The organism is Nocardioides alpinus (assembly GCF_900112035.1).
Classification (GTDB): domain Bacteria; phylum Actinomycetota; class Actinomycetes; order Propionibacteriales; family Nocardioidaceae; genus Nocardioides; species Nocardioides alpinus.
In genome coordinates this window covers 1-57,671 of record NZ_FOKC01000014.1, presented here as the reverse complement: position 1 = coordinate 57,671, position 57,671 = coordinate 1, and the positions used below count along the sequence as shown (strand labels likewise).

At 70.0% G+C, this 57,671-nt stretch carries 46 protein-coding genes, 4 tRNA genes and 1 pseudogene (1 of these 51 running past the window's edge); 32 read left to right on the top strand and 19 right to left on the bottom strand.

Annotated elements, in window-relative coordinates:
• Positions 1-984: the 5' portion of a zinc metalloprotease gene (locus BM127_RS19840; protein ID WP_139227816.1), read on the bottom strand. It extends 84 nt beyond the left edge of the window; only the first 984 of its 1,068 coding nucleotides appear in the window; the start codon lies at positions 982-984; the stop codon falls past the left edge of the window.
• 85 nt (positions 985-1,069) lie between these two features.
• Between BM127_RS19840 and BM127_RS19835 the strand changes: the two genes are divergently transcribed.
• The 4 genes from BM127_RS19835 (at position 1,070) to BM127_RS19820 (ending at position 5,005) form a co-directional block, all read left to right on the top strand.
• Entirely contained in the window at positions 1,070-2,035 is a 966-nt protein-coding gene (locus BM127_RS19835) for a YihY/virulence factor BrkB family protein (RefSeq protein ID WP_091201520.1), read from the top strand.
• 94 nt (positions 2,036-2,129) lie between these two features.
• Positions 2,130-3,125, top strand: a complete 996-nt coding sequence (locus BM127_RS19830) for a potassium channel family protein (RefSeq protein WP_091201650.1) — start codon at positions 2,130-2,132, stop codon at positions 3,123-3,125.
• A gap of 11 nt (positions 3,126-3,136) precedes the next feature.
• Positions 3,137-3,760 carry a hypothetical protein gene (locus BM127_RS19825; RefSeq protein WP_091201518.1) on the top strand — a complete coding sequence of 208 codons (624 nt, stop codon included), beginning with the start codon at positions 3,137-3,139 and terminating at the stop codon, positions 3,758-3,760.
• A gap of 465 nt (positions 3,761-4,225) precedes the next feature.
• Complete coding sequence (locus BM127_RS19820; RefSeq protein WP_091201516.1) at positions 4,226-5,005, top strand: MBL fold metallo-hydrolase; 780 nt, start codon at positions 4,226-4,228, stop codon at positions 5,003-5,005.
• 10 nt (positions 5,006-5,015) lie between these two features.
• On the opposite strand, the gene BM127_RS19815 is transcribed toward BM127_RS19820, so the two are convergent.
• The 3 genes and pseudogenes from BM127_RS19815 to BM127_RS19800 all read right to left on the bottom strand — a co-directional run bounded on the left by BM127_RS19815 (position 5,016) and on the right by BM127_RS19800 (position 9,002).
• Positions 5,016-6,356, bottom strand: coding sequence for a chloride channel protein (locus tag BM127_RS19815; RefSeq protein WP_157829575.1), 1,341 nt, complete (start codon positions 6,354-6,356; stop codon positions 5,016-5,018).
• Positions 6,357-6,468: 112 nt separating this feature from the next.
• A pseudogene (locus BM127_RS22935) lies at positions 6,469-7,695 on the bottom strand (cation:proton antiporter).
• 53 nt (positions 7,696-7,748) lie between these two features.
• Complete coding sequence (locus tag BM127_RS19800; RefSeq protein WP_091201507.1) at positions 7,749-9,002, bottom strand: cation:proton antiporter; 1,254 nt, start codon at positions 9,000-9,002, stop codon at positions 7,749-7,751.
• Positions 9,003-9,247: 245 nt separating this feature from the next.
• Here BM127_RS19800 and BM127_RS19795 point away from each other — a divergent pair, with 245 nt between their 5' ends.
• Entirely contained in the window at positions 9,248-10,879 is a 1,632-nt protein-coding gene (locus BM127_RS19795; RefSeq protein WP_091201505.1) for a CHAP domain-containing protein, read from the top strand.
• Between the two features lie 177 nt (positions 10,880-11,056).
• Here the strand turns inward: BM127_RS19795 and BM127_RS19790 are convergent, their stop codons facing one another.
• From BM127_RS19790 to BM127_RS19775, 4 genes are all read right to left on the bottom strand, one after another.
• A complete protein-coding gene (locus BM127_RS19790; RefSeq protein WP_091201503.1) occupies positions 11,057-11,887 on the bottom strand; it encodes a glycosyltransferase family 2 protein in 831 nt (276 codons plus the stop codon).
• A 246-nt stretch (positions 11,888-12,133) separates the two neighbouring features.
• A tRNA-Val gene (locus BM127_RS19785) sits at positions 12,134-12,208 on the bottom strand.
• A 36-nt stretch (positions 12,209-12,244) separates the two neighbouring features.
• Positions 12,245-12,315 (bottom strand) — tRNA-Cys (locus BM127_RS19780).
• Between the two features lie 37 nt (positions 12,316-12,352).
• Positions 12,353-12,425 (bottom strand) — tRNA-Gly (locus BM127_RS19775).
• 137 nt (positions 12,426-12,562) lie between these two features.
• Between BM127_RS19775 and BM127_RS19770 the strand changes: the two genes are divergently transcribed.
• The 12 genes from BM127_RS19770 to pyk all read left to right on the top strand — a co-directional run bounded on the left by BM127_RS19770 (position 12,563) and on the right by pyk (position 26,836).
• Positions 12,563-13,381, top strand: a complete 819-nt coding sequence (locus BM127_RS19770; protein WP_091201501.1) for an aminotransferase class IV — start codon at positions 12,563-12,565, stop codon at positions 13,379-13,381.
• The gene (gene hisI, locus BM127_RS19765; protein WP_091201499.1) at positions 13,378-13,740 is read left to right on the top strand and encodes a phosphoribosyl-AMP cyclohydrolase; all 363 of its coding nucleotides are present in this window, start codon (positions 13,378-13,380) and stop codon (positions 13,738-13,740) included. The genes BM127_RS19770 and hisI overlap by 4 nt, the downstream gene beginning before the upstream one ends.
• Positions 13,733-14,338, top strand: a complete 606-nt coding sequence (locus tag BM127_RS19760) for a Trp biosynthesis-associated membrane protein (RefSeq protein WP_091201497.1) — start codon at positions 13,733-13,735, stop codon at positions 14,336-14,338. Before hisI ends, BM127_RS19760 begins: the two co-directional genes overlap by 8 nt.
• Before the next feature lie 42 nt (positions 14,339-14,380).
• The gene (locus tag BM127_RS19755) at positions 14,381-14,581 is read left to right on the top strand and encodes an HGxxPAAW family protein (RefSeq protein WP_091201495.1); all 201 of its coding nucleotides are present in this window, start codon (positions 14,381-14,383) and stop codon (positions 14,579-14,581) included.
• 81 nt (positions 14,582-14,662) lie between these two features.
• Entirely contained in the window at positions 14,663-15,460 is a 798-nt protein-coding gene (gene trpC / locus BM127_RS19750) for an indole-3-glycerol phosphate synthase TrpC (protein WP_091201493.1), read from the top strand.
• Positions 15,457-16,737 carry a tryptophan synthase subunit beta gene (trpB, locus tag BM127_RS19745; protein WP_091201491.1) on the top strand — a complete coding sequence of 427 codons (1,281 nt, stop codon included), beginning with the start codon at positions 15,457-15,459 and terminating at the stop codon, positions 16,735-16,737. Before trpC ends, trpB begins: the two co-directional genes overlap by 4 nt.
• The gene (trpA, locus tag BM127_RS19740) at positions 16,737-17,543 is read left to right on the top strand and encodes a tryptophan synthase subunit alpha (protein ID WP_091201489.1); all 807 of its coding nucleotides are present in this window, start codon (positions 16,737-16,739) and stop codon (positions 17,541-17,543) included. Before trpB ends, trpA begins: the two co-directional genes overlap by 1 nt.
• Complete coding sequence (locus tag BM127_RS19735) at positions 17,530-18,141, top strand: SCO family protein (protein WP_091201487.1); 612 nt, start codon at positions 17,530-17,532, stop codon at positions 18,139-18,141. Before trpA ends, BM127_RS19735 begins: the two co-directional genes overlap by 14 nt.
• Before the next feature lie 59 nt (positions 18,142-18,200).
• A complete protein-coding gene (gene lgt, locus BM127_RS19730; RefSeq protein ID WP_231263254.1) occupies positions 18,201-19,091 on the top strand; it encodes a prolipoprotein diacylglyceryl transferase in 891 nt (296 codons plus the stop codon).
• 136 nt (positions 19,092-19,227) lie between these two features.
• The gene (gltB, locus tag BM127_RS19725; RefSeq protein WP_091201486.1) at positions 19,228-23,790 is read left to right on the top strand and encodes a glutamate synthase large subunit; all 4,563 of its coding nucleotides are present in this window, start codon (positions 19,228-19,230) and stop codon (positions 23,788-23,790) included.
• Positions 23,791-23,825: 35 nt separating this feature from the next.
• Positions 23,826-25,283 carry a glutamate synthase subunit beta gene (locus tag BM127_RS19720; RefSeq protein ID WP_091201485.1) on the top strand — a complete coding sequence of 486 codons (1,458 nt, stop codon included), beginning with the start codon at positions 23,826-23,828 and terminating at the stop codon, positions 25,281-25,283.
• Between the two features lie 104 nt (positions 25,284-25,387).
• Positions 25,388-26,836: a pyruvate kinase gene (gene pyk, locus BM127_RS19715; RefSeq protein WP_091201646.1), complete on the top strand. Its 1,449-nt coding sequence runs from the start codon at positions 25,388-25,390 to the stop codon at positions 26,834-26,836.
• A gap of 18 nt (positions 26,837-26,854) precedes the next feature.
• On the opposite strand, the gene BM127_RS19710 is transcribed toward pyk, so the two are convergent.
• Together BM127_RS19710 and BM127_RS19705 are read right to left on the bottom strand one after the other, a co-directional pair.
• Complete coding sequence (locus BM127_RS19710) at positions 26,855-27,427, bottom strand: transcriptional regulator (protein WP_091201482.1); 573 nt, start codon at positions 27,425-27,427, stop codon at positions 26,855-26,857.
• A 249-nt stretch (positions 27,428-27,676) separates the two neighbouring features.
• Positions 27,677-27,762 (bottom strand) — tRNA-Leu (locus BM127_RS19705).
• A 39-nt stretch (positions 27,763-27,801) separates the two neighbouring features.
• Between BM127_RS19705 and BM127_RS19700 the strand changes: the two genes are divergently transcribed.
• The 8 genes from BM127_RS19700 (at position 27,802) to polA (ending at position 37,099) form a co-directional block, all read left to right on the top strand.
• On the top strand, positions 27,802-28,455 hold the full coding sequence (locus BM127_RS19700) for an ANTAR domain-containing response regulator (protein WP_139227814.1): 654 nt from the start codon (positions 27,802-27,804) through the stop codon (positions 28,453-28,455).
• A 174-nt stretch (positions 28,456-28,629) separates the two neighbouring features.
• On the top strand, positions 28,630-29,781 hold the full coding sequence (locus BM127_RS19695; RefSeq protein WP_091201478.1) for a branched-chain amino acid ABC transporter substrate-binding protein: 1,152 nt from the start codon (positions 28,630-28,632) through the stop codon (positions 29,779-29,781).
• Positions 29,782-29,879: 98 nt separating this feature from the next.
• Positions 29,880-30,851: a branched-chain amino acid ABC transporter permease gene (locus BM127_RS19690; protein WP_091201476.1), complete on the top strand. Its 972-nt coding sequence runs from the start codon at positions 29,880-29,882 to the stop codon at positions 30,849-30,851.
• 61 nt (positions 30,852-30,912) lie between these two features.
• Complete coding sequence (locus BM127_RS19685; protein ID WP_091201474.1) at positions 30,913-32,052, top strand: branched-chain amino acid ABC transporter permease; 1,140 nt, start codon at positions 30,913-30,915, stop codon at positions 32,050-32,052.
• Positions 32,045-33,010 (top strand): ABC transporter ATP-binding protein, encoded by a 966-nt coding sequence (locus BM127_RS19680; RefSeq protein ID WP_091201472.1) that lies wholly within the window; start codon positions 32,045-32,047, stop codon positions 33,008-33,010. The genes BM127_RS19685 and BM127_RS19680 overlap by 8 nt, the downstream gene beginning before the upstream one ends.
• Position 33,011: 1 nt before the next feature.
• The gene (locus tag BM127_RS19675) at positions 33,012-33,710 is read left to right on the top strand and encodes an ABC transporter ATP-binding protein (protein ID WP_231263255.1); all 699 of its coding nucleotides are present in this window, start codon (positions 33,012-33,014) and stop codon (positions 33,708-33,710) included.
• 87 nt (positions 33,711-33,797) lie between these two features.
• On the top strand, positions 33,798-34,367 hold the full coding sequence (locus tag BM127_RS19670; protein ID WP_157829576.1) for a GNAT family N-acetyltransferase: 570 nt from the start codon (positions 33,798-33,800) through the stop codon (positions 34,365-34,367).
• Between the two features lie 29 nt (positions 34,368-34,396).
• Positions 34,397-37,099, top strand: coding sequence for a DNA polymerase I (gene polA / locus BM127_RS19665; RefSeq protein ID WP_091201467.1), 2,703 nt, complete (start codon positions 34,397-34,399; stop codon positions 37,097-37,099).
• Here the strand turns inward: polA and BM127_RS19660 are convergent.
• Both BM127_RS19660 and BM127_RS19655 read right to left on the bottom strand, forming a co-directional pair.
• Positions 37,058-38,341 carry an oligosaccharide flippase family protein gene (locus BM127_RS19660; protein ID WP_372476604.1) on the bottom strand — a complete coding sequence of 428 codons (1,284 nt, stop codon included), beginning with the start codon at positions 38,339-38,341 and terminating at the stop codon, positions 37,058-37,060. The two genes, polA and BM127_RS19660, sit on opposite strands and share 42 nt — an antisense overlap.
• 37 nt (positions 38,342-38,378) lie before the next feature.
• Positions 38,379-39,086, bottom strand: a complete 708-nt coding sequence (locus BM127_RS19655) for a class I SAM-dependent methyltransferase (RefSeq protein WP_198554333.1) — start codon at positions 39,084-39,086, stop codon at positions 38,379-38,381.
• Positions 39,087-39,109: 23 nt separating this feature from the next.
• Between BM127_RS19655 and BM127_RS19650 the strand changes: the two genes are divergently transcribed.
• A complete protein-coding gene (locus BM127_RS19650; RefSeq protein ID WP_091201461.1) occupies positions 39,110-40,840 on the top strand; it encodes an MmpA family trehalose lipid delivery protein in 1,731 nt (576 codons plus the stop codon).
• A gap of 37 nt (positions 40,841-40,877) precedes the next feature.
• Positions 40,878-41,066, top strand: coding sequence for a hypothetical protein (locus BM127_RS19645; RefSeq protein WP_091201459.1), 189 nt, complete (start codon positions 40,878-40,880; stop codon positions 41,064-41,066).
• On the opposite strand, the gene BM127_RS21995 is transcribed toward BM127_RS19645, so the two are convergent.
• From BM127_RS21995 to BM127_RS19630, 3 genes are read right to left on the bottom strand one after another with little or no spacing between them, the layout of a single operon-like run.
• Positions 41,054-42,163, bottom strand: coding sequence for a glycosyltransferase family 4 protein (locus BM127_RS21995; protein ID WP_139227813.1), 1,110 nt, complete (start codon positions 42,161-42,163; stop codon positions 41,054-41,056). The genes BM127_RS19645 and BM127_RS21995 overlap by 13 nt on opposite strands.
• A gap of 2 nt (positions 42,164-42,165) precedes the next feature.
• Complete coding sequence (locus tag BM127_RS19635; protein ID WP_091201457.1) at positions 42,166-44,238, bottom strand: hypothetical protein; 2,073 nt, start codon at positions 44,236-44,238, stop codon at positions 42,166-42,168.
• Positions 44,235-45,704: a bifunctional glycosyltransferase/class I SAM-dependent methyltransferase gene (locus BM127_RS19630; protein WP_198554334.1), complete on the bottom strand. Its 1,470-nt coding sequence runs from the start codon at positions 45,702-45,704 to the stop codon at positions 44,235-44,237. The genes BM127_RS19635 and BM127_RS19630 overlap by 4 nt, the downstream gene beginning before the upstream one ends.
• 169 nt (positions 45,705-45,873) lie before the next feature.
• Between BM127_RS19630 and BM127_RS19625 the strand changes: the two genes are divergently transcribed.
• Positions 45,874-46,728, top strand: coding sequence for a 2OG-Fe(II) oxygenase (locus tag BM127_RS19625; protein ID WP_139227812.1), 855 nt, complete (start codon positions 45,874-45,876; stop codon positions 46,726-46,728).
• A 39-nt stretch (positions 46,729-46,767) separates the two neighbouring features.
• Here BM127_RS19625 and BM127_RS19620 read toward each other — a convergent pair whose 3' ends face one another.
• On the bottom strand, positions 46,768-48,453 hold the full coding sequence (locus BM127_RS19620; RefSeq protein WP_091201453.1) for a hypothetical protein: 1,686 nt from the start codon (positions 48,451-48,453) through the stop codon (positions 46,768-46,770).
• Positions 48,450-49,682 carry an acyltransferase family protein gene (locus tag BM127_RS19615; RefSeq protein WP_091201452.1) on the bottom strand — a complete coding sequence of 411 codons (1,233 nt, stop codon included), beginning with the start codon at positions 49,680-49,682 and terminating at the stop codon, positions 48,450-48,452. Before BM127_RS19615 ends, BM127_RS19620 begins: the two co-directional genes overlap by 4 nt.
• 131 nt (positions 49,683-49,813) lie before the next feature.
• Here BM127_RS19615 and BM127_RS19610 point away from each other — a divergent pair, with 131 nt between their 5' ends.
• Genes BM127_RS19610 through BM127_RS19595 form a run of 4 tightly spaced genes read left to right on the top strand, consistent with a single transcriptional unit; the run spans position 49,814 to position 55,166 of the window.
• The gene (locus BM127_RS19610; RefSeq protein ID WP_091201450.1) at positions 49,814-50,704 is read left to right on the top strand and encodes a PorA family protein; all 891 of its coding nucleotides are present in this window, start codon (positions 49,814-49,816) and stop codon (positions 50,702-50,704) included.
• A gap of 39 nt (positions 50,705-50,743) precedes the next feature.
• Positions 50,744-51,721 carry an AAA family ATPase gene (locus BM127_RS19605; RefSeq protein WP_091201448.1) on the top strand — a complete coding sequence of 326 codons (978 nt, stop codon included), beginning with the start codon at positions 50,744-50,746 and terminating at the stop codon, positions 51,719-51,721.
• Positions 51,718-52,929 (top strand): DUF58 domain-containing protein, encoded by a 1,212-nt coding sequence (locus BM127_RS19600; RefSeq protein WP_091201446.1) that lies wholly within the window; start codon positions 51,718-51,720, stop codon positions 52,927-52,929. Before BM127_RS19605 ends, BM127_RS19600 begins: the two co-directional genes overlap by 4 nt.
• Positions 52,926-55,166, top strand: coding sequence for a transglutaminase TgpA family protein (locus BM127_RS19595; protein WP_091201444.1), 2,241 nt, complete (start codon positions 52,926-52,928; stop codon positions 55,164-55,166). Before BM127_RS19600 ends, BM127_RS19595 begins: the two co-directional genes overlap by 4 nt.
• Here the strand turns inward: BM127_RS19595 and BM127_RS19590 are convergent.
• On the bottom strand, positions 55,101-55,922 hold the full coding sequence (locus tag BM127_RS19590; RefSeq protein WP_091201440.1) for a class I SAM-dependent methyltransferase: 822 nt from the start codon (positions 55,920-55,922) through the stop codon (positions 55,101-55,103). The two genes, BM127_RS19595 and BM127_RS19590, sit on opposite strands and share 66 nt — an antisense overlap.
• 79 nt (positions 55,923-56,001) lie before the next feature.
• Positions 56,002-57,671, bottom strand: a 1,670-nt coding sequence (locus tag BM127_RS22435; RefSeq protein ID WP_175507461.1) for an Ig-like domain-containing protein, incomplete at its 5' end; no start/stop codon positions are given.

Genomic DNA, 57,671 nt, shown 5'->3' with positions numbered 1-57,671 from the left:
CTGGAGACCGACCTTGCTCAGGCCGTTGAGGTCACCGGCCTGGTAGCTGAGCGGGAGGTCGTAGAGCTCGGCGCCGGCGGTCATGTACTGGTCCGTGGGGCCGACGTGGCCCAGGCCCATGGCGTGGCCGACCTCGTGGAGGGTGAGCTGCTGGAACTGCGCGGCCGTCATGGTCGCGGTGTCGTCGAGGTCGTAGATCACGCCACCGTGGATGGTCTGCAGGATCCGCTTGCCGCGGGCGTTGCGCGCCCACCGGGTGCGGTCCGAGCCGCCGCGGGCGGCCACCGTGGGGCCGAGGTCGAGCTTGGTGTCGGCATCAGTGGTGAACGCGAAGACCAGCTGGGGGTCCTTGCCCTTGAACCTGCGGTCGAAGGGCATCGCGCTCGTCTCGCCCTTGAACCTGAACCGCACCCCGGTGGCCTGTGACACCAGCGCCATCGTGTTCTGGATGCCGGCCGACACCGTGGCCGCGTCGGGCGTGGCCCGCGAGGTGTTGATCCCGTAGGTCACCGTCCGGCACGGGTTGAACCTCTCGCCGTAGCGGCTGAGCGGCGCCCACGACGAGGGGGAGCCGAGCGGGACGTAGGCCGGGACCACGCTCATCCTGTGGGCGCGGGAGGTGTCGCCGCGGAACTTGCGGGTCTTCACGACCCGCGTGCGGAGCTTGGTGGAGTAGAACCAGTCCGTCGGGACGGTGATGGCGTAGGCGCCGGAGCGGCTGGACCTCACCTTGTCCACCTTGCGCCAGCCCGATGCGATCTTCTGCTCGAGGACGACGGTGCGCTTCTGCTTGCCCTTGTCCTTCACCGTGCCGGACATCGCCACTGCACCGCCGGGCGTGGCCACGTCGACGCTGGGGGTTCCGGACAACCGCGTCTTGCGCGGGGCGGCCTCGGCGGGAGCGGCCAGGAGCGAGACGGTCAGCACGCTGGTGCTGAGCATCGCGACGGCAGCCAGGACGGGGGGGCGCGGGAGTCGGTGCATGCGGGTGACGCTACCCACGCCGCCGATCCGGAAACCCGCGGCACGGGATCGTCTCGACAGGGAGCCCAATGGATAGCGTGGCGCCATGGTCGAGGCGAGCGAGGAGAAGCCTGCGCCGCGCCGCGTCGAGGTCCTCGCCCGACGCTGGGGCGAGCAGCTGTGGCGGATCATCGTCACCACCGTCGGCTCGTGCCTGCGCCACCGCGTCACCGGACTGGCAGCGGAGGCGGCGTTCTTCGCCGTGCTGTCCGTGCCGCCGCTGATCTTCGCGCTCGCCGGGTCCATCGGCTTCGTCAGCGAGCGGTTCACCGCGACCCAGCTCGAGGACATCCGCAACGCGGTGCTGGAGGTGTCCCGGCAGGCGTTGACCGAGCGCGCCGTGAACACGATCATCCGGCCGACCATCGACAGCGTGCTCGACGGCGGCCGCTACGACGTGATCTCGATCGGCTTCGTCCTCGCGCTGTGGTCGGGCTCGCGTGCGCTGAACGTCTTCGTCGACACCATCACGATCATGCACGGTCTCGGCGGTCAGCGGGGGATCGTCGAGACGCGAGCGCTGTCCTTCGTGCTCTACGTCCTCGCCATGGTCACCGGGGCGGTCAGCATCCCGCTCGTGGTGGCCGGCCCCACGCTGGTCGACCGGGTGCTCCCGCCTCGCCTCGACTTCGTCAACAGCCTCTACTGGCCGGTCGTGCTGGCGCTGTGCATCTGCTTCCTCGCCACGCTGTTCCACGTGTCGGTGCCGGTGCGGACCAAGTGGCGCTTCAACCTGCCCGGCGCCACCTTCTCGCTGTTCTGCTGGGTCACCGGCTCGTACGTCCTGCGCTGGGTGCTGACGGTCACCGCGGCCGAGTCGCGATCGATCTACGGGCCGCTGGCCGCGCCCATCGCCGTGCTCCTGTGGCTCTACCTCCTGGCGCTGGCCGTGCTCATCGGGGCGGCGGTCAACGCGGCCTGCGACACGGTCTTCCCGCAGAAGAGCACGACGCGCGCACGGCTCGAGCTCATGCAGCGGCTGCGCGAGCGCATCAGCGTGCGAGACTCCTGACGTGTCGACGTCCAGCCACCAGCCCAGCGTGGGCCGGGTGTCCCTGCCGGAGCGCAACCGGTCGCCGTGGTGGGAGCTGGGCCGACGGCTGCTGATGGCGGTCGCCATCCTCGTCGGCACCGTGCTGCTGGTCTACTTCGACCGTGACGGCTACGTCGACGGCAACGACCCCACGAACACGCTGAGCCTGCTCGACTCGTTCTACTACACGACCGTCACGCTCAGCACGACCGGCTACGGCGACATCGCGCCAGTGTCCGACCAGGCCCGGCTGGTCAACGCCATCATCATCACCCCGGCCCGCATCGCGTTCCTGGTCCTGTTGATCGGCACCACCCTCGAGGTCCTCGCCTCGCAGGGACGCGAGATGATCCGGGTCTCCCGGTGGAGGAAGAAGATGGATCAGCACGTCGTCGTCGTCGGCTACGGCACCAAGGGCCGGAGCGCGATCGAGACCCTGGTCAGCAACGGCTACCAGCGCGAGGCCATCGTGGTCGTCGACCCCAACCCGGTGGCGGTCGCCGACGGCAACCGCGACCAGCTCGTCGTGATCGCCGGCGACGCCACCCGCCGCGGCGTCCTGCGCCAGGCCGGTGCGGAGAAGGCGACGCACGTCATCATCACCACCGACCGCGACGACTCCAACGTGCTCGTCACGCTGACCGTGCGGCAGCTCAACCCCGACGCGTGGATCGTCGCCGCGGTGCGCGAGCACGAGAACGTCCCGCTGATGCGCCAGTCCGGCGCCAACTCGGTCATCACGTCCTCCGACGCCGTCGGTCGCCTGCTCGGCCTGTCGTCGATGTCGCCGATGCTCGGCTCGGTGATGGAGGACCTGATGACCTACGGCGAGGGCCTCGAGGTCGCCGAGCGCGACCTGCTGGTCAACGAGGTCGGCAAGCAGCCCCAGTCGCTGCCCGACCAGGTCATCGCGGTGATCCGCGACGAGAAGGTCTACCGCTACTTCGACCCGGTGGTCTCGCTGCTCGGCCGCGGCGACCGGCTCGTGGTCGTACGTCCGGCCAAGGAGCTGCCGTGGGCGCCCCGCCCGGGCACCCACGGCGAAGAGCTGGCCGACGAGGACGACTGACGCGTGACGTCATGATCGCCTCGCACGCGCACCGCTTCGTCTTCGTCAAGACCCGCAAGACCGCCGGAACCAGCCTCGAGATCGCGCTCTCGCGCCACTGCGGCCCCGAGGACGTCGTCACCCGGATCAGCCCGGAGGACGAGGTGCTGCGCGCCGCCGCCGGGGGAGTGGGCCCGCAGAACGACGACACCGACCCCAGCTCGTACGCCCACATGGGCGCCCGCCGGGTGATCGAGGTGATCGGTCGCGACACGTGGGACGCCTACTTCACCTTCGCCGTCGAGCGGAACCCCTACGACGTCGTCGCGTCGTCCTACCGCTACAGCGCGCGCAAGCCGACCTTCACCAAGACCTTCGCCGAGTTCGTCCGGACCCCGCGCCGGATGGAGCGGCTCGCCCTCAACGAGCGGCTCTACCGCCTCGACGGCCGGGTGGTGGTGGACCAGGTCTACCGCTACGAGGAGCTGCCGGCCGCGGTCGCGGACATCTCGTCGCGCCTGGGGCTGTCGCTGGACCTGCCCCACGCCAAGCAGGGGAGTGGGGTGCACTACCGCGAGCTCTACGGACCGGGGGACGCCGAGATCGTCGCCGAACGGTTCGCCCGGACGATCAGTCATTTCGGCTACAGGTTCTGAGCCTTTGCAGGAGTCACCGCTTCAGCGGTGACTCCCGCACTGCTGGGCCGTTGCAACGGCCGACCAGCGACAGACTTCCCCCACCGCTGGTGGTCGAGGGGCTGCTGTGATCCACGGACCCCGCTCGCGCGAGTGCCCCGATGGGTCGGGGGCTTGCGGTCGCTGGTCGGGTCGAGCGCGCTCATGAGGAACAGGAGGCCTCCGATACCGGCGAGGACGCCCAACACGGTCAGCAGGTCGACGAAGGTGTTCACGGGCTGGAGTACCCGCGCCGGCCGACTTCATGCGTACTCCCACCGGCGGCACCGGTGGGAGTACGTCGAGGGCACGCGGCACTCACTCGTTGCGGGGGAGGCCGTGGTCCGCTCCGGGCTCCTAGGTTCACCCCATGACAGGCGACCCCGGCACGACGGCAGTGGTTGCCGCGCTGCGGACGGCCGACGGGGACCGTCTGGCGAGGTCGACATGACGATCTCACTGACCTGGCTCGGCCACGCCACCGTCGTGCTCGACATCGATGGGGTACGGCTGATCGCGGACCCGCTCCTCCGGCGGCACAACGGCGTCCTCCGGCGACGTGGGGGCCAACCGGACGACAGCGCCTGGTCGGGCGCACACGCCGTGCTGCTCTCCCACCTCCACCATGACCACGCGGAGGTCGCCTCGCTCCAGATGCTCGGCGACGTGCCGGTCCTGACCGCGATCGAGAACGCGGCGTGGGTCGACCGGAAGGGCTTGGGCGGACGGGGGCTCGGCGAGGGGGAGTGGGTGGGCGTCGGTGACCCGGACGGGGTCACCGTCCGGCTCGTGGACGCCGTCCACCACTCGCGTCCGATGCCCCACCGACCCAACGCTGCCAACGGCCACCTCGTCCGGGGGCGGTCGGGCGTCGTGTGGGTCGCCGGGGACACAGATCTCTACCCCGCCATGTCGGACCTCGCCACCCTGGCGGGCGCCCCGATCGACGTCGCGGTGGTCCCCGTCGGCGGATGGGGTCCGCGGCTCTCGCCCGGGCACATGGGACCCGAGGAGGCCGCGGAGGCGTGCCGACGGTCGGGGGCGAGGTGGGCCCTGCCGGTCCACTGGAAGACCCTTCATGCCCCGGCGGGACGCACGTTTCCCAAGGGGTGGATGGACTCGGCCGGACCACGATTCACCGACGCGCTCGCGCAGCTGGCCCCCGCGTGCGAGGCCATCGTGGTGGACGTCGGCGGCTCACGGACGGTGTCCGCCGACGGTCCATGACGGGAGGGCCTCAGGTCGTGGGCCCCGGAGCCGCCCCCACGAGCACCCGGAGGCGGGACGAGCTGCTCAGGCGCTCCTCCGTGACCAGCGCGACCACCACCGCGAGGATCACCACCGGCACGAGGTCGACCGCTGCGTCGCCGAGCAGCAGGGCGACGAGCACGACGCTGGTCACGGGGAGTCCGGTGACGGCCATGCCCGCCCCCATGCCGATCGCGAGGGCAGCGACGAGACCCAGACCCGGCAAGAGGTCGGCAGCGAGCACTCCCACCCCGGCCCCGAGCAGGATGGCGGGGAAGACGGGTCCACCACGGAACGTGCCCAGGCACACGGCGTACGCGACGGCCTTGCACAGCACGAGGGCCACCAGCGCCGCGGTCGACCACGCCGCCGGGTCCTCGGCCAGGTCGAACAGCGTCGCCTGCCCGGAGAGCGCCACCTCCTCGGGGGATCGACCTGTCATGAGGGCGTACGCAGCCGCCGCCGTGCCGGCCACGACGCCGGCGACCACGGTCGTGGTCATCACGTGCGCCTCGGCGAGGCGCGCGGTCAGCCGTCCGACCGCGCAGACCACCCACGTGCCGACGGCCACGACGACGGCGAGGGGCAGCGCCCACGCGACCTCTGCCGCTGTCAGGCGGGCCGGGGCGAGGCCGGGAAGTGCCAGTGCTCCGATCTCGAAACCGGTCCAGCGGCCGAGGCCAGTGAACAGGAGTGCCCCGACCCCGCTCGAGACGAGGCACGGCAGGACGACGAGCATCAACGCTCGGCGCGAGAGACCGAGCACCTCGAGGAAGATGACGGCGGCGACGAGGGGACTTCCGAAGATGGCCGAGATCGCCGCGGCAGAACCCGCCGCCGCAAGGAGAGTCGCCGTCGTGGGGTCCGCCCCCGAGCTCGTACGCCTGATGGCCAGGAGCGCGAGCCCGCTCCCGATGGCGACCAGCGGCGCCTCGGGTCCGACGACCGCTCCGCCGACCAGGCTGGCCGCGGCTGCGAGCACGACGCCCGGCAGCGCGGCCGGAGGGGTGGCACCGGCGCCGAGGCCCGCGACCGGAACGTGGCCGCCGTGTCCCGGCAGGTGGAGGACCGCAAGCGCGACGACCAGGCCGGCGAACCCGATCGTCAGGACCGGCCACCACGGGGGAGGTGTCGCATGGCCCAGGGCCGCCGGGAGGTCGTGCCACACGACGTGCTCGAGCTCGTGCACGACGGCCAGGAAGGCGAACGCGACCAAGGACAGCGGAAGGCCCAGGAGCCCGGCGGTGAGCAGCAGCCTGAGGTAGCCGGGGCTGTGCAGGACGTCCGTCGGTCGCGGGCCCGGGCCGTCCGGATCCGCGGGGCCTGTCACGCGAGCACCTTCGACTCGGGCATCTCGGTCCTTCTCGTCGCCGCAGGAGCGGACGGCCGACGGCGCGTCCGCCCCCAGCGTCCAGAGGGCTCGCCCGTCCGGGCTCACCTGTTCAGGGTGAGAAACCAGGCACCGGCGGTGGTGCGCCCGGCGGATCGTGCGCGCGAGCCGACCTGCCGAGCCACGCGCTCAGCGGCGGTGCGGTGAGCCCGTGCCCGACGACGCTGAGGACGACAGTCGTGGCGACCGTCGCCACGACGGTCGCCGCTCCCGGCCCGCCCTCGAGCGCGTCGTTGGCGATCAGCGCGAAGACGACTGACGGAAGCCCCCTGGGCCCGAACCAGCCGATGAAGAGGCGGGAGCGGGCATCGAGTCCTGACCCGGTCAGGCTGAGGGCCACCGGTCCCATCCGGAGCACCGTGAGCGACGCGACGGCGATCGCCACGGACTGCCACTGCACGAGCGCCGCCACGTGGGTGGCGGTCGCCGCGCCGAAGAGCATCCAGGCCGCGCACCCCAGCAGGGCGGAACCGAGGCGCGTGAGCTCGAGGTCGGCGGACGCTCGTACGGGCGATGCGTGCGTGGCGGCCTAGGTGATGCCTGCGACGTACGCCGCCATGAACCCGTTGCCGCCCAGGAGGTCCGCGCCGTAGAAACACAGGAGGGGGACGGCCAGCACGGCCATCGGCAGGATGCTCTCGTCGGTCCAGCCACGGCGGCGGGCATGATCCAGGGACCGGCCCACGCCGAGCCCGACGAGGGCTCCCAGCGTCACCCCGGTCGCGATGGCGACCACCGCCTCCAGCGCTCCGTGGTCTCCACGGGACGACGTGTGCGTCCCGGCTGCTGCCGCGATGGCGAACAGCACCACAGGGGTGGCCAGTCCGTCGTTGAGCCCGCTCTCGAGGTTGAGCAGGCGGCGGACCCGGACCGGCACCGCGGGGTTGAGGACGGTGGCCGTCGCCAGCGCGGAGTCGGTGGGAGCCAGGGCGGCAGCCATCACCAGGGCGAGCCACACATCGAGTCCGGGGAGGAGGACACGGATGAGCACGAACGTGGCTGCCAGTGACATCGGCAGCGCGACGAACAGGAGTCGCCCGGTCAGCGCCCACTCGGTGCGGAGGTCACGGGGCCGCAGCTCCGCGGCACCGTGGAAGAGCAGCAGCGCGAGGGTGAGCTCGGCCACCACCTTGATGGTGGAGCCCTCGAGCTCGTAGAAGCGCGTGCTGCCGAGGACGAAGCCGGCGAGCATGAAGACCATCGGTGCGGAGACGTACGCCCGACCTGCCCGTGCAGACAGTGCACCGAACACGATCACGACCAGCGCGAACAAGCTCATCGCCGCCGACACCGGTGGTCCTTTCGTCCGTGGGGCACCGCTGACCGTGCCTGCTAGTGCAGCATCTCCTCCGTGGACGCCGTCTCACCCACCGACTCGAGGGCCGACTTGAGGAAGAACGGCCCGACGGCCTCGTTGAGCACGACGGTGCCGATCACCACGGTGGCCAGGGTGGCGCCGAACTTCGGGTAGGTCTCGGCCACCGTCGCGGCGAGGGCCAGCGCGATGCCCGCCTGCGGCACGAACGCCCTCCAGGCGACCTTCTTCACCTCGTCGCTCTGACCCGCGATGCTCACCGCGGCCCGCGAGCCCACCCACAACCCGCCACCCCGGACCACCCAGAGGAGGGCCGCGGGTACGGCTGCCGCGAGGAGCGCGTCGAGGTGCAGGCCCAGGCCGGTCAGCGTGAAGAAGACGACGTACACGGGCGGCGCGATCCGCTCGAGGATCTCGCTGAAGGGCTTCTCCGCACTCGTGTTGGCCACGAGGACCCCGGCGATCATCGCCACGAGGAGCGACTCCACCTCGGCGTGGACGTCGAGCTTCTCGACGGCCCACCGGACGGCGAGGACGGCGATCCAGACGCTCGCGGCCGAGGCCGCCACGATCAGGACGGCCGCGACTGCGAAGGACTCGGTGCGACGGACGACGACGATCAGGAAGCCGCCGACGACCAGCCCGGCGGTGACCGACAGCAGCAGACCGACCGAGATCCCCCCGACCAGGCTGGCCACGCTCCCGCCTCCGCCGAGCAGGGCGTTGGCCGCGGTCAGCGCGACGGAGAAGCCGACCACCACCACGACGTCCATCACCACGGTCGCTCCCAGCACCAACCGGGTGAAGGGACCCGAGGCGCGGGACTCCGAGATCACCGCGATCGCCTCGGGTGGGGAGAGGGCCAGCATGATCGTGCCGGTGAGGAGGGCCGCGGAGACGGTCACCGACGTCGGCTGGTCGCGCAGGACGTAGATGACGATCGCCGACGTGAAGAGCGGCACCGCGAGGCTCATCCCGACGACCTGCAGGGCGATCGGACGCAGGAGGGGCCGGATGGCCGGCCACACCAGGTGGCTGCCCGCCACGAAGCCGATCACGCCGAGAGCCACGGCGGACACGGCGGGGAACGCCACGTCGGCTCCCTCGCGGGCGCTCGAGATCACCAGGCCGGCCAGCGCGCCCACGGCGAGATAGATCGGCAGCCGCGGGACGTGGCGCTTGGCCAGCAGCTCGCCCGCGACGTAGGCCACCGCGCAGATCGCCAGGAGAACGATGATGCGGGCCACGTCCACGACTGCCTCCTCGGTCATGCCTCGGGCGCGTGCCCGTCGCGGTCATGCAACCGCCGCTCGCCCGGTGACGCCTCACCCGCGGTGGGTGAGTCACCGGACGCTGCTCGTACGTCCGCGCCTACGAGGCGCCCTCGAGAATTACACGGTTGATCTTCACTCAACGGCGTGGCGTGCTTGACTTTTGGCTCATACGATCGCTTCTCGTGCACCAAAAGCCACATGAACCCCATGCGTCACAGCCGCTCGTTTCCCCGACGTCGGCCGTGGTCGACGTCCTGCGACGGGCTGCCCGTACGGCGCTGCTGGCCACCGGGGTGCTCGCCCTCCTGCTGTCGGTCCTGCCGAGCACCACGAGCCGGATCAGCCTCGCGTCCTCGACCTACCTGTGCTCCGGCTACCAGGGATGCGAGGCCGCCGGGCTCGGCAACGGGGGCTACCGGCAGGCCTCCTCGACGATGTACTGGCGCATGTACACCGGGCACAACTGCACCAACTACGTGGCCTACCGGCTCATCCAGTCGGGGATGCCGGACGTCCGGCCGTGGGAGGGCAGCGGGAACGCGTCCAACTGGGGCGTGGCGATGGCTGGCATCACAGACCAGGTGCCCACCGTCGGCTCGATCGCCTGGTACAAGCCCCACGTGACACCGGCCGGGTCGTCCGGCCACGTCGCCTACGTGGAACAGGTCATCTCCGACACCGAGATCATCGTCTCCGAGGACTACTGGGGCGGCGACTTCTACTGGCGCCGCATCACCAAGTCCGGCGGAGGCTGGCCGAGCGGATTCATCCACTTCAACGACCGGGTCGTCCAGCCCACGTCGCCCCCCACCATCACCGGGTCACCGATGGTCGGGGCGCCGCTGGAGGTGGCAGCCGGAGCATGGACACCGGCGCCCACCAGCGTCACCTACCGCTGGCTCGCGGACGGCGCGGCCATCCCGGGCGCGACCGGGCCTGGCTACGTGCCCACGCCCGACGTCAAGGGCAAGGCCCTGACCGCCGAGGTGACAGCCCAGCTGAGCGGATACACCCCCGGCGCGGCGGTCCTCGCCACCGCGCCCGTGGCACCCGGCACGTTCCAGCCCACCCAGCTGCCCACGATCCAGGGCGCTCCGGAGGTCGGCACGACGCTTGCGCTCACCCCGTCGTCGTGGACGCCGCAACCCGCGAAGGCCGTCACGCAGTGGTACGCGGACGGCAATCCACTTCCCGGTGCCACCGGCACGACGCTGACCCTCACCCGCGACCACCTCGGCGCGTCGATCAGCGCGCGCGTCATGGCGAGCGGGAAGGGCTACCTGAAGTCGAGGTCGACCGCGCCGGCGACCTCGCCCGTCCTGGCCAAGCCGCTCACGCTCGTCAGCCCGTCCCGGGTCAAGGGCACGCCGGTGGTGGGGACCAAGCTCGCCGTACGTCCCGGGGTCGTCCGGCCCAGCGGTGCCTCGGCGACCTACCAGTGGCTCCGCGACGGTCAACGCATCGCCAAGGCGACGAACCGCACCTACACGATCCGCCGCGGCGACCTCGGTCACGGCCTGTCCGTGGAGGTCACGATGGAGCGGCGGAACTTCCGCTCCACGACGGAGACCGTCGCCGTGGCGGCACCCGTGACGGTCCTCCCCGAGATCCGGGTCTCCTCCGAGACCAAGCGCTCGCGCGTCGCCGTCGACATCCGGGTCAAGGCCCCGGGCGCAGGCAGGCCGGCCGGCGTGGTCACCGTCAGCGTCGGGGGACGAACGATGGAGGGCCAGCTCGTCGACGGCACGGCACGCCTCGTCTTCCGTGACCTGCGGCCGGGCACGAAGCCCCTGGTCGTGCGCTACGCGGGGAGCGACCTCGTGCAGCCGGGGGTCTCGCGCTCGACGGTGACGGTCTCGCGCAGCGGGTCGTGAAGTGGGGGTCGCACCTCGAGTGGGCAGTGCCGACAGCGAGACGGGTCCTACGCCAGGCGGGCGACGTAGTGTCGGCTTACGAACTGGCCGCCGCTACGCCGTGGCCGTCGGACGACGAGTAAGGGTGCCTGCCGTTGAGGCGCGGCGCGGCATTTGCTGCAGCCAGAGCTGCTCAGGTCAGGCGCGACCTTGGAAGCGTCGTCGTAGCGCTCCTGCCCGGGCGACGGTGTCCTCGACTCGTCCGTAGCGGCGCTTGAAGTGCGCCAGCATGTCCCACTCGCGTTGGTGCCGGACGATCATCTCTGCGAGCGCGTCGGCGTGCTGGACGTACAGCGCGTGGTTGGTGGCGAAGGTGTACGCGAACGCGTCGACCCGGTCGCGGTGTGTCATTCTGTCGGCCATCGAGCCGACGGTGTCCCGGTAGCGGAAGAGAATGTCGTCGAGGCGGACGACGTCTCGCCCCAGGCCGAGGATGCGGATCCAGAAGTCGTAGTCCTCGTAGCCGACGCGCAAGTCCGTGGAGTAGCCGTTGGCCTCCTGCCAGTCGGAGCGACGGAACATGCCGCACGGGTGGATGATGTTGCGTTCGAACATCGTGGAGAGGTCGAAGTCGGGCAGGTCCCACTGGCCGGTGGAGGCGCCGAATCGCTCGGCGCGGGCGTACACGATCCCTACGTTGGGTTGCCCGTCAAGAACAGCAGCCGCTTGAGCTGCGTATGTAGGGCGGATCTCGTCGTCGTGGTCGAGGGGCAGGATGTAATCCCCGGCGGCGTCCTGGATGCCGCGATTGCGTGCGGCACTGAGTCCTTGGTTGTCCTGATGGATCACTCGCACCTCACCGGCGCCCTCGAGCTCGCCGAGCGCCCGCAGGGTCTCGGTTTGAGTCGAGCCGTCGTTGACCACGATCACCTCGGTCTCGGGGTGGGTCTGCGCAAGGGCGGACGAGACGGCCGCGTGCACCATGTCGGTGCCGTTGTAGCAGGGAATGACGATCGAGACCTTGGTCATGGCGTGAGGCTACTTCGCGAGATGGGATTTCATCAGGACGGCGAACAAGTCCGAACGGCCACTCAGGGCGGGGGCCGTCCGACCGGTAGCCGCGCTGGACACGCCCTGGGTGCGGGTGGACTCGGAGCGAGAGCTGGTTCTGGCGGGGCACGGCTCGTTTCGTACCGTCTCGCGCACGAGGCCGGCTCACAACAGCGAAGACCCCGCCTCCCGGAGAGGGAGGCGGGGTCTTCGCTGCGTGCTTGCTGGTGGGCGATACTGGGTTTGAACCAGTGACCTCTTCCGTGTCAAGGAAGCGCGCTACCGCTGCGCCAATCGCCCGGGTGTTGAGTTGTTCGGTGCTACATCTCTGGGGAGAGGTGGGTACGGGATTTGAACCCGTGTAGACGGATTTGCAGTCCGTTGCCTCGCCTCTCGGCCAACCCACCGTGGAGGTTCCGAAAAATGTACGGGGGAGACCTTCCGAGCGGACAACGAGACTCGAACTCGCGACCTCAACCTTGGCAAGGTTGCGCTCTACCAACTGAGCTATGTCCGCCTGCATCCTGCCACCGGCGAACCGGCTTCAAGTGCGAGCAGAACAGTAGCCGATGGCCTCCGGGGCGCCAAAATCGCCCCCTGTTCCGCGTGTTCCGCGGCCGCTGGCAGGCCGTCGGCGGCCCCTAGAGTGGGGCCATGCGTGCATGGCTCAACGGTGAAGTGCTGGCCGATCCGACCCAGGGAGTCGTGGCCGTCACCGACCACGGGTTCACCGTGGGCGACGGGGTGTTCGAGGCCGTGAAGACCCTCGCGGGAGAGCCGTTCGCGCTCACCCGCCACCTGGCGCGGCTGGAGCGGTCGGCCGCCGGACTCGGGTTGCCGGCGCCCGACCTCGACGACGTACGACGCGGGGTGGCCGCGGTGCTCGAGGACGACCCGATGGGCCGACTGCGGATCACCTACACCGCCGGCCCCGCCCCGATGGGCTCGGGTCGTGGCGGCGGCCCGCCCACCCTGGTCGTCGCCTACAGCGCGATCGAGCACGCCGCGGCGTCGACGTCCGTCGTCACCGTGCCGTGGACCCGCAACGAGCACGGCGCCACCGCCGGACTCAAGACCACGTCGTACGCCGAGAACGTCATCGCGCTCGCCCACGCCGTCGAGCACGGCGGCACCGAGGCGGTCTTCGCCAACACCGCGGGACACCTGTGCGAGGGCACCGGTTCCAACGTCTTCTACGTGGTGGACGACGAGCTGCGTACGCCGAGCCTCGCGTCGGGTTGCCTGGCCGGGGTGACCCGCGCGCTGGTCATCGAGTGGTGCGGGGCCCGCGAGGTCGACGAACCGCTGGCGGACGTCGTCGGCCACGCCAGCGAGGCGTTCCTCGTCTCCACGACGCGTGACGTCCAGGCGATCGCGCGGTGGGACGGCAACGACCTGCCGGACCCGGGACCGGTGACCAAGCGCTGTGGGGAGACCTGGCGTGCCCGCGAGGCTGAGAGCATGGACCCATGAAGGATCCTGCCCGCGCCCTCGACCCGGCGATCTCCGCACGCCTGCGGCACACCGCGGAGGGACTCGTCCCCGTGGTGGTGCAGCAGCAGGGATCCGGTGAGGTGCTGATGCTCGCGTGGGTCGACGACGAGGCCCTGGCGCGCACGATCGGCACGGGACGGGCGACGTACTGGTCCCGCTCGCGCCGCGAGTACTGGGTGAAGGGCGACACGTCCGGCCACACCCAGCAGGTCAAGGAGATCCGCCTCGACTGCGACGGCGACACCCTGCTCTTCGTGGTCGACCAGGTCGGCGCCGCCTGCCACACCGGCGACCACACCTGCTTCGACGCCGACCTCGTGCACCGCGTCGATGGCTGAGGCATCCGCGCAGCACCCGCGTCGACGCACCTTCGGCCCCGTGGTCCTCCTCGGGCTTGGCGGTGCAGCACTCGCCGCGGTGTCGGCGTCGAAGCCCTGGGTGAGCGGGGGCGCCGTCTCGACCGACGCCATGAGCACCCTGACGGTCACCTTCGACCCGGCCGAGTCGCCCCTCGCCGCTGCCCTCGGGCTGGTCCTGCTGGCTACGTGGGGTGTCCTGCTGGTGACGCGCGGGATCTTCCGCCGGGTGATGGCCTGGCTGGGTGCCGCGGCTGCGGTCGGGTTCGCCCTCACCACGGCCGTCGCTCCGTGGCAGCTGCGCAGCGCCGTCGAGGAGGCGATGCGCATCGCGTCCGGCACGGTCGAGCGGGACCTCGACGTGACTGCCTGGTGGTGGGCAGGAGTGCTCGCGGCACTCCTGTCGTGCGTGGCGTCGGCGGCCAGTGTGATGTGGGTCCGCCACTGGCCCGAGATGGGCACGAAGTACGACGCCCCGACGGGCGCAGGAGCCGCGAGGGACACGCAGGACGAGACGGTGCCGACCGAGAACATCGACATCTGGAAGGCCCTCGACGAGGGCCGCGACCCGACCGCCTAGACTTTCGACGCGCACCCGCCGGAACCACGAAGGAGCTCCACCATGTCTGCAGGCCACGGCAACACCCCCGCTGCGTGGACCGCGGTGTCGGTCGCGATGCTCGGCTTCGTCGTGGGCAGCGTCGCCCTGCTGCAGGTGCCGACGCAGATGACCCTGCTGTGGATCGGCATCATCATCGCGGTGATCGCCTTCCCGCTGTTCCTCGTGCTGTCCAAGCTCGGCTTCAACACCTCCGAGCACTGAGTCCGACCTCGGGTCCCACCCCTGGTCCGTCCTCTGGGCACCGCCCCCGACGGGGCTGGGTCCGGGTGAGAGGCTGAGCGCATGCCTGCGACCGGTTCCGTGCTCGACGACATCGTGGCCGGAGTGCGCGAGGACCTCGCCCGCCGCGAGGCCGTCCTGCCCCTGCCCGAGCTCCTCGCCCACCTGGCCGACGCCCCGGCGCCGCGCGACCCGATGCCGCACTTCCGGGCCCGCGGCTCGAGCGTCATCGCCGAGGTCAAGCGGCGCAGCCCCAGCAAGGGCGACCTGGCCGAAATCCCCGATCCGGCCGCCCTCGCGGCGGCGTACGCCCGCGGAGGTGCCGCAGCGATCTCGGTCCTCACCGAGGAGCGGCGCTTCGGTGGCAGCCTCGCCGACCTGCGCAGCGTGCGCGCCGCCGTCGAGACGCCGATCCTGCGCAAGGACTTCATCGTGGAGACCTACCAGCTCGTCGAGGCCCGCGCGGCCGGCGCTGACCTGGCCCTGCTCATCGTGGCCGCCCTCGACGACGACACCCTCCGTCGCCTCCACGACGAGGCCGGCGAGCTCGGCCTGACCGTGCTGGTGGAGGTCCACGACGAGGCCGAGGCCGAGCGCGCACTGGCGCTCGACGCCGAGCTGATCGGCGTCAACAGCCGCAACCTGAAGACCCTCGAGGTCGATCCGGACGTGTTCGGTCGCCTCGCCCCCCAGATCCACGCCGACGTCGTGAAGGTCGCCGAGAGCGGCATCACCGGCGTCGACGACGTCCACCGCTTCGTCTCCGAGGGCGCGGGCGTCGTGCTCGTCGGCGAGGCGCTGGTCAAGGACGGCGACCCCGAGGCCGCCGTACGAGCCATGACAGGAGTGACTGCACCGTGAGCCAGCAGACGCAACAGCCCGTGAAGTACGACGCAGACGACCGCGGCTACTTCGGCGAGACGTGGGGTGGGCGCTTCATGCCCGAGGCCCTCGTCGCCGCGCTCGACGAGCTGACGGTCGCCTGGCAGGACGCGATGGCCGACGCTGCGTTCGTCTCCGAGTTCGAGCGGGTGCTGCGCGACTATGCCGGCACCCCCAGCAGGCTCTACCACGCCGAGCGGCTCTCCGCGCAGGTCGGCGCCCGGGTGCTGCTCAAGCGCGAGGACCTCAACCACACCGGCGCCCACAAGATCCGCAACGTGATGGGCCAGGCGCTGCTCACCAAGCGGATGGGCAAGAGCCGGGTCATCGCCGAGACCGGTGCCGGCCAGCACGGCGTCGCGAGCGCGACGGCGGCTGCCTACTTCGACCTCGACTGCACCGTCTACATGGGCGCCGTCGACACGCGTCGCCAGGCGCTCAACGTCGCGCGCATGCAGCTCCTCGGCGCCAAGGTCGTGCCGGTCGAGTCCGGCAGCGCGACGCTCAAGGACGCGATCAACGAGGCCATGCGCGACTGGGTCGCCAGCGTCGACCACACCGCGTACCTCTTCGGCACCGCGGCCGGTCCGCACCCGTTCCCCAGCATGGTCCGCGACTTCTGCCGCGGGATCGGCGACGAGGCGCGCCAGCAGTGCCTCGACCAGTACGGCGTCCTGCCGGACGCCGTCGCGGCGTGCGTCGGCGGCGGCTCCAACGCGATCGGCCTCTTCACCGCGTTCCTCGAGGACGAGGGCGTCGAGATCCACGGCTTCGAGCCCGGCGGTGACGGCGTCGAGACCGGTCGCCACGCGGCCACGATCCACGCCGGCGAGGCCGGCGTTCTCCACGGCGCCCGCACCTACGTACTGCAGGACGAGGACGGCCAGACCGTCGAGTCCCACTCGATCTCCGCAGGCCTCGACTACCCCGGTGTCGGTCCGCAGCACTCGTGGCTTGCTGCCCTGGGCCGGGCGACGTACACGCCCGTGACGGACGCGCAGGCGATGGAGGCGATGGCCCTGCTCAGCCGCACCGAGGGCATCATCCCGGCCATCGAGACCGCGCACGCGGTCTACGGCGCGCTCGACGTCGCCCGACGCCTCGGCGAGGAGAAGGGCCCCGCCGCGACCGTGATCATCAACCTCAGCGGTCGCGGCGACAAGGACATGGGCACCGCCATCGAGTGGTTCGGTCTCGGTGACGCCGACGGAGAGGCCGAGCCCGTGATCGCCACGGCGCCGGGCGAGGAGGCCTGATGCCGTCGACCAGCACGGCGTTCGCGAAGGCGCGCGCCGAGGGCAGGTCCGCACTGATCGGCTACCTCCCCGCCGGCTTCCCCAGCGTCGAGGGCTCGATCACCGCGATGCGCGCGATGGTCGAGGCGGGGTGCGACGTGATCGAGATCGGCCTGCCCTACAGCGACCCCGTCATGGACGGGCCGACCATCCAGGCCGCCGCCCAGCAGGCGCTCGAGGCCGGAGTCCGCACCAAGGACGTGCTGCGCGTCGTCGAGGCGGTCGCCGCGACCGGAGTGCCGACGCTGGTGATGACCTACTGGAACCCCGTCGAGCGCTACGGCGTGGAGCGGTGGGCCGCCGACCTCGCCGCGGCCGGGGGAGCGGGCATGATCACGCCCGACATCACGCCCGACCACGGCTCCGCGTGGGTCGCGGCGGCTGACGCGCACGACCTCGACAAGGTGTTCCTCGTCGCCCCGAGCTCCACCGACGAGCGGGTCGCGATGACCGCGTCGGCGAGCCGAGGCTTCGTCTACGCGGCCGCCGTCATGGGCGTCACCGGTGCCCGCGACGCGAGCTCCGACCTCGCCGGACCGCTCGTGCGACGGGTGCGCGCCAGCGGCGACATCCCGGTCGCGGTCGGCATCGGCGTCAGCAACGGCGACCAGGCCGCGGAGGTCGCCTCCTTCGCCGACGGCGTCATCGTGGGATCGGCCTTCGTCCGGACACTGCTCGACCACCCCGGCGACGAGACCGCGGGCATCGCCGCCCTGCGCGCGCTGACGACCGACCTCGCGGAGGGCGTACGACGTGGTGCGAGGTAGGACCGCACTGGCTGTCCCGCTGCTCCTCCTCGCGACCGCGTGCGGCGGCGGGGGTGCGCCGATGGAGCTCGCCGGCACCGTCCTCGACCCGCCGTTCGATGTGTCGTCGACGCCTCTCGTCGACACCGCGGGGGAGCCCTACAGCCTCACCGAGGACACCGACAAGGACCTCACGCTCGTGTTCTTCGGCTACACCCACTGCCCCGACATCTGCGGCCAGGTGATGGCCACACTGGCCGGCACGCTCAGCCGTCTCGACGACGGCCAGAAGGACGACCTCGACGTGGTCTTCGTGACCACCGACCCGGCGCGCGACGACGAGACCGTGGTGAAGGAGTACGTCGACGCGTTCGACCCGAGCATCGTCGGGGTCACCGGCGACCTGGACGACATCATCGAGGTCGCCCGGAGCATGGCGGTCGCGGTCGACCGGGGCGAGAAGCTGCCCAGCGGCGGCTACGAGGTCACCCACGGCACCCGCGTGATGGCGATCGACGGTGCCGACGACTCGACGATGATGTGGGACCAGGACGTCTCCCAGGCCCAGCTGGCCCACGACGTGACGCTCTTGCTCAGCGGAGAGCTCGACGAAGGATGATGCTTGTGATGCTCCCCATGCTCCCCATGCTCTCTGTGCCGTCCCCGTTGGTGACGCTGATGTCCATCCCCAGCCCGTCGGAGGGCGTGTGGCACATCGGTCCGGTCCCGATCCGGGCCTACGCCCTCTGCATCATCGCGGGCATCGTCTTTGCGATCTGGCTGGGGGAGCGCCGGTGGGTCGCCCGCGGCGGCAGGCCCGGCGAGGTCAGCGACCTCGCCATCTGGGCGGTGCCGTTCGGCCTCATCGGAGGCCGGCTCTACCACGTGATCACCGACTGGCACCTCTACTTCGGTGAGGGCCAGGACCCGATCACCGCGTTGTACGTGTGGCGCGGCGGCCTCGGCATCTGGGGCGCGGTCGCCCTGGGCATCGTCGGCATCTGGATCGGCGCCCGGTTGCGCGGCATCAAGCTGCTGCCCCTGCTCGACGCGCTGGCGCCGGGCGTACTGGTCGCGCAGGCGCTGGGCCGGTGGGGCAACTGGTTCAACCAGGAGCTCTACGGTCGCCCGACCGACCTGCCGTGGGGCCTGGAGATCGACGTCGCCCACCGGCCGGCGCAGTACCTGGACGTCGCCACCTTCCACCCCACGTTCCTCTACGAGTGCCTGTGGAACCTGGCGGCGTTCGGCGTGCTCATCTGGCTGGACCGGCGGTTCCGTCTCGGCCACGGTCGCGTCGCCGCTCTCTACGTCATGCTCTACACCGCCGGTCGAGGCTGGATCGAGAACCTCCGCATCGACGACGTGCAGATGGACGACGTGCTCGGGCTGCGGCTCAACGTGTGGACCTCGATCGTGCTGTTCGTCGCCGCTGCACTCTTCTTCCTCTGGTCCGCCAGGCGCCACCCCGGGCGCGAGGAGATCGTACGCACGCGGGAGCCGGACGCCGACGAGGCCGACGAGGCGAAGCAGTCCGAGGACCAGCCGACGGGCGATCCCACGGCCTGAAACACGGGCACCCCGCGCGGACGGCCGGTGATAGATTCCGTCTCGCTCGGGCCAACGTCGTCCCCAGCGGTAACGCCCACCCCCCAGCACGGCCGGGCCCTGTGCCCGCAATGCTGAGACGACGACGGGAGAACCAGTGTCTTCGACGCACGCGTTCCCGCCGAACTTCCCACCGCCGCAGGGTCTCTACGACCCGCGTCACGAGAAGGACGCCTGTGGCGTCGCCATGGTGGCGACCCTGACCGGCGAGGCGAGCCACGACATCGTGGCCAAGGCCCTCACCGCCCTGCGCAACCTCGACCACCGCGGTGCCGCCGGCGCCGAGGTCAACTCCGGCGACGGTGCCGGGATCCTGCTCCAGGTGCCGGACGCGTTCCTGCGCGCGGTCACCGAGTTCGAGCTGCCCCCGGCCCGGGCGTACGCCGTCGGCACCGCGTTCCTGCCCGGCGACGCCGACCACGTCGCCGCCACCCGCCGTCGCATCGAGGAGATCGCCGACGAGGAGGGCCTGGCCGTCCTCGGGTGGCGCGAGGTCCCGGTCGACGACTCGACCCTGGGCGCCACCGCACGCAGCGTCATGCCGTCGTTCGCCCAGCTCTTCGTGTCCGGCCGGGGCTCGCGCGTGACCGGCATGGGCCTCGAGCGCCTGGCCTTCTGCCTGCGCAAGCGCGCCGAGTCCGAGACCGACGTCTACTTCCCGTCGCTGTCCTCGCGGACGCTGGCCTACAAGGGCATGCTCACCACCGACCAGCTCGACCAGGTCTTCCCCGACCTGACCGACGAGCGCGTCGCCTCGGCCATGGCGGTCGTGCACTCCCGCTTCTCGACCAACACCTTCCCGAGCTGGCCGCTGGCCCACCCGTTCCGGTTCATCGCCCACAACGGCGAGATCAACACCGTGATGGGGAACCGCAACTGGATGCGGGCGCGCGAGGCCCTGCTGGAGAGCGACCTGATCCCCGGCGACCTCGAGCGCCTCTTCCCGATCTGCACGCCCGGAGCCTCGGACTCGGCGTCCTTCGACGAGGTCCTCGAGCTGCTGCACCTCGGCGGCCGGTCGCTGCCGCACGCCGTGCTGATGATGATTCCCGAGGCGTGGGAGAACCACCGCGAGATGGACGCCCAGCGCCGGGCGTTCTACGAGTTCCACTCGACGCTGATGGAGCCGTGGGACGGACCCGCCTGCGTCGTGTTCACCGACGGCACCCAGATCGGCGCCGTGCTGGACCGCAACGGCCTGCGCCCCTCGCGCTACTGGGTCACCGACGACGGACTCGTCGTCCTCGCCTCCGAGGTCGGCGTGCTCGACCTCGACCCGGCGACCGTGGTCCGCAAGGGCCGGCTGCAGCCGGGCCGGATGTTCCTCGTGGACACCGAGGAGCACCGGATCATCGAGGACGAGGAGATCAAGGGCCAGCTCGCTGCCGAGCAGCCCTACGACGAGTGGCTGCACGCCGGCCTCGTCCACCTCGACGACGTCGACGACCCCGAGCACATCGTGCACACGCACGCCTCGGTCACCCGCCGCCAGCAGATCTTCGGCTACACCGAGGAGGAGCTGCGGGTCCTGCTGAGCCCGATGGCCAACACGGGCGGTGAGGCGCTCGGCTCGATGGGCACCGACACCCCGATCGCTGCCCTCAGCGACAAGCCGCGCCTGCTGTTCGACTACTTCTCGCAGCTGTTCGCGCAGGTGACCAACCCGCCGCTCGATGCGATCCGCGAGGAGCTGGTGACGTCGCTGGCCGGTTCGATCGGACCCGAGGCCAACCTGCTCGAGCCGACGCCCGCGTCGTGTCGCCAGATCGTGCTGCCGTTCCCGGTCTTCTCCAACGACGACCTGGCCAAGATCCGTCACATCAACCGCAACGGCGACATGCCGGGCTTCCAGGTCCACATCGTGCGCGGGCTCTACGACGTCGCCGGGGGAGGGGAGGCCCTGGCCACGCGACTCGACGAGCTGTGTGCAGAGGTGTCCGCCGCCATCGCCGAGGGCGCGCGGATCATCGTGCTCTCCGACCGGCACTCCACCGCCGACCTGGCACCGATCCCGTCGCTGCTGCTGACGGGCGCCGTCCACCACCACCTGGTCCGCGAGAAGACCCGCACCCAGGTCGGGATGCTGGTCGAGGCCGGCGACGTCCGCGAGGTCCACCACGTCGCCCTGCTGGTCGGCTACGGCGCGGCGGCGGTCAACCCCTACCTCGCGATGGAGTCCGTCGAGGACCTCGCCCGCGAGGCCTACTACGTCAAGGTCGACCCCGAGAAGGCCGTCGCCAACCTGATCAAGGCGCTCGGCAAGGGCGTGCTCAAGGTGATGTCCAAGATGGGCGTCTCCACCGTCGCGTCCTACACCGGCGCCAAGATCTTCGAGTCCGTCGGACTGTCCCAGGGCGTCATCGAGAAGTACTTCACCGGTACGACCTCCAAGCTCGGCGGGATCGCGCTCGGCACGATCGCCGAGGAGGTCGCCCGCCGCCACGCGGTGGCGTACCCCCGCGGTGGAATCGCGCCCGCGCACCGCGAGCTGACGATCGGTGGCGAGTACCAGTGGCGCCGCGAGGGTGAGCCGCACCTCTTCGACCCCGAGACGGTCTTCCGGTTGCAGCACTCGACGCGCACCGGCAGCTACGACGTCTTCAAGCAGTACACCGACCGGGTCAACCAGCAGTCGCAGCGACTGATGACCCTGCGGGGACTCTTCACGTTCAGGGGCGACGTCCGCGAGCCCGTCGACATCGACGAGGTCGAGTCGGTCTCCGACATCGTGAAGCGCTTCTCGACCGGCGCGATGTCCTACGGCTCGATCAGCCAGGAGGCGCACGAGACCCTCGCGATCGCGATGAACCGCCTGGGCGGCAAGTCCAACACCGGCGAGGGCGGCGAGGACTCCGACCGGTTGTACGACCCCGAGCGCCGCTCGTCGATCAAGCAGGTCGCCTCGGGTCGCTTCGGCGTCACGTCCGAGTACCTCACCAACGCCGACGACATCCAGATCAAGATGGCGCAGGGCGCCAAGCCCGGCGAGGGCGGCCAGCTGCCCGGCCACAAGGTCTACCCGTGGGTCGCCAAGACGCGGCACTCGACGCCGGGCGTAGGCCTGATCAGCCCGCCGCCGCACCACGACATCTACTCGATCGAGGACCTCGCCCAGCTGATCCACGACCTCAAGAACGCCAACCCGTCGGCGCGGGTCCACGTCAAGCTGGTGTCCGAGGTCGGCATCGGCACGGTCGCGGCCGGGGTCTCCAAGGCCCACGCGGACGTCGTGCTCGTCTCCGGGCACGACGGCGGCACGGGTGCGTCGCCGCTCACGTCGCTCAAGCACGCGGGCGGTCCGTGGGAGCTCGGCCTCGCCGAGACCCAGCAGACGCTGCTGCTCAACGGCCTGCGCGACCGGATCGTGGTGCAGGCCGACGGCCAGCTCAAGACCGGGCGCGACGTGATCATCGCGGCGCTCCTCGGGGCCGAGGAGTTCGGCTTCGCCACCGCGCCGCTGGTCGTCAGCGGCTGCATCATGATGCGGGTCTGCCACCTCGACACCTGCCCGGTGGGAGTGGCGACGCAGAACCCGGTGCTGCGCGAGCGGTTCAGCGGCCAGGCCGACTACATCGTGAACTTCTTCGAGTTCATCGCCCAGGAGGTCCGCGAGCTGCTGGCGGAGCTGGGCTTCCGGAGCATCGCCGAGGCGGTCGGCCAGGTCGGCACCCTCGACATCGCCGAGGCGATCGACCACTGGAAGGCCTCCGGTCTCGACCTGACGCCGATCCTCCACCAGGCCTCGCGCCACGGTGAGTTCGGCCAGTTCGCCGACCAGGACCTGCGCAACACCAGGACCCAGGACCACGGTCTCGACAAGGCGCTCGACAACGAGCTGATCGCCATCGCTGCCCCGGCCCTGGAGTCGGGCGAGCCGGTGCGCGCACAGGTCGCCATCCGCAACGTCAACCGCACGGTCGGCACGATGCTCGGCCACGAGGTCACCAAGCGCTACCGCGGTGAGGGTCTGCCCGAGGGCACCATCGACATCACCCTCACCGGCTCGGCGGGCCAGTCGTTCGGCGCCTTCCTGCCGCGCGGCATCACCCTGCGGCTCGAGGGCGACGCCAACGACTACGTCGGCAAGGGCCTCTCCGGAGGACGGCTCGTCGTGCGTCCCGACCGGGCGTCCACCTTCGAGGCTGCCGAGCAGATCATCGCCGGCAACACGATCGGCTACGGCGCCACCTCAGGGCAGCTCTTCCTGAGCGGCCGCGTGGGCGAGCGGTTCTGCGTCCGCAACTCGGGTGCGAGCGCCGTCGTCGAGGGCGTCGGCGACCACGCCTGCGAGTACATGACCGGCGGCGTCGTCGTGGTGCTCGGGCCGACCGGGCGCAACGTCGCGGCCGGCATGTCCGGTGGCTACGCCTTCGTGCTCGACCTCGACGAGGCACGGGTCAACCCCGAGATGGTCGAGCTCGCCCCGGTCACCGGCAAGGCGGCCGACGAGCTCAGGACCCTGGTCGAGCAGCACGCGGAGGAGACCGGGTCCGCCGTCGCCACCGCGCTGCTCGAGGACTGGGACACGTCGCTGGCGCGCTTCACCGAGGTGATGCCGAGCGACTTCAAGCGGGTGCTGGCTGCCCGCGACGAGGCCCTCGAGGAGGGGCTCGACGAGGACCAGGCGAACGCCCGGATCATGGAGGTCCTCCATGGCTGAGCGCACTCCACCCACCCCGCAGGAAGGTGGCCACCATGGCTGACCCGAAGGGCTTCTTGAAGCACGGCCGCGAGGTCGCCTCGCGGCGCGACGTCGCCGAGCGCGTCCAGGACTGGGACGAGGTCTACCCCGACGGCATCGGTCGCGCCCTGCTGCCGATCATCACCACGCAGGCCGGTCGCTGCATGGACTGCGGCATCCCGTTCTGCCACCAGGGGTGCCCGCTGGGCAACATCATCCCGGAGTGGAACGACCTGGTCTGGCGCGACGACTGGGACGGCGCGATGGACCGCCTCCACGCGACCAACAACTTCCCGGAGTTCACCGGGCGGCTGTGCCCGGCACCGTGCGAGACGGCCTGCGTCCTCGGCATCAACCAGGACCCGGTGACGATCAAGAACGTCGAGGTCTCGATCATCGACCGCGCGTGGGGCTCGGGCTACGTACGTCCGCAGCCGCCGGAGTGGCTCTCCGGCAAGACGGTCGCCGTGATCGGCTCCGGTCCTGCCGGGCTCGCGGCCGCCCAGCAGCTCACGCGCGCCGGTCACACGGTCGCGGTCTACGAGCGCGCCGACAAGATCGGTGGGCTGATGCGCTACGGCATCCCCGAGTTCAAGATGGAGAAGAAGCACCTCGACCGGCGCCTCGACCAGATGCGCCGCGAGGGCACGGTCTTCCGCGCCGGTGTCGACGTCGGCGGTGACCTGACCGGCGACCAGCTGCTCGGTCGCTACGACGCGGTCGTCCTCGCGATGGGCGCCACTGCGGCCCGCGACCTCCCGGCGACGGGACGCGAGCTCGGTGGCATCCACCAGGCGATGGAGTTCCTGCCCCAGGCCAACCGCACCTCGCTCGGCGAGGAGGTGGAGGGCCAGATCCTCGCCACCGGCAAGGACGTCGTGATCATCGGCGGCGGCGACACCGGTGCGGACTGCCTCGGCACGTCGACGCGCCAGGGCGCGCGTTCGATCACCCAGCTCGAGATCATGCCGCGGCCCGGTGAGGACCGGCCTTCGGGCCAGCCGTGGCCGACCTACCCGATGACGTTCAAGGTCTCCTCGGCGCACGAGGAGGGCGGCGACCGGATGTACGCCGTCTCGACCCAGGAGTTCGTCGGTGACGCCGACGGCAACGTGGCGTCGCTGCGCCTCGTCGAGGTCGACGCGAAGTTCCAGCCCGTCGAGGGCACGGAGCGGGAGATCCCGGCGCAGCTGGTGCTCCTCGCGATGGGCTTCGTCGGTCCGGAGAAGGAGGGCCTCATCGACCAGCTCGGCGTGGACCTCGACGAGCGCGGCAACGTGCGCCGCGACGAGTCGTACGCCGCCTCGGTGCCCGGCGTCTACGTCGCCGGCGACGTGGGTCGCGGCCAGTCGTTGATCGTCTGGGCGATCGCGGAGGGCCGCAGCGCGGCCGCTGCCGTGGACGCCTACCTCACCGGCTCGACGACACTCCCGGCACCGATCAAGCCGCACGAACGCCCGCTCGTGGTGTGAGCGGTGCGTGAGGCGGGTCCTGCGGCCGCGGAACCCGCCTCACGCACCCGCATCGTGGACACGTACTTCCTTGGAACGATCCAATATCCGATAGGGTGAAGCACGTGCGTAGAGCAAAGATCGTCTGCACCCTCGGCCCCGCGGTGAACTCGCCGGAGGGGATCCGAGCCCTGGTGGACGCGGGCATGGATGTCGCCCGACTCAACATGAGCCACGGCGCCTATGCCGACCACGAGGCGGTCTACCGCCTGGTCCGCAAGGCGTCCGACGACACCGGACACGCGATCGGCATCTTCGCCGACCTGCAGGGTCCGAAGATCCGGTTGGAGACCTTCGGTGACGGGCCGGTGAAGCTCAAGAAGGGCGCCACGTTCACCATCACCACGCGCGACGTCGTCGGTGACGTGCACCAGTGCGGTACGACCTACAAGGGCCTGCCGGGTGACGTGAACGCCGGCGACCCGCTGCTCATCGACGACGGCAAGGTGCGCCTCAAGGTCATCTCCGTCGACGACACCGACGTGGTCACCGAGGTCGTCGTCGCCGGCAAGATCTCCAACAACAAGGGCATCAACCTGCCCGGCGTCGCCGTGTCCGTCCCGGCCCTGTCCGACAAGGACACCGAGGACCTGCGCTGGGCGCTCAAGCTCGGCGTGGACTTCATCGCCCTCAGCTTCGTGCGCAGCGCGACCGACGCCGAGGACGTGCGCGCGATCATGCGCGAGGAGAAGATCTTCGTGCCGATCATCGCCAAGATCGAGAAGCCGCAGGCCATCGAGAACATCGACGAGATCGTGGATGCCTTCGACGGCATCATGGTGGCTCGCGGTGACCTCGGCGTGGAGTGCCCGCTCGAGGACGTGCCGATCCACCAGAAGCTGATCATCGACAAGGCCCGGCGCTACGCCAAGCCCGTCATCGTCGCCACCCAGATGCTCGAGTCGATGATCACCTCGCCCGCACCGACGCGCGCCGAGGCGAGCGACGTGGCCAACGCCGTGCTCGACGGCGCGGACGCCGTGATGCTCTCCGGCGAGACGAGCGTGGGGGAGTACCCCATCATCGCCGTCGAGACGATGGCCCGGATCATCTCCTCCACCGAGGACCACGGCCTCAGCCACATGGCCCAGGTCGCGTGGAACCCGCACACGCGCGGCGGCATCATCGCCAAGGCCGCGGCAGAGGTCGCCGAGTCGGTGGGTGCGAAGTACGTCGTCGCCTTCACCGTCAGTGGTGACTCGGCCAAGCGGCTCTCGCGCTACCGCGGCCCCATCCCCGTGCTGGCGTTCACCCCGCAGGCCCGTACGCGCTCGCAGCTGGCCCTCACGTGGGGCGTGGAGACCTTCCAGGGTGCGGAGGTCGAGCACACCGACGAGATGGTGCGCCAGGTCGACGAGGCGCTCATCCACATCGGGCGCGTCGAGAAGGGCGACCTCGTGGTGATCATCGCGGGCAGCCCGCCCGGCATCCCCGGCTCCACCAACGCGCTGCGCATCCACCGGATGGGCGACGCGATCGACGGGGCTGCCCCGGCCTACCGGCGCCCTCGCTGATCCGCTGCTCGTGGCTCATCACGACTTGAGCCCGATGAGGTCGTCGAGGGCGGCCACAGCCTCCTTCCGGGAGACGGAGACGGTCCACGGCCCGGAGCGTCGCCAGGCGACCCCCGCGAGGTCGAGAGCCCAACCGCACAGTCCGAGGATGTCCTCCGACCGGTTCGAGAACTGCCACCTCGGGTAGTCGTACCGGCGTTTCTGGCCTGCAACCACTCGCGTCGCCCAGTTGTTGACGCGCGCGCCGTCCGAGTGGAACAGGCCCCGCAGGAAGTCACCCGGGTACGCCGTCACGATCGCGGCCTGCCAGGGCTCGAGCACGATGTCGCGGTCGTGCTTGCGACCGGCGCCGTGCTGCGGGAAGAGGCAGGGCCAGTGCTTCCAGGACACGGTCGACACGACGCAGCCGGGTTGGAGTCGGGTGTGCGGCCGTGACCCCGGCTTGACGCGGCGCATCAGCTCCAGGATGTGGCGGTTGAGGTCCTCGTAGCGTTGGTCGTTGACGACATGCAGGTTGAAGACCCTCCGACGGCCCTCCGTGATGTGCCCGTCGCCCAGGTACCACCCGAGCAGCTCGGCGTACGCAACCACGTCCAGAGGGCCTTGGTCACATCGCGGGCAAGGGGGAGCGAGGTGCTGCTGCCCGCGTTGCTGCCCGCGCCGCTGGTAGAGCCTCCGCCATCGTCGGATGGTCTTGACCGCGACGCCGTGCAATGCCGCGTTCTCGGCATCGCGCATGCCGTCGGAGGAGGCGGCGAGGGCGCTGTCGACGACGGACTGCGGACAGACGTGGGGCACGTCTCCATCACAGTCGGTCCCACCGACAGTCGCGCACATTTCTGGTGCCGGGTGTGGGATTCGAACCCACACGCCCTTTCGGACAATGGTGTTTGAGACCATCGCGTCTGCCATTCCGCCAACCCGGCTCGGGAGCGGGGAAACCGTACCCGACTAGCCTTGCTCCCGTGACGCAGCCCGTTGACCCAAGCCCCGCCCCCACGCCCGACGGCGTACGCCGTGTGGTGATCGCCGAGGACGAGGCCCTGATCCGCATGGACCTCGCCGAGATGCTCGGCGAGGAGGGGTACGACGTGGTCGGCCAGGCCGGTGACGGCCAGAAGGCCATCGACCTGGCGCGCGAGCTGCGCCCCGACCTCGTCATCCTCGACGTGAAGATGCCCGTGCTGGACGGCATCGCCGCCGCCGAGGCCATCGCCGCCGAGCGCATCGCACCTGTCGTGATCCTCACCGCCTTCTCCCAGCGCGACCTCGTGGCGCGCGCCCGCGACGCCGGCGCGATGGCCTACCTCGTGAAGCCGTTCCAGCGCGGTGACCTCGTGCCGGCCATCGAGATGGCCGTCAGCCGCTACGCCGAGATCGCCGTCCTGGAGCAGGAGGTCTCCGACCTCCAGGAGTCCCTGGCCACCCGCAAGTCGGTCGAACGTGCCAAGGGTGTGCTCCAGGAGAAGCTCGGTCTCAGCGAGCCCGACGCGTTCAGGTGGATCCAGAAGACCGCCATGGACCTGCGCCTGTCGATGAAGCAGGTGGCCGACGGCGTGGTCGAGCACGGGGTGGCCGGACTGGGCTCCCAGCAGGGCCTCGGCGACGCGCCTCGTTGAGGCTCCTGTAGCACGCAAAGTTTCCGAATCGTTTCCGGTACAGACCGGTTGGTCACGAAACGGCAACGGCGCGCAAGTCGCAGTGCTCAATCGTGTCCCGGGCCACATTCAGGGTGTTAGGTTCCCCGCACGAGGCTGCCGAGGTGGACAGCCCATAGAACTACGGAGTGATCCATGATCCGCTCATCCAAGACCTGGCAGGCAGTCGCCCTGACGGCTGTTGCCGGACTGGCGCTCAGCGCCTGCGGCACGACCGACACCGACGGCGGTGGCGGCGACGCTTCCGCTGACGAGTGCAACTTCAAGATCGGCGTGATGGGTGCCCTGTCGGGTGCCAACGCCAGCATCGTCCTCCCGTCTGTCGACGGTGCCGAGCTGGCGCTGACGCAGTGGGAGAACGACGAGTGCGAGGTCACCCTCGAGAAGTTCGACACCGAGGGCGACCCGGCCAAGGCGACCCCGGTCGCGACCCAGATCGCCGGCGACGAGACCTTCATCGGTGTCATCGGCGGTGCCTTCTCGGGTGAGACCCGAGCCACCAAGAGCATCTACAACGACGCCGGTGTGACCATGATCAGCCAGTCGGCGACGGCGACCGACCTGACCCAGGAGGACCCGGTCGAGGTCTTCCACCGTGTCGTCCCCTACGACGACTACCAGGGTGCGGCGATCGCCAAGTACCTCACCGACGAGCTCGGCGCCAGCCAGGTGTTCGTGGTCGACAACTCCGAGGCCTACGGCGAGCCGCTGGCCGACCGTGTCGAGGAGACCCTCGGCGACGCGATGGTGCAGCGCGACAAGACCGAGGTCGGCCAGACCGACTTCGCGCCGACCATCTCCAAGATGGAGTCGGCCGAGCCCGACGCCGTCTTCTACGGTGGCTACATCGCCGAGGCCGCGCCGCTGCTCAAGCAGATGCGTGACGCCGGCATCGACGCCCCCTTCATCGGTGGTGACGGCCTCTACGGTGCCGACTTCGGCAACGCGGTGGGCGACGCCGGCGAGGGTGCGGTCGTGATGTGCCCCTGCGCCCCGATCGAGGGCGACAGCACGTTCGCCGCTGACTACGAGGCGGAGTTCGGCGCTGCGCCGGGCGCCTACGCCGCTGAGGGCTACGACGTGATGAGCGTCTTCCTGGCTGCGCTCGACGACGGTGCTCGCACCCGCGAGGACGTCGAAGCATTCGTCGACGGCTACTCGGGCGAGGGCCTCAGCAAGACGATCGCCTTCGACGAGAACGGTGACGTCCCGCAGGACGCAGTGTCCTACTGGGCCTACAAGAACGAGGGTGGCACCTTGGTGCCGGAGGTCGAGGTCGCACCCTGATCTCTTCCTGAATCAAGCAATGCGGGGGCGGCCGGTTCACACCGGTCGCCCCCGACCCTTGGCCCCCGACGCGGGGCCCTGTCTGGGAGGGGTCCTGAGTGGACTTCGACGCCTTGTTCAGCGGTCTTGACCGCCACACGCTCGACGGCATCACCCGTGGTTCGATCTACGCGCTGGTCGCGCTCGGCTACACCATGGTCTACGGCGTGATGAAGCTCATCAACTTCGCGCACTCCGAAGTGTTCATGGTCGGCACCTGGGCGGTGCTGGGCGTCTACACCGCTCTCGGCGTCTCCGCCGGTGCGGGCCTCGCCGTGGTCATCGGAGCCACCCTCCTGGCACTCCTCGCAGCCATGCTGGCCTCGGCCGGCACAGCGCTCGCGGTGGAACGCATCGCCTACCGGCCGCTGCGCAAGAAGGGCGCCCCGCCGCTCATCTTCCTCATCACCGGCATCGGCTGCTCCATCGTCCTGGTCGAGATCTTCGGCCAGGTCTTCAAGGTCTTCTTCGGCGCACCCTTCGGCCGCGTGACGGTCAACATCCCGTCGGTGCTCCAGACCAAGGAGCTCTTCACCATCCCCGGTCTCGACCTCACCATCACCAACACCCGCGTGATCATCATCGTGGGCGCGATCGTGATGATGCTGGCGCTGGACACCTTCGTGAACAAGAGCCGCCTCGGTCGCGGCGTCCGCGCAGTGGCGCAGGACCCCGACACCGCGTCCCTCATGGGCGTCAACCGTGAGCGCGTCATCATGCTGGTGTTCATCCTCGGCGGTGCGATGGCCGGTGTGGCCGCCCTGCTCTACACGATCCAGTACGACATCACGAAGTTCGACATCGGCTTCATCATCGGGCTGAAGGCCTTCACCGCGGCCGTCCTGGGCGGCATCGGCAACCTGCGAGGCGCCCTCGTCGGCGGCCTGCTGCTGGGCATCGCCGAGGTGTACGCCTCCACCATCTGGAGCTCGGAGTGGGCCAACGTCACGGCCTTCGTCGTCCTCGTCGTCATCTTGATGTTCCGCCCCACCGGTCTGTTGGGCGAGTCCCTCGGAAAGGCACGCGCATGAACACCCCACGACGTTCTTCTCCTCCGCTTCGCTCCTCCGAACAACGCCATGGGGACCCCGCATGAGCCAGATCCTCGATGCCTACCGCGGCCTGAAGCTGCGTGACCGGATGTCCGGAGCGCCCGGCTGGGTGCGCAAGGTCGGCATGCTGCTGGTGATCGCCTTCGCGTTCTACCTGCCGTTCCTCAACATCCTGCCGTTCGCCTACATCCGCACCGACCTCACCTCGAGCGGGTCGGACTGGGCCAGCGTGCTGTTCCTGGTCGTCGTCTACATGATCGTCGCCGTCGGCCTCAACGTCGTCATCGGCTTCGCCGGCCTGCTCGACCTCGGCTACGTCGGCTTCTACGCACTGGGCGCCTACTCGGTCGCCCTGTTCGGGTCGCCGTCCTCGCCGGTCGTGGAGGCCATCCAGAACAGGTTCGGCCTCGACGAGACGTGGGCCGTTCCCTTCGTGATGTGCATCCCGATCGCCATCGTGATGGCCCTCATCGCCGGTGTCACCCTCGGTGCACCCACCCTGCGGCTGCGCGGCGACTACCTCGCCATCGTGACCCTGGGCTTCGGCGAGATCATCCGCATCACCGCCCGCAACCTGGACAACGTCACCAACGGTGCCACCGGCATCAGCGGCGTTCCCGTCCCGCCGGGACCCGAGATCGACGGACGCTCGTTCTTCAACACGATCGACGCCGAGCGCTGGTACTGGCTGGCCCTCTCGATCCTCATCCTGATCATCTTCCTGGCCTTCCGCCTGGAGCACAGTCGGGTGGGCCGGGCCTGGCTCGCCATCCGCGAGGACGAGGACGCCGCCGCGATCATGGGCGTCGCCGCCTTCAAGTTCAAGCTGTGGGCCTTCGCCATCGGCGCCTCGGTCGGCGGTATCGCCGGCCTGCTGTTCGGCAGCAAGCAGCAGTACGTCGAACCCAATGCGTTCATGGTCAACCTGTCGTTCCTCTTCGTGGCGATGGTCGTCATCGGTGGGTCGGGCAACATCTACGGCGTGCTCCTCGGCGCGTTCCTGCTGACCTACCTGCCGGAGCGGTTCCGTGAGTTCCAGGAGTGGCGTCCGTTCGCCTTCGGTGTCGCGCTGGTCGTGGTGATGATCCTGCGCCCGCAGGGCCTGGTCCCCAGCAGACGCAGAGCCCGAGAATTCGAGGACCGCAAGGTCGAAGCCGAGGAGGCTGCAGCCGATGCCTGATCCGTCCAAGTCAGAGACCGTGCTGGACACCACCGCGGCCGACGCCCCGACGACCGTCGCTCCCGACACCTCGGACCACGACGCGCTCACCATCGACGTCGGTCCCGAGGGCGAGACCCTCCTCGAGATCGACCACGTCACGCTGCGCTTCGGCGGTGTCGTCGCGCTCAACGACGTGCACTTCTCCATCAAGCGGGGTGAGATCCTCGGCCTGATCGGACCCAACGGTGCCGGCAAGACGACGTGCTTCAACGTGATGACCGGCGTCTACACCCCAACCTCGGGTGAGGTGCGGTTCAGCGGCAAGGTGATCAGCGGCACCAAGCCGCACAAGATCAACCAGCTCGGCATCGCCCGTACGTTCCAGAACATCCGGCTCTTCCCGGAGATGTCGGCCCTCGAGAACGTGATGGTCGGCTGCGACGCGCGCCACAAGACCAGCGTGATGGGTGCGCTGTTCCGGGCGTACCGCGTCCGGCCGGCGGAGCACCAGCTGCCGCAGAACCCGCTTCGCCGCAGCCTCGCCAAGGTCTTCGGCGTCAGCCGGCACACCATGGAGGAGCGCGGCGGCCGCATCAAGAGCATGGAGCTGCTGAAGTTCGTCGGCATCGCCGACCGGGCCCACGAGCTCTCGCGCAACCTGCCCTACGGCTACCAGCGCCGACTCGAGATCGCCCGAGCCCTGGCCACCGAGCCCGAGCTCCTGTGCCTCGACGAGCCAGCGGCCGGCTTCAACCCGGCGGAGAAGGAGGACCTCATGGACCTCATCCGTCGGATCCGCGACCTGGGGCACACGGTCCTGGTCATCGAGCACGACATGAAGCTGGTCCTGGGCGTCACCGACCGCATCGTGGTGCTGGAGTTCGGCCAGAAGATCGCAGAGGGCAGTCCTGAAGAGGTCGCCCGCAACCCGAAGGTCATCGCTGCCTACCTGGGAGAGCCCGACGATGCTGCTTGAGATGAAGGACGCCGTCCTGAGCTACGGCAAGATCGAGGCCCTGCACGGCATCAGCCTCGAGGTGGCCGAGGGCGAGATCGTCGCCCTGATCGGTGCCAACGGCGCCGGGAAGACCTCGACCATGCGCGGGCTGTCCGGCGTGCGCGGCCTGGCGTCCGGCTCCGTGGTGTTCGACGGCGAGGACGTCACCAAGCTCCGTGCCGACCAGCGCCTGCGCAAGGGCCTGGTGCTCTGTCCCGAGGGCCGCGGGATCTTCCCCGGCATGACGGTGACCGAGAACCTCAACATGGGGGCGTACACCCGCAAGGACAAGGAAGCGATCGAGCAGGACTACGAGCGCGTCTTCGGCCTGTTCCCGCGACTCCTCGAGCGCAAGAAGCAGGTCGCGGGCACCATGTCGGGTGGTGAGCAGCAGATGCTGGCCATCGGTCGTGCGCTGATGTCGCGACCCAAGCTGCTCATGCTCGACGAGCCGTCGATGGGCCTGGCGCCGATGCTGATCCAGCAGATCTTCGACATCATCTCCGAGATCGCCCAGCAGGGCACCACGATCCTCGTCGTCGAGCAGAACGCCAAGCAGGCCCTCTCGCGGGCCGACCGTGCCTACGTGCTCGAGACCGGTCACATCGTGAAGTCCGGCACCGGTGTGGAGCTTCTCGACGACCCGACGGTGCGTGAGGCCTACCTCGGCGTAGCCTGATCGGGACGACGGGCGATAGGGTCGCCCGGTGGCGCCGAGATGGGTCGGCAGGGGGCCACGGTGGGTGCTCGAGAAAGTGGTGCATCGATGAGTCGGACGCCTGTGACCGTACGTGCCGCAGAGCCGACGGACGTCGCGTCGCTGCGCGAGCTGTGGAGCGACATCCTGCGCAAGGGTGGGCTCGACGAGCAGCTCGCCGACGTGTCCCGGGTGGTGGCGACCGCCGCCGAGCGTGATGACCAGTGCGTCGTGGTGGCCGAGGTCGACGGCGAGGTGGCCGGTGCGGTCTACCTCGAGGCGACGACGTTCACCCCCCTCAACCTGGAGTCCGCCGTGCTGGCGGTCTCGCCCCACGTGTTCTCGCAGTTCCGGCGCAAGGGAGTGGGGAGCGCCCTGATGGAGTCGGCGTGCCGCTTCGCCGAGCAGCACGGGATCGCGCACATCCAGACCGCCGCAGCCTCGGAGTCCCGCGACGCCAACCGCTTCATGGCGCGCCTGTCGCTGGCGCCGCAGGCGACGCTCCGCGCAGCCACCACCAGCGCCGTACGCGCGCGGTTGCCGCAGTCGCGCCAGGTGACCCCCGCGGCGACGAGCAAGCAGCGCATCGACCGGGTCCTGGCCGCTCGCCGGATCCGGCGCGAGCAGGTCCCCGGCTGACTGTCGGCGGCGGCCGATAGAGTCGCCGCGTGCCTGGATCGAGCGAGCCTTCCCGTCCCCGCCTGCTGTTGCTCGATGGTCACTCGTTGGCCTACCGGGCGTTCTTCGCCCTGCCCGTGGAGAACTTCGCCACGGCGACCGGACAGCACACCAACGCGGTCTACGGCTTCACCTCGATGCTGGTCAACGTGCTGCGCGACGAGGTGCCGACGCACGTGGCGGTCGCCTTCGACAAGTCGCGGCAGACGTTCCGCCTCGAGGCCTACGCGGAGTACAAGGCCAAGCGCAACAAGACGCCCGAGGAGTTCAGCAGCCAGCTGCCGCTGATCCGACGGGTGCTCGACGCCCTGTCCATCCAGCACCTCGACGTCGCCGGCTTCGAGGCCGACGACATCATCGCCACCCTCGTCACCGAGGCCCTGGCCGACGGGATGGAGGTGCTGATCCTCACCGGTGACCGCGACTCCATCCAGCTCGTCACGGAGCACTCGACCGTGCTCTACCCCATGCAGGGCGTGAGCAACCTCGCCCGCCTCACCCCGGCGGCGGTCGAGGAGAAGTACGGCGTCCCTCCGCACCGCTACCCCGAGCTGGCGGCGATCGTCGGCGAGACCTCCGACAACCTGCCGGGCGTCCCGGGCGTCGGCCCGGGCTTCGCGGCCAGGTGGATCAACCAGTTCGACGGTCTCGACAACGTCATCGCCCACGCCGACGAGATCACGGGCAAGAAGGGTGAGGCGCTGCGCGAGCACCTCGGCGACGTGATCCGCAACCGGCAGCTCAACGCGCTCGTGCGCGACATGACGCTTCCGATGCACCCGAGCGACTTCGACCGCCGCCCCTGGGACCGGACGGCCGGCCTCGAGCTCCTCGACGAGCTCGAGTTCCGCGGCGAGCTCCGCACGCGGCTGCTCGACACGATCGACCCGGCGCCCGAGGAGGAGATGAGCGCCGAGGCGGGCTTCGAGCTCGACGGCCAGCGACTGGCCCCCGGTGGAGCGCCAGCCTGGCTGGAGCAGCACGCGCCGGCCGGGGAGCGGGTGGGCGTGGCGATCACCGGCACCTGGCGCGCCGGCACCGGCGAGGTCCTGTCGGTCGCCATCGCCACGGCGGCCGGGCAGGCAGCCTGGATCGACGTCGCCGACATCGGTCCTGACGACGACGCCACGGTCGCCGCCTGGTTGGCCGATCCCGGCCGACCCAAGGTGCTCCACGACGCCAACGGCCCGAGCCTGGCGTTGGCCGCCCGCGGGTGGGAGCTCGGCGGCCTGGAGGTCGACACGGCCCTCGCCGCCTATCTCGTCCAGCCCGACCAGCGTTCCTACGCCCTGGCCGACCTGACCCTGCGCTACCTCAAGCGCGAGCTGCGCCAGGACACCGCCGACGTCGACCAGCTCAGCTTCGACGCCCTCGACGACACGACGGCCAGTGACACGGCGATGCTGACGGCCAAGGCGGTCCTCGACCTGGCCGGTGCGCTGGACGGGGCGGTGGAGGAGCACGGCGGCACCCGTCTGCTCAGCGACGTCGAGCTCCCGCTGATCGGGACCCTGGTCCGGATGGAGCAGGTCGGCATCGCGGTCGACACCGACTACCTCGAGGGCCTCGAGTCCGACTTCGGCGACCAGGTGCGCGCCGCGGCCACCGACGCCTACGACGTCATCGGCAAGGAGATCAACCTCGGCTCGCCCAAGCAGCTGCAGGTCGTGCTCTTCGACGAGCTCGCGATGCCCAAGACCAAGCGCACCAAGACCGGCTACACGACGGACGCCGACGCCCTGCAGGCGCTCTTCGAGAAGACCGAGCACCCCTTCCTCCAGCACCTGCTGCGCCACCGCGACGTGATCCGGCTGCGCCAGACCGTCGAGGGCCTGCTCAAGACCGTCGCCTCCGACGGCCGCATCCACACGACCTACAACCAGATCATCGCCGCGACCGGACGGCTCTCCAGCACCGATCCCAACCTCCAGAACATCCCGATCCGCACCGAGGCGGGCCGCCGGATCCGTGAGGGCTTCGTGGTCGGTGAGGGCTACGAGTCGCTGATGACGGCCGACTACAGCCAGGTCGAGATGCGCATCATGGCGCACCTGTCCGAGGACGCCCTCCTCATCGAGGCGTTCCGCTCCGGGCAGGACTTCCACTCGATCACCGCTGCACGTGTCTTCGGCGTCGACGCGGACGCCGTCAGCTCCGAGCAGCGCGCCAAGATCAAGGCGATGAACTACGGCCTCGCCTACGGCCTGTCCGCCTTCGGCCTCTCCGGACAGCTGCGGATCAGCACGGGCGAGGCGGCCGGCCTGATGGAGGAGTACTTCGAGACCTTCGGCGGCGTGCGCGACTACCTCGGCGGCATCGTCGACGAGGCGCGTCGATCCGGCTTCACCGAGACGATCCTGGGGCGCCGGCGCTACCTCCCAGACCTCACCAGCGACAACCGCCAGCGACGCGAGACCGCCGAGCGGATGGCGCTCAACGCGCCCATCCAGGGTTCGGCCGCCGACCTGGTCAAGGTCGCGATGCTCGGCGTCGAGCGCGCCCTGGCCGAGCAGGGACTCCGCTCGCGGATGCTGCTGCAGGTGCACGACGAGCTCGTGTTCGAGGTCGCGCCGGGGGAGGGCGACGCCCTCGCGGAGCTGGTGCGCGCGGAGATGGGTGGTGCTGCTGAGCTGGCGGTGCCGCTCGACGTGTCAATCGGTTCCGGGCGCAGCTGGCACGACGCCGCCCACTGACGCCGCGCCTGGGTCGGCCTGCTTCGCGAGGCGCAGGCTGGCGACCGTCAGTGCCAGCAGCAGCACTGCGTCGACGCCGACGACCACCCGGACCAGTCCGGCGACCGAGTCGGCACCGAGACCCAGCACGATGATCGCAGCGAGGGCCGCCCACACGAGCAGCACCGACCGGCGGGCCTGCCGGGCGAGCACCGCGTAGACCTGCAGCTGCAGCATCGCGAGCAGCGTGCCGAGCAGGGCGAACTGCCAGAGCAGGTCCTCCACCTCGCCGAACTCCGAACCGCCGACGAAGATCATCGCCACGCCGGAGAGCACCTTGGCGGCGCCGATGGCCAGGACACCCAGGACCGCCACGGCCACGAGGCTGCGGACCAGTGCGCGGTGGCGGCCTTCGGGGGTCGCCATGTCCGGGAAGGCGATGACCACGATGAACTGCGGCAGGAAGATCATCACCTTCGCCATGATCAGGCCGGCGGCGTAGAGACCGGCGTCGTGCTCGCTGAGCACCTGCCGGGCCAGGATGATGTCCACGCTGGTGAGGGCGAAGTAGGCGAGCAGGACCTGGGCGTTGTGGGCGCTCTCGACGAGCAGGGAACGCGCGGAGTGCTCCGGCGCCACCGCCTCGGGCGTACGCCGGTCCCGCAGCACCCACCAGCCGACGAGCAGCGGGAAGAGATAGCCGAGGCCGACACCGAGGATCGCGCTCGTGGCGTCGGGCCGCCACAGGATGATCGCGAGTCCGATGAGGAGCCGGGGGATGCCACCGGCGAGGTAGAAGACGGCCAGCGCGCCCCACCGGCGTTCGCCCTGCAGGATCCCGGCCTGGCCGCCCGCCAGTGTGAGCGGCACCGTCGACAGGGCGACCACGGTCGCGGTGGCGAGGCTGTCCAGGTTGAGCAGGGCGTTGATCGCGGGGATCAGCAGGCACATCACCAGCCCGATGGCCAGCGAGACCCTGGTGGTGAGCGTGAGGATGGCGCGCTCGATCGCCCCGACGTTCGTCTGGTCGACGGCGATGCGCCGAGCCGCAGTGGCCTGGAGCCCGAGCGCGAGCACCTGGACGACGATGAGGAGGCTGAGGCAGGCGACGAACGCGCCGTACTGGCCCGGGCCGAGGATCCGCGCGGCGAGCATGGTGAACCCGTAGGTCGCGAGGTTCATGACGCTGGTGGCCACGGCGACGGCGCTGCCGTCGAACGTGCGGCTGCTGCGCACGCTGCTCGGGGCCGTCACGTGCCGCATCCTAGGTTACCGTGTCGGCGTGCACCGGTTGGGGTGCTCAATAGGGGTCGGCAGTGTCGCGGTGCCCGAGCAGCCGGGCGATCGGACGCAGGTGGAGCCGCAGCAGCACCTTGACCACGAGGTTGCGGACGAACCACGGCAGCTCCCGCAGGACCCGCAGCCGGTCGCGGAGCGCCGGTCGGGAGATCTCGAAGCGAGCCATCGATCCGGTGCGACCCGCATAGCGGTGGCGGTCAGTGATGGCTGCGTCGCACAGCACGGCCGAGGTCACGCCGAGGGACGAGAAGGCGTCATGGACCAGCACCACGTCGCCGACCCGGAGGAACCGGCTCCACCTCAGGTCGTCGAGGCAGGACCACATGTCGTGCTTGCCGTCGACATAGACGAGCCGCACAGGCTCGGACCAGTCTGCCCGGGTCGTGCGGCTCGTCGCCACGCGTACGTCGACGCGGGTGTCGACACCGGCACCGGCGAGGTGGCTGCGCAGGCGCTGCTCGGTGTCGGACCGCCCGTAGCGCCAGTCGCCGGGGAACGGGTCGACCGCGGTGACCGCGGCACCGCTGGCGGCCAGCATGATGGTGGACCGGCCGAGATGGCTGCCGATCTCGACGACGCGCCCCGGCGCCACGGCCCGCGCGGAGTCGTACAGCATGCGGGCCTGCGCCTCCGTCAGCCAGCCGTCGACCTGGCGAGCGCTGCTCCATGCCGCCTCGAAGTCGAGGAGCGGAACCGACAGGTCTGGCACGCCGCACAGCATAGGCTGGCCCCGTGGTGCCGGCGCGCAGGTGGAACAGTCGGCCGTGGCAGGACTGGCTCGTCACTCTGTGGCCCCTTGCGCTCTCCCTGGTGCTCGTGCTCCCGCTGCTCGTCCGGCCGGGGCATCCGCTGGCCCGGGACCTCGTCTTCGTCCCGCGCCAGCCGTTCACCGACTCCACCTGGGGCCTCGGCGACGTCGCACCGCGCGCGGTGCCGGTGGACTCCGTGGTCGCGGCACTCACCCACCTCGTCGACGGGGGAGTGCTGGCGAGGCTGATCCTGCCGTTGAGCCTCGCGCTCCTGGGGTGGGGCGTGGCGCGGCTCCTCGCGCCGCTGGGTCGGACGGCCCAGGTGGCGGGCTCCGGCTTCGCCGTCTGGAACGCCTTCGTCGTCGAACGCCTCGCCATGGGTCAGTGGGCCCTCCTCCTGGGGTGCGCCGCGCTGCCGTGGCTGGTCGACGCTGCGATGCGCTACCGCCGCGACGGGCGACGCGGCGACCTGGCCGCGGCGATCGCCTGGACCGCGCTGGCGTCGTTGACCCCCACCGGGGGGCTCTTCGCCCTCGCCGGGCTGCTCGCGGCCGCAACGCCGCACCTACGTCGTCTCGCCGCGCTGCTCGGCGCCGGCCTGGCACTCCAGGCCCCGTGGCTGGTCGCCGCACTCACCGGACCCGCGGCCGCCGTGTCCGACTCCTCCGGCGTTGCCGCCTTCGCGCCCGACACGGAGTCGCCGTTCGGATCGGTCGTGGCGCTGCTCGGGCTGGGCGGGATCTGGGACGCCGGCGCCGAGCCGGCGACGCGTACGACGTGGTGGGCGCCCGTCGCCGCACTCGCCGTCGTGCTGGTCCTTGCGGTCGGCCTGCCCGCGCTGCGCCGCGTGTGGGGTGGAGGCGACCTGGCGCGCTGGTGCATGCTCTCGGGGGTGCTGGCTGCGGTGGCGTTGTCGGCAGCCACATCGTGGGGGGCCGACCTGATGGTGTGGCTGGTGCAGACGGTGCCGGGCGCCGGGCTGGCCCGCGACACCCAGAAGCTGCTCGCGCCTGCGGTCGTCCTCGTGGCGGCCGCCTTCGGAGCCTGCGCGGCGAGGATCTCGCGCGCCCTGGCGACGAACGACCTCCGCTGGCCGATCCTGCTGGTCGTCGCACTGGGGCCGGTGCTCCTGCTCCCGGATGCCACGACCCGGACCTGGCCGACGGTGCACCCGGTCGTGTTCCCCGCCGACTTCGAGGCGACGGCCGACCTGCTCGCCGGCCACGACCGCGAGCTGGTGGTGACCCTGCCGTGGCGCGCCTACCGCGCCTTCGCGTGGGGTCGGCCGGGGATGACGTCGTCCGACCCGGCCGTAAGGATGTTCGACGCCGAGGTCGTCACCAGCGACTCGCTGCAGGTGGGCGCCGTGCTGGTGCCGGGGGAGGGGCGCCTGGCGGCCGCGGTCGGGGAGGCGCTCGACGAAGGCCCGCCCGCGCAGACGCTGCCGGCCCTGGGGGTCTCGTGGGTCGTGGTCTACCCCGACGACGAGGAGGCCGCGCAGCTCGACCTCAGCGGTCTCGAACCGGTCCGCCTCGGTGAGTTCGTCGAGCTCTACCGGGTCCCCGACGCCGTGATCCCTGACGCCCCTGTCTGGGGGGTGAGGCGCCTGTCCGTGTGGATGGCACACCTCGCGGCGCTGGGGCTGGCGCTGGCTGCCGCGGCGACACGCATCGTGGCTCGCCGAGAACGAGACGCCAACGGCCAGTTCATGTAACCTAACGCTCGGTAACTTTCAGCAGAGGGAGACGTCAGTGAGCAGCACGGGCAACACCGGGGCCACGTCCGGGATGACCTTCCTCGGAGTCTTCACCACGTTCCTCGCCCCGGCGCTCGTCGGTGCGCTCCTCGCGGCACTTGGGCTCTTCGGGCTGGTCTACAGCCAGACCCAGACCCCCGACAAGAACCCTGCCAGCCAGCAGATCCTCGTCTACGGCGACTGATCGTTCGGTGCTCCGGCTGCCCGGAGCACCACCTCGGCCCGCACAGCACACGTGTCCCACGTGAGCGTGCGTGCCATCCGACGCGCGGCCACGCCCATCCTGCTCCGCGTCGTGTGGTCCGTCAGCAGCTCGCGGACGATCCCCACGAGGTCGTCGAGGTCCGCTGCCAGCCGACCGGTCACGCCGTCGCGGATCGACTCGGTCACCCCGCCTGCCTCGGCGTAGGCCACGCTCGGGGTGCCCTGCGCGCCGGACTCGGTGATCGCCAGGCACCATCCCTCCTTGATCGAGGGCATGACCATCAGCCAGGCCTCGCCCACGAGCTGGTCGCGGCGGGCATCGCTGACGTGTCCGTGGAACGTCACCCGGTCGGTGACGTCGAGGGCTTCGGCAGCCGTGGCGAGCTCGTCGTGCCACCAGCCGTCGCCGACCACGTCGAGATGGAGGTCCGGGAACTCGGCGGACAGTCGGTGGACGACTGTCAGGGCATGCTCGATCTGCTTGTGCGGCACGAGCCGCGAGAGCACGGCCAGCCGCGGCAGCGGCGACTCCTCCACGACCTCAGCCGGCACGGCGACCAGTCCGTTGCGTACGACGGTGATCCGGGCGGCGTCGACGCCGATCGCGACCAGGTCGCGGGCGGAGGCGTCCGAGACGGTGAGGAAGGGCCGCCCCCGGTAGAGCAACGGCACGATGCGGCTCTCCACGAACCAGCCGATGCGACCGGCGAGCCCCGGGTAGATGATGCGCCACTGCTCGGCGTGCACGTGGTGCACGAGGGCGACGACACCCTTACGGCGTACGAGCGGTGAGGCGAAGGGTAGGCCGTTGACCACGTCGACGACCACGTCGACATCGCGGCGGTGCCAGACCAGCCAGGCCAAGCCCCACAGGTAGACGGTCAGTCGGCCGCCGAGCCGGCGCAGTCGTATGCCGTCGAGGTCGTCGCGCGGGGCCGACCCGGGGTGTCGTGAGCACAGCAGCGTGACGGCGTGGCCGCGGAGCACCAGCTCACGCCCCACCGCCTCGACGAACACCTCCGACCCGCCCCCGTCCGGGTGCGTGGTGTCGCGCCAGGAGAGGAAGGCGATCCGCACCGTCAGCCCCCGCTGAGCGTCAGTCCGGCGTTGTCGGCGAGCCGCTCGCACAGCGGGATGGGCAGGCCGAGCTCCGGGCTGACGGACAGCCCGTGCGCGGCCAGGTCGGCCTCGTCGTAGGCGCGCTCGGCGAGGGCAGGGAGTGAGTCCCAGTCATCGTTGAAGTAGACGGACTCGGTGTAGCCGAAGGCGCCACCGGGAGTCGTCTCGATCTCGAAGTAGCCCAGGTCGAGGAGGTTGCGGATGCCGAGGGCGAAACCGCCGTCCGTGGGGATCTCGAACAGGGGTCCCTCGATCTCCTCCTTGCCCTTGACCAGGATGCCGCGAGCCAGCCGGTCCTCGCGGAGCTGGAGCCACACGGACTGCTCCTGGGCCCCGGAGATCGTCAGCAGCTGGATCCGGCCCGGCACGAGCTGTCCGGTCTCGCGGAAGCGCCACACCCGGTCGCGCTCCTCCACCGGCACCCACGGCTCGTACTGGTCGCCGGTGTGCAGGTAGAGCGCCTCGCAGTCGCCGCGGATGGCGAGATCGTCGGTGCTGCCACCCTCGGGGAGCCCGTCGATCTGGCTGATGAGCTCGCGCTGCGCGCCTGGGGTGAGGTCGGCCTGGAGCGAGACGTATCGCTGCAGGGGTTCGCCGCGGTGAAGGGAGGCGGCCATGAAGAGTCCGATCGACATCTGCGCCAAGATCGCGAAGATCATCCCGAGGGCAAGGAAGCCGGTGACAGGGGCCGTCCACCGGCGACGCGTGGCGACGAACATCGCCAGCAGTGCGGTGCCGATCGCCCCGCCGAGGACCATCGCCGGCACGAAGTCGCTGGCGTAGCGGGTGGAGTAGTAGCCGTAGGTCATCACGCCGCCGGTGCACAGGATGCTGGCGAGCAGCGGGAGGCGGAGCTTGGCGACGACCGCGTTGCGCCCCGGCCAGAAGGCCACCACCACGGCAAGGGCCATCAGCAGCAGGAAGATCCACATGAAGCCGGTGACGCTGCCGGTGCGGTAGGCCTGGTCGACGAAGGCACCGTTGTAGGCCTTGGCCGGCTCGGCAGGAAGCGTGATCCACGGGAAGTAGTCGGTGAAGCGGATCCCGTCGGGGCGCAGGTAGGCCATGAACGACGTGGTGAAGAACTGCGGACCGCTCAGGGTGCCGTCGTTGGCGGCCAGCGCGGCCTGGCGCTGGGCGTTGACCTGGGTCCAGACCTGGTCCTTGAGGGGGAACATGTAGACCGCGTCGAACTTGTACATGTTGAGCGCGATGGACGCGGCCAGGGGCCCGACGCCGGCCAGCACGATGCGCCACCACAACGCCCGGTGCTCGGCGGAGAACGGTCGGAAGCGCGCGAGGAGGCCGAGCCCGATCGCACCGAGGCAGATCGCCCAGCCCTCGGTCGTACGGCAGCCCACGGTGACCAGCGCGAAGACGGCGAGCCAGAAGACGGTGTGCTTCGACGGCGCCAAGCAGGTGCGCACCATCCAGTAGATGCCGCCGACCGCGGCGGCGACCGCCCAGGTGTAGACCTCGTGGTAGACCCACGGGAGGCTGGCGTCATAGGTCAAGAACGTGCCACCGGTCGCACCCGCGACGAAGGTGCCGGCCAGGATGCCGGAGCGCCAGGTGAGCTCTCCCTCGACGATGTGGTCGAGGAGCAGCCAGATGAGCTTCGTCGACATGACCGCCAGCACGACCCAGGCGAGCGCCATCGACAGCAGCGTGAGCTGGTAGTCGAACTCCTTGGTCGTCATCAGCACCGGCAGTCGCAGCAGCGCGGGGAACGGCGGGAAGTAGGTGTAGGTCTTTCCGTCGTGGACGAAGCCTTCGATCGCCAGCGACTGCGGGTCCATGTCGAGGTGTCCGTCGAGGAGCGCCCGCGCCTGATCGTCGAAGAAGTTGGAGAAGTAGCCACCGGCGAGGGCCGCGCGCCCGATGTCGGTCGAGTAGTTGAGCAGGGTCAGGAAGTAGCCCAGGCCCCCCACGAGGAGGCCCGTCGCGGTGGCGACGAAGCGGATGCGGGTCTGGCGGTCGGCGTAGGGCGGGACGTGGTCGATGGTCGGACGGGTCAACAGGGTCGAGGTCACGCCACTTCCAGCCGGTAAAGGAATTGATAGCCGAACAGCCGGGGCCAGGCCCGGACCAGCCCGCGGTCGGTGCGCTCGACCTGACGGACCATCCGACCTCCGAGGTTCTCCTGCGAGGAGTCGGCGAAGGTGTTGAAGGGAGTGCCGACGATGCGGGTCTCGATGATGCTCAGGCCGCAGTCGGCGAGGAGCCGCTCGATCATGTCGCGGGTGAAGAAGCGGATGTGGCCGCGGTCGAGGGGACCGCGCTGGTCGTAGTCGAACTTGCCGACGGCGATGCGTCCACGCGGATACCAGTGGCCGAAGTTGGGCACCGACACCAGCAGTTCGCCGCCGGGGCGCACCTTGGCGCAGAGGTCGGTCAGCAGGAGGTGCGGCTCGACGACGTGCTCGAGGATGTCGCCGGCGATCACGACGTCGTACTGCGCGTCGAGGCCGTGGGGGAGGGGGAGGTTGAGGTCAGCCTCGATGAACTCGTCGACCCGCCCCGCCACCCCTTCGTGCTTCTGACGGTCGAGTCCTGTCACGTGGTGGCCGAGCATTCTCGCTCGCTGGGCGAAGCGCCCGTCGTAGCAACCGGCGTCCAGCACTCGGCCGGGCTCGTGCCGGGACAGCCACTCGAGCAGGACGGCATGTGACCCGTACTCGTCCTTGAGTGCGTACTCGTCGGACTCCGTCGACTGCACGCCACCCCCGAAGCCGTGCTCGTTGGCCCAGTGTCGGACCACGTCGCGGGACACGTCCTTGGCGTACTTCACGCCGTTGACGTAGCAGATCTCGTCACCGTAGTAGGTCGGGATCGGGACCTCGATGATGCGCTTGCGAGCGCGGATCAGGCCCAGGATGATTTCCGTGTCGAAGTCGAAGCCGTCGCTGAAGGTCGACAGGTCGAGGTCGGCGAGGGCATCGGTGCGGTAGGCACGGTAGCCGGAGTGCCACTCGGACAGGTTCTGCTTGGTGAGGGCGTTCTGGAAGCGGGTCAGGACCTTGTTGCCGACGTACTTGTAGGTCGGCATGCCGCCGGCACGGGCACCGCCCTTGTCGAGCATCCGTGAGCCAAAGACGGCGTCGGCGTCGCCACTGACCAGTGGGGCGACCAGGTCCTCGATGCACTCGGGGGCGTACTGCCCATCGCCGTGCAGCAGCACCACGACGTCGAGTCCGTGCTCGAGGGCCCAGCGATAGCCGACCTTCTGGTTGCCGCCGTAGCCGAGGTTGCGCCCGTGCTTGACGACAGTGATCGGGAACCGCGCCGTGTCGCGGAAGCGCATACCGATCTCGTAGGTGTCGTCGATGCTGGCGTCGTCACAGACCATGACATGGTCGACAGCTCCGACGAAGCTCTCCGGCAGACGGTTGAGCGTCTTCTCCAGCGTGGACGCGGCGTTGTAGGCCACGACCAGCACGCCCACTCGCGCCGGACGCGGCCCGGCGGACGCTTCCGCGGACACCTCGGTCGACTGCACGGCTCTCCCTCCAACCAGGACTCATCACACCCGCCGTCGGAAGGTGACCGGCGGATGAACCGAGCGAGTGTAACCCGCCAGTAGCCTTCGCGGCGTCACGTCGTCGAGAGAGGCAGATTTCGTGGCGATGGGCCGCTTCGGCCGACTGGGGGGTGGCATGATGCGCGCCATGGAGACCGCCCTGGAACTCGTCGACCAGACGAACCTCAACGCAGCCCTCGAGACGTCGTCCGAGGCCTACCGCACCGCCCAGCCCTACCCGCACATCGTGCTCGACGACGTACTGCACCCCGACGCGTTCGCGGCCGCCGTGCGCGACTTCCCGGGGATCAAGGACGAGTTCTGGAAGGGCTACCTCCACGTCAACGAGACCAAGTACTGCAACGTCTACCCCGACACGTGGGCCGACAGCTTGCAGGCCATCGCTCGTGAGTTCTGCTCGCCTGAGTTCGTCGCCTACCTGGAGAAGCTGACTGGGATCGACGACCTGATCCCCGACTACACGATGGACGGGGGCGGCCTCCACCAGACCCTGCGTGGTGGTCACCTCAACATCCACGCCGACTTCACCACCCACCACACCCACGAGAATTGGGCGCGGCGGGTCAACATCCTGCTCTACCTCAACGAGGAGTGGCACGACGAGTGGGGCGGGAAGCTCGAGCTGTGGGACCAGAAGATGACCGCGTGCCACGCCAGAGTCACTCCCGCTGGCAACCGGATGCTGGTCTTCTCTACCGCGGACGACACCTTTCACGGCCACCCTGACGGCCTGACCTGCCCGCCCGACATGGCCCGGAGGTCCCTGGCGATGTACTACTTCACCGAGGAGTCGGCGCCGCCCGTGCGCAGGTCGACCAACTACCAGGCCCGTCCCGACGAGGGGCGCGCGAAGAAGGCCGCGATCGCCGCGGACCGAACTGTGCTGGACGTCTACGACAGGGTCAAGCGTCGCCTTGGCATCTCCGACGAGCTGGCTCACAAGGTTCTGCACTCGGTCGACCGGCTGCGGCGCAAGAAGTAGGGACCACACACCTGGTGTGGTGAGGATGGGCGGAGGCCGTCACTGCTTGCAGATGGTGTACTCGCCCGCGGCATTGAAGCTCACTTGCAGCACTGCGTCCTTCGCAGTTGACGCGATGTGGATCGACCCGGCGGGCACATTCCAGATGCGCCCATCGGCGACCATGTCATCGCGCACCAGGCGCGTCGTCACCTCTGTCGAGACGCTGGTGACGCCGATCTCAATGCCATCCATGGTCGCGATCTGGAGCATCGGGTTGGGAACCGTCGCGACATAGGTCTGGCAGCCGGGCAGCTTCTTGATCTCGCGGTTCCAGCCGAAGGCGAGGTCGACGAAGGCCGGGTTGAAGAGGTCGTACGTCTGGGTGCCGACACCCACGTTGAACATCATCTCGGCGCCGAGTCGGTCGGCTGGCGAGGGCGTGCCGTCCGGGAGTACGGCACGCACGGCCTGACTGGCGATCAGTTCCTGCGTGATGCCCCCGTTGACCGGGTCATCGTACGACTGGGCCAGCGGCCGCTGGCCCGCGTCTGCGCTCGCGATGATGCCCTCGAAACGGTCCAGCCAGGATCGCGACACCGCCGTATAGCCCGCCGAGTATTCGCGAACGAGGCTCACACCGTGCAGGGAGTAGCCGACGAGGGCCAGCGAGACCCCGGCGAGTGGCAACCATCGCGGCTCGATCGTCGTCCGGAGGATCCGTGCGAACCCAAGGGCGAGAGCCGGGCTCAGTAGCACAAGGCTGAAGTAGGCGTAGCGATTGGGGTTGTCGTCGATCTGACCGATCTGCAGTCGGCCGACGCCCTCGAGGACGAGCTGGGCGACGGCGGCCGCCAGCCCGGACCACGCGAGCGCGCGGAGGGCAGGGTTGGAGTCACGATCGGTGAGCAGGTTGATCATGAGGGCCACGACGACGACCGGTCCGACACCCGGGACACCCACCGCGGTCCCGAAGACCTTCGTCAGCCCGTCGAAGACGTAGTTCGGGACGTCAGCCACGCCATCGAAGGTCCGTGACACGCCCGAGACCTCGCGCCCCCAGACCACGAGCCACATCACGAACATCGCGATGGGCGGACCGGCAACCAGCGCGGCCCGGCGCAGACCGTGCTGCGCAGCCACGAAGACGGCCGTCAGCACTACGACCGAGATGCCGGTTGCCGAGAACATCAGCGCGACGGACAGCAGCGCCGCGGCGACGACCAGGCCGGCACGTCGAGCGTCCGTGCCGACCACGACCGCCAGGGCCAGAAATCCCAGCGCGAGCGCACCCGAGTGGGACATGGCGGCATCCCAGACGACCATTTCCGGGGCGACCCCGGTCACCAGGATCGCCAGCGCTGTTCCAAGTGCGACGGACCGGGGACATCCGGTGCGTCGGAGGATGTAGTGAATGGACAGGACAATGACTGCGTGGAACGCCACCAGGACTATCAGCCACGGGACGTAGGTCTTCATCCCGAAGATCTCGAACAACAGTCGGTACGTCAGCCCGTGTGCGAGTGACCAGTGACTGTTGTAGGGGTCCATCAAGGTTCCGATCGCCTCGCCGGGGATCGTTCCCTTACGAAGGAGGAACGTCCAGTCGTCCCCCCAGAAGTAGGCGTCGTGGCTCAGCCACACCAAGAACGCGCTGTAGCCGAGGGTCAGGAGGAGCAGAACCCGGGTCGGCGTATCGGTGGGTTCCCACCCGGCGCGAGGTGCGGACAGGAAGCGAGAGGTCACGGGTGCTTCACCTGCTGCAGTGTCCGGGACCAGATGCTCGTGGCACGTGCCCGGGTGAACGGCACGAGACCGTTGTCTGCCTCGCGCCACAGCGGGTGGCTCAGGAGCTCGGTGGCACGGCGCTCGACCATCCGGTGTGCGGCGAGTGAGATGAGCACGGTGAGCAGAATCGCCACTGCGGTGCGAAGAAACCACGCCCAGTCCTCAGTGTGTCGGGCGAGGAACGTGAAGACGGGGTAGTGCCAGATGTAGAGCAGCAGCGAGTGCCTGCCGAGGAAGGCCAGCGGTCGCACGCTCAGGACGCCCACAGCGCGCGGCGCCCGGGTCAGAAGCACAGCGGCACCGAAGAGCAGGGCGAGGTCGAGCTCGAGCAGCGTGACGCCCCAGCCGAGGAAACGCTCGTCGCGCGAGCAGTAGTACGCCAGCGGCACCAGCGCCACGAGGGTTGCCGTGGATGTCCAGCGGAGTGCTCGCTGGGGGAGGTCGAGGCGTCGTACGAGCGGTAGGGTCGCGCCCAGCATCACGCCCACGACGAAGGGGTCCATGCGGGCGGTGGTCCGGACCAGCACCTGGAAGACGAACTCGGTGTCCGTGACGTGGAAGCGCCACCACGTGAGCAGCAGCAGCAGGCCGCCGAGCACGAAGAGCACGCCCACGGGGCGGCGTCGCATCATGTAGAGGACGGCGGCCGTGATCACGAAGGCCTGCATGTCGACCGACAGGTACCAGAGGTGGCCGAAGTCGGGCCGCGACGTCATCAGGTTGCCCTGGACGTACCAGTTCCACGTGTAGGTGAGCACGTGCCACACGGAGTCGACGTTATCGCTTGCGGTGGTCTCATCGGTGCTGTCGAGCGTCGACACGACGAGGACGGCGGCCAGCAGCAACCAGAGACTGGGGCCGACGCGCAGCACGCGGCGTACGAAGGTCACGCCGGGGCGCATGTGGTGGATCCCGCGCGAGGCGAGCGAGACGTAGGAGAGGTAGCCGGCGGCGACGAGGAACACGGTGACGGCGAAGTTGCCGCTCCGGAAGAGAGGACGAATCCAGGCGGTCTCATCGATCCGCTCGATGGGCCACAGCACCCAGCCGTGCGAGAGCACGACCAGCACGATGGCCACGCCGCGGATGCCGTCGATGAGGGCGATCCGGCGCGAGGCGTTCATGCCCTCCGTCGCCGTTCCGCCCGTGTGTGCCGGGCTCGCGGGTCCGAGAGTGCTGGAAGACATGGCGGGGACTCTAACCCGCCCGCGCGGGCGGCCATCGGGCGACGCGAAACTTGGCCCGGCGATTGGCTACTCAGGAGTCACTTCGCTGCTACAGTCGGCCCGTTCTGTGGGCGACCGGGAGGAAAATCGCTATGCGTAAAGGCTTTGGCATCGGCTTGACGGTGCTGGGTGGCTTCTTGGTCACCTTGGCGATCCTGGCTCAATTCTGGGCTCCCGGGCAGCTCATGAAGACCCCGCTCGACACCGACAGCCTCACGCTGCTCGACGGCACGGCCCAGCTTTCGGACGGCACCGGCGGCACCGACGAGTTCCCGGTCAAGGCCTTCAGCGTCACGCGCGCCGACTCGGATCGCTCCGACGGCGAGGTCGTCGTCTTCCAGAACTCCAGCTGCCTGGTCAAGGACGAAGGCGAGATCGACGAGTGCGTCAGCGCGAGCGACCCGGAGGAACGCCTCATCTCCGCGAGCACGGACAACTTCGCGACCGACCGCCGTGACGCGATGGCCGTCAGCGACCCCAAGTACCTGCCCCCCAGTGCGGAGACCAAGGAAGGCCTCGTCAACAAGTGGCCTTTCGAGGCCGAGAAGAAGACCTACCAGTATTGGGACGGCTTCGCCGGCCAGGCGGTCGACGCGACCTACGACCGCACCGAGGACGTCGACGGCCTGGAGACCTACGTCTACAAGATCGTCGTCTCCGACGTTCCGATCGAGGTCACCGACGGTGTCCAGGGCACCTACTCCACCGACAGGGAAATCTGGATCGACCCGACCACGGGCGCGATCGTCAACCAGTTCGAGACGCAGGAGCGGCTCGACGGCGATGGCAACACCTTCCTCGCCCTCGACTACGGCTTCACCGACGAGCAGGTCGCGGGCAACGCCGAGGACTCCAAGTCAAACGCCAGCAGTCTCAACCTGATCAAGAGCACCGTCCCGCTGATCGGCTACATCGTCGGCATCCCGGCCCTGCTGATCGGCATCGCGTTGCAGATCATGCGTCGCCGTTCCGCCACGGCCTGATCCACGAGCCCGACGCCCGAGAGGTAGTTCCTCGCCCGTATGCCTGACATCGCGACCGTCCACACCGACGACGTCCGGTGGTACGCCGACACGTTCGACCGCGTCGTGCACAACGTGGAGTCCGCGGTGCTCGGCAAGAAGCAGGTCGTCCGCCTCGCGCTGACCTGCCTCGTCTCCGGCGGACACCTCCTCCTCGAGGACCTGCCGGGCACCGGCAAGACCATGTTGGCGCGAGCGCTGGCCAAGTCGCTGGACTGCTCGTTCGCGCGCATCCAGTTCACCCCCGACCTGCTGCCGTCCGACGTCACGGGGGTCACCGTCTACGACCAGGCGCACGGCGACTTCTCGTTCCACCCCGGCCCGATCTTCCACAGCATGGTGCTGGCCGACGAGATCAACCGGGCCTCTCCCAAGACACAGTCGGCCCTCCTCGAGGTGATGGAGGAGGGGCACGTCACCGTGGACGGCAAGACGCACGACGTGGGGCGTCCGTTCATGGTCATCGCGACCCAGAACCCGATCGAGCAGGCCGGCACCTACCAGCTGCCCGAGGCCCAGCTCGACCGCTTCCTGATGCGCAGCAGCCTCGGACACCCCGACGCCGAGGCCACCGAAGCCCTGCTCGCACAGTCGCAGGTCCGCGACCGCGCGGTGGGACTGTCGCCCGTCGTCGGCGCCGCGGAGATCCTGCAGATGAGCCAGCTGGCCGACATGGTGCACGTCGACGCTGCGCTCATCAGCTACGTACGTCGCCTGGCGGAGGCGTCGCGGGAGGTTCCCGACGTGCGGATCGGGCTCTCGACCCGAGGGGCGCTGGCCTGGATCAGGGCGGCCAAGGCCTGGGCACTCGCCGAGGGGCGCGGCCATGTCGTGCCCGAGGACATCGCCACCTTGGCCCACCCGGTCCTGGGGCACCGGTTGCTGTTGGGGTCCAGCGCTGCGTTCGGCGGCATCACCCCCGACGAGGTCATCGACAACCTGCTGGTCCAGGTCGCGGTGCCGCGCGATCGCGCGTGAGCGACCAGACTTTCCCCTCGGCCGCCGTACGGCGGGTCGCGCGGCTGCTGTCCCCAGCGCTCGCGCCGCTCCGGATGCTGACCCCATTGGGGCGCAGTGTCCTGGCGCTGGGCATCGCCACGATCCTCCTGGCAGTCCGGCTCAACTGGCAGGAGTTCACCCAGCTCGGCGTCGTGGCCCTCGGCCTGCTGACGCTCGGGTTCGTCTGGCAGGTGCTGCCGGGGACCCCGACGTCCGAGCTGGTGGTGCGGCCCAGCCGGCTGGTCGAAGGCGTCGCTCCTGCTGTCGTGGCCCTCACGGTGCGAGCGGGCGCGGCTCCGATGCTGTTCCCCAAGGTCTCCGTGCCCGTCGGCGGTCGTACGGTGTCGCTGCGACTCCCGTTCCTGGCGCCCTTCTCCTCCCACACCGAGTCGGTGCAGCTGCCGGAGATGCCGCGCGGCGTCCACGCGGTCGGTCCGGCGACCTACGAGAAGACCGACCCCGTCGGACTGGTCACGCGACGCTTCGAGACCGGCGACGTGCTCGAGCTGCTCGTGGCGCCGCGCGTCACGGACCTGTCCGTCTTCGCCGGCGGACTGACCAACGACCTCGACGGTGCCACCAGCCAGCAGCTCTCGATGAGTGACCTGGCCTTTCACGCGCTACGGGAGTACGTCCCCGGTGACGACCTGCGGCACGTCCACTGGCGGTCCTCCGCCAAGGCCGGCCAGCTCCTGGTCCGGCAGTACCACGAGACCCGGCGCGGGCATGTCACCGTGTTGGTCGACGGTGCGCGGTCGTCCTACCCACGCATGCGTGACTTCGAGCTCGCCGTCTCAGTGGCGACGTCGATCGCGCTCCGGGCAGTGCGGGACGACTTCGACACCTACCTGCGGTGCGGTCCGCACGTGTCCCGGGGCCGCAGCGCGGTGGCGATGACCGACATCGCCTGCCGGTTCGTCGCGGCCGGCGACGACTACCTGGCGCAGGCGGCCGACGCGGCGACGGCCGTCAGCGGGACGGGACTCGTCGTCCAGGTGACCGGTGCGGCACGCGACCTGGCGGAGCTCGACGCGGCAGCGCAGCGCTTCGACCGCGGCGCCGACTGGATCGTCGTACGCGCCGACAGCGAGAGCGAGGCGCAGCTGCACGACAGCCACTCGCTGCGCGAGCTCTCCATTCCCGACCTGGTCCGGCTCCAGGAGCTGCTGGCGCGAGGCATGCGATGAATCAGCGACGCGGCACTCTCCTCGACCTCGCGATGATCCTGTTCCTGATGTCGATGGTCCTGTCGATCCTCGACAACACGTTCGCCGACCGGAGCTACCTCCTCACCGGCCTCCTCCCCGTCGTCCTGCTGCTGGTACTGGCACTGCTCACCCGGCGGCTGCACGAAGGCGTGTGGTGGTACGCACTGGGCGCGGTCCTGCTCTTCGCACCGTTGGGCGCCGTGGTCGCGTTGCGCCGCCTAGGCCCCTATGTCCTCCCGACCTTCGAGACCATGAATCGGGTGCTGGGGGAGAGCTTCAGCGCCCCCACGACCTTGGTCAGCACAGTGCCTCCGGTCGACCCCACCGGTCAGGTGATGCTGGTGCCCTTCATGCTGGGCTTCTTGGCGGGCGCACCTGCGGCGTGGCTTGCGCTTTCCACGCGGCGCGCGCTCGCCCCGACGATCCCATTGGTGCTGGCCCTGGGGGCGACGATCCCGCTCGGGGTGCTCGTCCCCTCCCTGCTGGTGCCCCGCAGCATCGTCTTCGCGGTGGTGCTGGTCGCCTGGGCGGCCGCCCGTGCCCGCCGCAGGGAGGCGCTGGTCGGGCGGCCGCGCGGATCCGTGGCGGCGGCCCTGACAGCGGTGCTGACCGTGACGCTCGTGTCCGGGCTCGTGAGCCTGTTGGTCCCGGACCGCAACGAGGTCGACCGGGTGCTCCTCAAGGGCGACGGCAACAGCGCGCTCGTCGCCGGCGCCGCCCAGTCGGTGGTCCCGAGGCGGGTGGGTCGGCGCAACGAGCTGCTCAGGGCGACCGGAGTGCCCGAGGGTCGCCGGCTGCGCTTCGCCGCGCTGGACACGTACGACGGCACTGCGTGGGTGCCGGCGGAGGAGTCACCGGGAACCGACGGCTTCGGCACCTTCAAGCGGATCGGTCAGGAGGTGGCGGCCCCCCACGAGGGCCGCACGGTGGGCGTGCGTGTCCAGATCCGCCCGGGCTACGCCAGCGACTGGCTGCCGATGCTGGGCGAGCTCACCAGCCTCACGCTCGACTACACCGACGGACGCACCCAGCTGGACGACGTGCGCTACAACCAGGCCACGTCGAGCGCGTTGGTCGTCGGTGGCGTCAACACCCGCGACGACTACACGTTCGGGTCGGTGCTCACCGAGGACGAGTTCACGCGCAGGGACGCGACGCAGGACGCCACCGAGGACCAGCAGCAACCTGACGGGGCCTTCCTCGACCAGTACCTCCAAGCCTTTCGCCGCGAGGAGATCCGTCCGATCGAGCGAGTCCTGCTGCTCGCCCGCTATCTCCGGCTCAACGGTTCGACGCGCTTCGTCGGATCGTCCTCCCAAGCCCCGGTCGACCTCGGGCTGCGTCTGCTGGGATCGGAGCAGATGACCGCGACGCCGTTCCAGTACACGGCCGTCATGGCTCTCGGAGCCTCCCGCCTGGGCGTGCCCGCGCGGGTCGTCACGGGTGCGGAGCCCGACGCGCGTGGTGTCGTCGACTACGACGACGTCACGTCCTGGGTGGAGCTCCAGTTCGCCGACGGCACCTGGCGCACGCTCGACCCGTCGCGATACGTCGGTGTGCACCTGGTCGCCGACGGCGTCGAGCCCGTCGACCCCGGCGGTTTCGTCCAGGAACAGCTCGAGGCAGCGGCGAAAGGCAAGGACAAGGAGATCCGGATCCCCAAGGGCACGCCAGTAACCCTCCCCGAGGGCACCGCGATCGGCCAGCCGACCTCGACGTGGCAGATCGCCCTGCGGGTGGTCGGTGCGGCCCTGATGGTCGTGCTGGTCGTCCTACTGCTGGTCCCGGTGGCCAAGGTGCTGCGCCGCGGTCGGCGTCGGCGTACGTCGTCCTGGTCCGGGACGTACGTCAACGGGTGGCAGGAGGTCCTCGACGCGGCGCGGGACCGCGGCACCCCGGTGCCGGACGCGTGGAGCCGGGTGGCCCAGGCCCGGCAGCTGGGCGCCGGCATCGAGCTCGCCCGACAGGCGGACGCGGCCGTGTTCGCACCCGGGCCGGGCGACGTCGAGGACAGCCGTCGGTTCTGGGACGCCTGTCTCGATCTGCGGGGCGAGCTCGTGGCGCAGGTCGATGCCCGGCACCGCCTGTGGTCGCGCTTCAACCCCGCGTCGCTGCTCGCCGGGTGGGCGCGGAGCCGGACGCGTCCGACGTCAGGCCTGCGCCAGGTGCGCGACGAAGATCGCCGTCCCCGGAGTCAGCAGCCCGCGGGAGCGTGACCACCCGCCCCACACCCGGTCGTGGTCCGCGGGCCACTCCGGCTCGACGAGGTCGCCCAGGGCGAACCCGTGACCGGCCAGGATCCGGACCCAGTCGCCGAGCGTGCGGTGGTGCTCGACGTACGACACCACGCCGGAGGCGTCGTCGATCTCGACGTAGGGCGTGCGGTCCCAGTAGGACTGCGTGGCGGTCAGGCCGGCGTCGCCGGGATCGTCGGGGAACATCCACCGGGTCGGGTGGGTGACCGAGAAGGCGAAGCGCCCGCCCGGGCGCAGGACCCGCGCCACCTCGGCGACGGCGTCGTCGATGTCGCTGATGAACTGCAGCGCACCGAAGGAGCAGAAGACGATGTCGAAGCTCTGCGGAGCGAACGGGAGGTCGGTGGCGGTGCCGCGCACGGAGGGGACACGTACGCCGGTCTCCTCGTCGAGACGCAGCGAGTGCTGCAGCTGGCGGTGGGACAGGTCGAGGCCGAAGCCGCGACCGCCGTGGGTGCGCACCCAGCGCGAGCACTGGCCGGCTCCGCTGCCGACCTCGAGGACGTCGAGCCCGGCCACGTCGCCGAGGATCCGGAGCTCGTCCTCGGTGTGGCCCTCCGGCCCCCAGACGAAACCGGCGTCACCCAGGAAGGCGCCGTGGGTGGCCTGGTACTCGTCGGCGTAGCGGTCCCAGTCGGGACCGTTGGCGGCACGTGACTCCCGCTCGGAGACGGGCCGCCGCTCCACACGTACGGACTGCGGCTGGTGATCGTCCACCCCCGGAGCGTAGTGGTGCCGGTGCCCCGGGCAGCTTCCTGCCCGGGGCACCGGCACCTCAGGGGGACTCAGGTGAGGATCAGCCCATCCCGTCGGGGGGCACGTCGCCCGATGCGATGCGGCCCATCGGACGTCGCGGACCGGACCTCACGTCCGTCGGGTTGGAGCGGGCCTTGACCTCGGCGCCGTCACGCACGCCGCCCTGGTCCGTGTCGCACTTGGTCGGGTCGGACTTGTCCTTGCCGAAGCGCTTGTTGGCCTTGCCGGTCAACTCGACCTTGTCCTTCAGGCCGTCGCGGTCGGTGTCCTTCTTGCGCGGGTTGGAGCGGGTCCTGCCGATCGTGAACGAGCCGTCGCGGGTCTTGACGCGCTGCTTGATCTTGTAGCCCTTGGCCTCCCTGCCGTCACCCAGACCGTCCTTGTCGGTGTCCTTCGCCAGCGGGTTGGTCCTCACGGTGATCGACTTTCGAGCCTTCGTGCCGCAGACCTCGAAGCGCTCACGGATCTTGACGCCGTTGACCTCCTGGCCGTCGGCGAGGCCGTCCTCGTCGGTGTCCTTCGCCGACGGGTCCGTGCCGTGGGTGTTGACCTCGGCGCCGTCGGTGAGGCCGTCGCGGTCGGTGTCGGGGTTGTCGGGGTCGGTCCCGTGGGTGGTCTCGCCGCCGTTGGGCAGGCCGTCACCGTCCGGGTCGTCGGGGTCCGGCACGACCGTGAAGGTGGTCGAGTCTGCTGCGCTGGTCCGGCCGTCCTGGGTCTGCGTCGCCGTCACCGTGTGCGGCCCGGCGGGCAGCGGTGTGGAGGGTGAGCAGGACCAGGTGCCGTTGCCGGCGACGACGGCCGTGCAGAGGACGGTGGTGCCCTCCTTGACCGTGACCGTGGCGCCGGGAGCGCCGGTGCCGGAGACGGCCGGGGTGCTGTCGGTCGTGGTCGAGGCCTGGGCGGGCGCGCTGATGTCGGGGGTCGCGATCGAGCCGGACGACGGACCGCCGCCACACTCGACGCCGCCGCCGGGTGCGGTGGCCTCGACGCTCATGGGCGCGACGGCGAGCGACACGTCAGCGACCGTCACACCGACAGGAGCAGGAACGCTGAGCACCTCGAGGTCGATGCGGAACAGGGCGTCCAGGGTCGCCTTGCCGGTGGCACCGGCGGACTGGGCCGTCGGGGTGAAGGCCGTGATCGACAGGTCGACGAGGGGGTCGAGTCCCGCGGGCACGATGCTCTGCGGCGTGTTGTTGAGCGGGATCGGGATCTGGTCGGCGCCGACCGTTGCGACGATGGTCGGCGGGCTCGCGAAGGAGGCCGTGCCCGTCGAGCCGTCGGACCGTGCCTCCAGCACGACGGGGTTGGTGACATCGATCGTCACCTGGCCGCCGAGCAGCTCGATGTCACCGACGGTGGTCGTGGCGCGGGAGACGACGTCGGATCCGCCGGCGGCGTCGTCGACGAGGTAGGTGCCGGTCTCGGTCTGCGATGCCGTCACGTCGGCGAGCGCCCCGACACCCGGGATGGGGGTGTCGACCAGGGTGGCGCCGGCGAGCGTCGTACGGGACTGGGACAGCGTGCGGATGCCTGCCTGCGGCGGGACACACGCGTTGCTGCCGGCCCACGCCGCCTGGACGTCGCCGGTGATGGCCTCCACGTCGGCCAGCAGGTCGACCGGAACGTCGAGGAGGGTCCGGGCCGGCGGGTCGGCGCTCGGCGGTGCCGTGGCCGTCTCGGTGTCCGGGTTGATCGGCACACCACCGA

Excerpts from the sequence above, each read along its gene's own strand:
- BM127_RS19800 (WP_091201507.1), bottom strand. The coding sequence starts at position 9,002 with ATGACCGAGGAGGCAGTCGTGGACGTGGCCCGCATCATCGTTCTCCTG.
- BM127_RS19675 (WP_231263255.1), top strand. The coding sequence starts at position 33,012 with ATGAAGGACGCCGTCCTGAGCTACGGCAAGATCGAGGCCCTGCACGGC.
- BM127_RS19770 (WP_091201501.1), top strand. The coding sequence starts at position 12,563 with ATGCGTGCATGGCTCAACGGTGAAGTGCTGGCCGATCCGACCCAGGGA.
- BM127_RS19760 (WP_091201497.1), top strand. The coding sequence starts at position 13,733 with ATGGCTGAGGCATCCGCGCAGCACCCGCGTCGACGCACCTTCGGCCCC.
- BM127_RS19605 (WP_091201448.1), top strand. The coding sequence starts at position 50,744 with ATGCCTGACATCGCGACCGTCCACACCGACGACGTCCGGTGGTACGCC.
- BM127_RS19720 (WP_091201485.1), top strand. The coding sequence starts at position 23,826 with ATGGCTGACCCGAAGGGCTTCTTGAAGCACGGCCGCGAGGTCGCCTCG.
- BM127_RS19820 (WP_091201516.1), top strand. The coding sequence starts at position 4,226 with ATGACGATCTCACTGACCTGGCTCGGCCACGCCACCGTCGTGCTCGAC.
- BM127_RS19670 (WP_157829576.1), top strand. The coding sequence starts at position 33,798 with ATGAGTCGGACGCCTGTGACCGTACGTGCCGCAGAGCCGACGGACGTC.
- BM127_RS19790 (WP_091201503.1), bottom strand. The coding sequence starts at position 11,887 with ATGACCAAGGTCTCGATCGTCATTCCCTGCTACAACGGCACCGACATG.
- BM127_RS19835 (WP_091201520.1), top strand. The coding sequence starts at position 1,070 with ATGGTCGAGGCGAGCGAGGAGAAGCCTGCGCCGCGCCGCGTCGAGGTC.
- trpA (WP_091201489.1), top strand. The coding sequence starts at position 16,737 with ATGCCGTCGACCAGCACGGCGTTCGCGAAGGCGCGCGCCGAGGGCAGG.
- BM127_RS19660 (WP_372476604.1), bottom strand. The coding sequence starts at position 38,341 with ATGCGGCACGTGACGGCCCCGAGCAGCGTGCGCAGCAGCCGCACGTTC.
- BM127_RS19695 (WP_091201478.1), top strand. The coding sequence starts at position 28,630 with ATGATCCGCTCATCCAAGACCTGGCAGGCAGTCGCCCTGACGGCTGTT.
- hisI (WP_091201499.1), top strand. The coding sequence starts at position 13,378 with ATGAAGGATCCTGCCCGCGCCCTCGACCCGGCGATCTCCGCACGCCTG.
- lgt (WP_231263254.1), top strand. The coding sequence starts at position 18,201 with ATGTCCATCCCCAGCCCGTCGGAGGGCGTGTGGCACATCGGTCCGGTC.
- BM127_RS19685 (WP_091201474.1), top strand. The coding sequence starts at position 30,913 with ATGAGCCAGATCCTCGATGCCTACCGCGGCCTGAAGCTGCGTGACCGG.
- trpC (WP_091201493.1), top strand. The coding sequence starts at position 14,663 with ATGCCTGCGACCGGTTCCGTGCTCGACGACATCGTGGCCGGAGTGCGC.
- BM127_RS19595 (WP_091201444.1), top strand. The coding sequence starts at position 52,926 with ATGAATCAGCGACGCGGCACTCTCCTCGACCTCGCGATGATCCTGTTC.
- BM127_RS19680 (WP_091201472.1), top strand. The coding sequence starts at position 32,045 with ATGCCTGATCCGTCCAAGTCAGAGACCGTGCTGGACACCACCGCGGCC.
- BM127_RS19615 (WP_091201452.1), bottom strand. The coding sequence starts at position 49,682 with ATGTCTTCCAGCACTCTCGGACCCGCGAGCCCGGCACACACGGGCGGA.
- BM127_RS19830 (WP_091201650.1), top strand. The coding sequence starts at position 2,130 with ATGGCGGTCGCCATCCTCGTCGGCACCGTGCTGCTGGTCTACTTCGAC.
- BM127_RS19825 (WP_091201518.1), top strand. The coding sequence starts at position 3,137 with ATGATCGCCTCGCACGCGCACCGCTTCGTCTTCGTCAAGACCCGCAAG.
- BM127_RS19755 (WP_091201495.1), top strand. The coding sequence starts at position 14,381 with ATGTCTGCAGGCCACGGCAACACCCCCGCTGCGTGGACCGCGGTGTCG.
- BM127_RS19625 (WP_139227812.1), top strand. The coding sequence starts at position 45,874 with ATGGAGACCGCCCTGGAACTCGTCGACCAGACGAACCTCAACGCAGCC.
- BM127_RS19610 (WP_091201450.1), top strand. The coding sequence starts at position 49,814 with ATGCGTAAAGGCTTTGGCATCGGCTTGACGGTGCTGGGTGGCTTCTTG.